The 57,671-nt window shown below is 36.8% G+C and carries 60 protein-coding genes and 1 riboswitch (2 of these 61 running past the window's edge); of the genes, 35 read left to right on the forward strand and 25 right to left on the reverse strand.

Translation table 11 applies throughout. The annotated features are described in order from the left end of the window. Together nikB and ACIQAA_RS12855 are read right to left on the reverse strand one after the other, a co-directional pair. On the reverse strand, positions 1-282 hold the beginning of the coding sequence (gene nikB / locus ACIQAA_RS12850) for a nickel ABC transporter permease (protein WP_402619803.1). 639 nt of this gene lie to the left of the window's left edge; 282 of the gene's 921 nt are visible here — the first part of the coding sequence; its start codon is at positions 280-282; the stop codon falls past the left edge of the window. Positions 283-296: 14 nt separating this feature from the next. Beyond that, the gene (locus ACIQAA_RS12855) at positions 297-1,151 is read right to left on the reverse strand and encodes an ABC transporter permease (protein WP_402620270.1); all 855 of its coding nucleotides are present in this window, start codon (positions 1,149-1,151) and stop codon (positions 297-299) included. 340 nt (positions 1,152-1,491) lie between these two features. Between ACIQAA_RS12855 and ACIQAA_RS12860 the strand changes: the two genes are divergently transcribed. The 3 genes from ACIQAA_RS12860 to ACIQAA_RS12870 all read left to right on the forward strand — a co-directional run bounded on the left by ACIQAA_RS12860 (position 1,492) and on the right by ACIQAA_RS12870 (position 5,614). Continuing rightward, positions 1,492-3,069 carry a glutathione ABC transporter substrate-binding protein gene (locus ACIQAA_RS12860; protein WP_402619806.1) on the forward strand — a complete coding sequence of 526 codons (1,578 nt, stop codon included), beginning with the start codon at positions 1,492-1,494 and terminating at the stop codon, positions 3,067-3,069. Positions 3,070-3,139: 70 nt separating this feature from the next. After that, entirely contained in the window at positions 3,140-4,378 is a 1,239-nt protein-coding gene (locus ACIQAA_RS12865; protein WP_402619808.1) for an amidohydrolase family protein, read from the forward strand. 15 nt (positions 4,379-4,393) lie between these two features. Continuing rightward, the gene (locus tag ACIQAA_RS12870) at positions 4,394-5,614 is read left to right on the forward strand and encodes an amidohydrolase (protein ID WP_402619811.1); all 1,221 of its coding nucleotides are present in this window, start codon (positions 4,394-4,396) and stop codon (positions 5,612-5,614) included. Positions 5,615-5,658: 44 nt separating this feature from the next. Here the strand turns inward: ACIQAA_RS12870 and ACIQAA_RS12875 are convergent, their stop codons facing one another. After that, a complete protein-coding gene (locus tag ACIQAA_RS12875) occupies positions 5,659-7,368 on the reverse strand; it encodes a PucR family transcriptional regulator (RefSeq protein ID WP_402619814.1) in 1,710 nt (569 codons plus the stop codon). Between the two features lie 452 nt (positions 7,369-7,820). Between ACIQAA_RS12875 and ACIQAA_RS12880 the strand changes: the two genes are divergently transcribed. Beyond that, on the forward strand, positions 7,821-9,104 hold the full coding sequence (locus tag ACIQAA_RS12880; RefSeq protein WP_402619816.1) for a purine/pyrimidine permease: 1,284 nt from the start codon (positions 7,821-7,823) through the stop codon (positions 9,102-9,104). A gap of 43 nt (positions 9,105-9,147) precedes the next feature. Here ACIQAA_RS12880 and ACIQAA_RS12885 read toward each other — a convergent pair whose 3' ends face one another. The 3 genes from ACIQAA_RS12885 to ACIQAA_RS12895 form a co-directional block, all read right to left on the reverse strand. Then, complete coding sequence (locus tag ACIQAA_RS12885; RefSeq protein WP_402619819.1) at positions 9,148-10,404, reverse strand: DUF445 domain-containing protein; 1,257 nt, start codon at positions 10,402-10,404, stop codon at positions 9,148-9,150. Positions 10,405-10,494: 90 nt separating this feature from the next. After that, positions 10,495-11,094: a DUF3939 domain-containing protein gene (locus ACIQAA_RS12890; RefSeq protein WP_402619821.1), complete on the reverse strand. Its 600-nt coding sequence runs from the start codon at positions 11,092-11,094 to the stop codon at positions 10,495-10,497. Positions 11,095-11,311: 217 nt separating this feature from the next. Continuing rightward, positions 11,312-11,605 carry a HesB/YadR/YfhF family protein gene (locus ACIQAA_RS12895; protein WP_402619824.1) on the reverse strand — a complete coding sequence of 98 codons (294 nt, stop codon included), beginning with the start codon at positions 11,603-11,605 and terminating at the stop codon, positions 11,312-11,314. A gap of 298 nt (positions 11,606-11,903) precedes the next feature. Between ACIQAA_RS12895 and ACIQAA_RS12900 the strand changes: the two genes are divergently transcribed. Continuing rightward, the gene (locus tag ACIQAA_RS12900; protein WP_402619827.1) at positions 11,904-12,230 is read left to right on the forward strand and encodes a hypothetical protein; all 327 of its coding nucleotides are present in this window, start codon (positions 11,904-11,906) and stop codon (positions 12,228-12,230) included. Between the two features lie 81 nt (positions 12,231-12,311). Here ACIQAA_RS12900 and ACIQAA_RS12905 read toward each other — a convergent pair whose 3' ends face one another. From ACIQAA_RS12905 to ACIQAA_RS12920, 4 genes are all read right to left on the reverse strand, one after another. Continuing rightward, the gene (locus ACIQAA_RS12905) at positions 12,312-12,491 is read right to left on the reverse strand and encodes a hypothetical protein (protein WP_307196843.1); all 180 of its coding nucleotides are present in this window, start codon (positions 12,489-12,491) and stop codon (positions 12,312-12,314) included. A gap of 129 nt (positions 12,492-12,620) precedes the next feature. Further along, positions 12,621-13,970 (reverse strand): hemolysin family protein, encoded by a 1,350-nt coding sequence (locus ACIQAA_RS12910; protein WP_402619831.1) that lies wholly within the window; start codon positions 13,968-13,970, stop codon positions 12,621-12,623. Between the two features lie 61 nt (positions 13,971-14,031). Next, positions 14,032-14,433 carry a MerR family transcriptional regulator gene (locus tag ACIQAA_RS12915; RefSeq protein WP_402620273.1) on the reverse strand — a complete coding sequence of 134 codons (402 nt, stop codon included), beginning with the start codon at positions 14,431-14,433 and terminating at the stop codon, positions 14,032-14,034. A 190-nt stretch (positions 14,434-14,623) separates the two neighbouring features. Then, entirely contained in the window at positions 14,624-15,757 is a 1,134-nt protein-coding gene (locus ACIQAA_RS12920; protein ID WP_402620276.1) for a histidine kinase N-terminal domain-containing protein, read from the reverse strand. A gap of 201 nt (positions 15,758-15,958) precedes the next feature. Further along, positions 15,959-16,065: riboswitch (TPP riboswitch) on the forward strand. 128 nt (positions 16,066-16,193) lie between these two features. On the opposite strand from ACIQAA_RS12920, the gene thiT reads away from it, so the two are divergent. The 12 genes from thiT to fumC all read left to right on the forward strand — a co-directional run bounded on the left by thiT (position 16,194) and on the right by fumC (position 29,072). Continuing rightward, positions 16,194-16,769, forward strand: coding sequence for an energy-coupled thiamine transporter ThiT (thiT, locus tag ACIQAA_RS12925; protein ID WP_402619834.1), 576 nt, complete (start codon positions 16,194-16,196; stop codon positions 16,767-16,769). 137 nt (positions 16,770-16,906) lie between these two features. Continuing rightward, positions 16,907-17,131 (forward strand): FeoA family protein, encoded by a 225-nt coding sequence (locus tag ACIQAA_RS12930; RefSeq protein WP_402619837.1) that lies wholly within the window; start codon positions 16,907-16,909, stop codon positions 17,129-17,131. Beyond that, on the forward strand, positions 17,132-19,138 hold the full coding sequence (gene feoB / locus ACIQAA_RS12935; RefSeq protein ID WP_402619839.1) for a ferrous iron transport protein B: 2,007 nt from the start codon (positions 17,132-17,134) through the stop codon (positions 19,136-19,138). 18 nt (positions 19,139-19,156) lie between these two features. Then, positions 19,157-19,312 carry a FeoB-associated Cys-rich membrane protein gene (locus ACIQAA_RS12940; RefSeq protein ID WP_402619842.1) on the forward strand — a complete coding sequence of 52 codons (156 nt, stop codon included), beginning with the start codon at positions 19,157-19,159 and terminating at the stop codon, positions 19,310-19,312. 105 nt (positions 19,313-19,417) lie between these two features. Further along, positions 19,418-19,873 (forward strand): helix-turn-helix transcriptional regulator, encoded by a 456-nt coding sequence (locus ACIQAA_RS12945; RefSeq protein WP_402619845.1) that lies wholly within the window; start codon positions 19,418-19,420, stop codon positions 19,871-19,873. Between the two features lie 212 nt (positions 19,874-20,085). Beyond that, positions 20,086-22,116, forward strand: a complete 2,031-nt coding sequence (locus ACIQAA_RS12950) for a transglycosylase domain-containing protein (protein WP_402619848.1) — start codon at positions 20,086-20,088, stop codon at positions 22,114-22,116. Between the two features lie 139 nt (positions 22,117-22,255). Next, positions 22,256-22,813, forward strand: coding sequence for an RNA polymerase sigma factor SigY (gene sigY / locus ACIQAA_RS12955; protein WP_402619851.1), 558 nt, complete (start codon positions 22,256-22,258; stop codon positions 22,811-22,813). Continuing rightward, on the forward strand, positions 22,767-23,117 hold the full coding sequence (locus tag ACIQAA_RS12960) for a YxlC family protein (protein WP_402619854.1): 351 nt from the start codon (positions 22,767-22,769) through the stop codon (positions 23,115-23,117). Before sigY ends, ACIQAA_RS12960 begins: the two co-directional genes overlap by 47 nt. Next, positions 23,110-23,310 carry a sigma-Y antisigma factor component gene (locus tag ACIQAA_RS12965; RefSeq protein ID WP_402619857.1) on the forward strand — a complete coding sequence of 67 codons (201 nt, stop codon included), beginning with the start codon at positions 23,110-23,112 and terminating at the stop codon, positions 23,308-23,310. The genes ACIQAA_RS12960 and ACIQAA_RS12965 overlap by 8 nt, the downstream gene beginning before the upstream one ends. 318 nt (positions 23,311-23,628) lie before the next feature. Then, on the forward strand, positions 23,629-25,386 hold the full coding sequence (locus ACIQAA_RS12970; RefSeq protein ID WP_402619859.1) for an ABC transporter ATP-binding protein: 1,758 nt from the start codon (positions 23,629-23,631) through the stop codon (positions 25,384-25,386). Beyond that, a complete protein-coding gene (locus tag ACIQAA_RS12975; RefSeq protein WP_402619862.1) occupies positions 25,383-27,398 on the forward strand; it encodes an ABC transporter ATP-binding protein in 2,016 nt (671 codons plus the stop codon). Before ACIQAA_RS12970 ends, ACIQAA_RS12975 begins: the two co-directional genes overlap by 4 nt. Before the next feature lie 294 nt (positions 27,399-27,692). Beyond that, positions 27,693-29,072 (forward strand): class II fumarate hydratase, encoded by a 1,380-nt coding sequence (gene fumC / locus ACIQAA_RS12980; protein WP_402619864.1) that lies wholly within the window; start codon positions 27,693-27,695, stop codon positions 29,070-29,072. A 91-nt stretch (positions 29,073-29,163) separates the two neighbouring features. Here fumC and ACIQAA_RS12985 read toward each other — a convergent pair whose 3' ends face one another. Continuing rightward, entirely contained in the window at positions 29,164-29,367 is a 204-nt protein-coding gene (locus ACIQAA_RS12985) for an alpha/beta-type small acid-soluble spore protein (protein ID WP_034675254.1), read from the reverse strand. Between the two features lie 381 nt (positions 29,368-29,748). On the opposite strand from ACIQAA_RS12985, the gene ACIQAA_RS12990 reads away from it, so the two are divergent. Further along, on the forward strand, positions 29,749-29,991 hold the full coding sequence (locus ACIQAA_RS12990; protein ID WP_402619867.1) for a hypothetical protein: 243 nt from the start codon (positions 29,749-29,751) through the stop codon (positions 29,989-29,991). Positions 29,992-30,163: 172 nt separating this feature from the next. Here ACIQAA_RS12990 and ACIQAA_RS12995 read toward each other — a convergent pair whose 3' ends face one another. The 8 genes from ACIQAA_RS12995 to ACIQAA_RS13030 form a co-directional block, all read right to left on the reverse strand. Then, a complete protein-coding gene (locus tag ACIQAA_RS12995) occupies positions 30,164-31,273 on the reverse strand; it encodes an ABC transporter ATP-binding protein (protein ID WP_402619870.1) in 1,110 nt (369 codons plus the stop codon). Between the two features lie 118 nt (positions 31,274-31,391). Further along, positions 31,392-32,294, reverse strand: a complete 903-nt coding sequence (locus tag ACIQAA_RS13000; protein ID WP_402619873.1) for a PucR family transcriptional regulator — start codon at positions 32,292-32,294, stop codon at positions 31,392-31,394. Between the two features lie 114 nt (positions 32,295-32,408). After that, on the reverse strand, positions 32,409-32,603 hold the full coding sequence (locus tag ACIQAA_RS13005) for a hypothetical protein (RefSeq protein ID WP_402620278.1): 195 nt from the start codon (positions 32,601-32,603) through the stop codon (positions 32,409-32,411). A 67-nt stretch (positions 32,604-32,670) separates the two neighbouring features. Further along, a complete protein-coding gene (locus ACIQAA_RS13010; RefSeq protein ID WP_402619876.1) occupies positions 32,671-32,880 on the reverse strand; it encodes a YheE family protein in 210 nt (69 codons plus the stop codon). Positions 32,881-32,955: 75 nt separating this feature from the next. Next, complete coding sequence (locus tag ACIQAA_RS13015) at positions 32,956-34,020, reverse strand: YheC/YheD family endospore coat-associated protein (RefSeq protein WP_402619879.1); 1,065 nt, start codon at positions 34,018-34,020, stop codon at positions 32,956-32,958. After that, positions 34,011-35,381, reverse strand: a complete 1,371-nt coding sequence (locus tag ACIQAA_RS13020) for a YheC/YheD family endospore coat-associated protein (RefSeq protein WP_402619882.1) — start codon at positions 35,379-35,381, stop codon at positions 34,011-34,013. Before ACIQAA_RS13020 ends, ACIQAA_RS13015 begins: the two co-directional genes overlap by 10 nt. Then, positions 35,359-36,462 (reverse strand): YheC/YheD family endospore coat-associated protein, encoded by a 1,104-nt coding sequence (locus ACIQAA_RS13025; protein WP_402619884.1) that lies wholly within the window; start codon positions 36,460-36,462, stop codon positions 35,359-35,361. Before ACIQAA_RS13025 ends, ACIQAA_RS13020 begins: the two co-directional genes overlap by 23 nt. Next, positions 36,463-37,692 carry a YheC/YheD family endospore coat-associated protein gene (locus tag ACIQAA_RS13030; RefSeq protein ID WP_402619887.1) on the reverse strand — a complete coding sequence of 410 codons (1,230 nt, stop codon included), beginning with the start codon at positions 37,690-37,692 and terminating at the stop codon, positions 36,463-36,465. 304 nt (positions 37,693-37,996) lie between these two features. On the opposite strand from ACIQAA_RS13030, the gene ACIQAA_RS13035 reads away from it, so the two are divergent. The 5 genes from ACIQAA_RS13035 to ACIQAA_RS13055 all read left to right on the forward strand — a co-directional run bounded on the left by ACIQAA_RS13035 (position 37,997) and on the right by ACIQAA_RS13055 (position 43,303). Next, on the forward strand, positions 37,997-38,344 hold the full coding sequence (locus ACIQAA_RS13035) for a YlbF/YmcA family competence regulator (protein WP_179597878.1): 348 nt from the start codon (positions 37,997-37,999) through the stop codon (positions 38,342-38,344). A gap of 127 nt (positions 38,345-38,471) precedes the next feature. Further along, positions 38,472-39,341: a Cof-type HAD-IIB family hydrolase gene (locus ACIQAA_RS13040; RefSeq protein ID WP_402619891.1), complete on the forward strand. Its 870-nt coding sequence runs from the start codon at positions 38,472-38,474 to the stop codon at positions 39,339-39,341. A 147-nt stretch (positions 39,342-39,488) separates the two neighbouring features. Continuing rightward, the gene (locus ACIQAA_RS13045; protein WP_402619894.1) at positions 39,489-41,000 is read left to right on the forward strand and encodes a coproporphyrinogen III oxidase; all 1,512 of its coding nucleotides are present in this window, start codon (positions 39,489-39,491) and stop codon (positions 40,998-41,000) included. Then, positions 40,993-42,357, forward strand: coding sequence for a long-chain fatty acid--CoA ligase (locus ACIQAA_RS13050; protein WP_402619897.1), 1,365 nt, complete (start codon positions 40,993-40,995; stop codon positions 42,355-42,357). Before ACIQAA_RS13045 ends, ACIQAA_RS13050 begins: the two co-directional genes overlap by 8 nt. A gap of 157 nt (positions 42,358-42,514) precedes the next feature. Then, complete coding sequence (locus tag ACIQAA_RS13055) at positions 42,515-43,303, forward strand: enoyl-CoA hydratase (RefSeq protein WP_402619900.1); 789 nt, start codon at positions 42,515-42,517, stop codon at positions 43,301-43,303. Between the two features lie 49 nt (positions 43,304-43,352). Here the strand turns inward: ACIQAA_RS13055 and ACIQAA_RS13060 are convergent, their stop codons facing one another. Beyond that, complete coding sequence (locus ACIQAA_RS13060; RefSeq protein ID WP_402619903.1) at positions 43,353-43,538, reverse strand: YhzD family protein; 186 nt, start codon at positions 43,536-43,538, stop codon at positions 43,353-43,355. A 116-nt stretch (positions 43,539-43,654) separates the two neighbouring features. Between ACIQAA_RS13060 and ACIQAA_RS13065 the strand changes: the two genes are divergently transcribed. From ACIQAA_RS13065 to ACIQAA_RS13090, 6 genes are all read left to right on the forward strand, one after another. Next, positions 43,655-44,554: an ABC transporter ATP-binding protein gene (locus ACIQAA_RS13065; RefSeq protein ID WP_402619905.1), complete on the forward strand. Its 900-nt coding sequence runs from the start codon at positions 43,655-43,657 to the stop codon at positions 44,552-44,554. Next, complete coding sequence (locus tag ACIQAA_RS13070) at positions 44,547-45,800, forward strand: ABC transporter permease (protein WP_402619908.1); 1,254 nt, start codon at positions 44,547-44,549, stop codon at positions 45,798-45,800. The genes ACIQAA_RS13065 and ACIQAA_RS13070 overlap by 8 nt, the downstream gene beginning before the upstream one ends. Positions 45,801-45,976: 176 nt before the next feature. Next, the gene (locus ACIQAA_RS13075; protein WP_402619911.1) at positions 45,977-47,197 is read left to right on the forward strand and encodes a metallophosphoesterase family protein; all 1,221 of its coding nucleotides are present in this window, start codon (positions 45,977-45,979) and stop codon (positions 47,195-47,197) included. Positions 47,198-47,214: 17 nt separating this feature from the next. Further along, positions 47,215-50,217, forward strand: a complete 3,003-nt coding sequence (locus ACIQAA_RS13080; RefSeq protein ID WP_402619913.1) for an ATP-binding protein — start codon at positions 47,215-47,217, stop codon at positions 50,215-50,217. 39 nt (positions 50,218-50,256) lie between these two features. After that, positions 50,257-51,201, forward strand: coding sequence for a 3'-5' exoribonuclease YhaM (yhaM, locus tag ACIQAA_RS13085; protein WP_402619916.1), 945 nt, complete (start codon positions 50,257-50,259; stop codon positions 51,199-51,201). 110 nt (positions 51,202-51,311) lie between these two features. After that, entirely contained in the window at positions 51,312-51,500 is a 189-nt protein-coding gene (locus tag ACIQAA_RS13090; RefSeq protein ID WP_283864144.1) for a sporulation YhaL family protein, read from the forward strand. Between the two features lie 237 nt (positions 51,501-51,737). Here the strand turns inward: ACIQAA_RS13090 and ACIQAA_RS13095 are convergent, their stop codons facing one another. Continuing rightward, positions 51,738-52,604: a peptidylprolyl isomerase gene (locus ACIQAA_RS13095; protein WP_402619920.1), complete on the reverse strand. Its 867-nt coding sequence runs from the start codon at positions 52,602-52,604 to the stop codon at positions 51,738-51,740. Positions 52,605-52,935: 331 nt separating this feature from the next. Here ACIQAA_RS13095 and ACIQAA_RS13100 point away from each other — a divergent pair, with 331 nt between their 5' ends. Then, entirely contained in the window at positions 52,936-53,025 is a 90-nt protein-coding gene (locus ACIQAA_RS13100) for a YjcZ family sporulation protein (protein ID WP_179158254.1), read from the forward strand. Positions 53,026-53,084: 59 nt separating this feature from the next. Beyond that, a complete protein-coding gene (locus ACIQAA_RS13105; RefSeq protein ID WP_179158486.1) occupies positions 53,085-53,174 on the forward strand; it encodes a YjcZ family sporulation protein in 90 nt (29 codons plus the stop codon). A gap of 82 nt (positions 53,175-53,256) precedes the next feature. On the opposite strand, the gene ACIQAA_RS13110 is transcribed toward ACIQAA_RS13105, so the two are convergent. Further along, on the reverse strand, positions 53,257-53,436 hold the full coding sequence (locus ACIQAA_RS13110) for a hypothetical protein (protein ID WP_045519871.1): 180 nt from the start codon (positions 53,434-53,436) through the stop codon (positions 53,257-53,259). 218 nt (positions 53,437-53,654) lie between these two features. Here ACIQAA_RS13110 and ACIQAA_RS13115 point away from each other — a divergent pair, with 218 nt between their 5' ends. Next, complete coding sequence (locus tag ACIQAA_RS13115) at positions 53,655-53,993, forward strand: DUF1878 family protein (RefSeq protein ID WP_402619923.1); 339 nt, start codon at positions 53,655-53,657, stop codon at positions 53,991-53,993. On the opposite strand, the gene ACIQAA_RS13120 is transcribed toward ACIQAA_RS13115, so the two are convergent. Then, positions 53,990-54,565, reverse strand: a complete 576-nt coding sequence (locus tag ACIQAA_RS13120) for an HTH-type transcriptional regulator Hpr (protein WP_306076365.1) — start codon at positions 54,563-54,565, stop codon at positions 53,990-53,992. The genes ACIQAA_RS13115 and ACIQAA_RS13120 overlap by 4 nt on opposite strands. 276 nt (positions 54,566-54,841) lie before the next feature. On the opposite strand from ACIQAA_RS13120, the gene yhzF reads away from it, so the two are divergent. Then, on the forward strand, positions 54,842-55,030 hold the full coding sequence (yhzF, locus tag ACIQAA_RS13125; protein ID WP_402619927.1) for a membrane protein YhzF: 189 nt from the start codon (positions 54,842-54,844) through the stop codon (positions 55,028-55,030). A 58-nt stretch (positions 55,031-55,088) separates the two neighbouring features. Here yhzF and ACIQAA_RS13130 read toward each other — a convergent pair whose 3' ends face one another. After that, on the reverse strand, positions 55,089-55,613 hold the full coding sequence (locus ACIQAA_RS13130) for a tryptophan transporter (RefSeq protein ID WP_402619929.1): 525 nt from the start codon (positions 55,611-55,613) through the stop codon (positions 55,089-55,091). A 140-nt stretch (positions 55,614-55,753) separates the two neighbouring features. Further along, a complete protein-coding gene (locus tag ACIQAA_RS13135; protein ID WP_402619931.1) occupies positions 55,754-56,173 on the reverse strand; it encodes an HIT family protein in 420 nt (139 codons plus the stop codon). Positions 56,174-56,760: 587 nt separating this feature from the next. On the opposite strand from ACIQAA_RS13135, the gene ACIQAA_RS13140 reads away from it, so the two are divergent. Then, complete coding sequence (locus ACIQAA_RS13140) at positions 56,761-57,501, forward strand: ABC transporter ATP-binding protein (RefSeq protein WP_402619934.1); 741 nt, start codon at positions 56,761-56,763, stop codon at positions 57,499-57,501. Continuing rightward, on the forward strand, positions 57,494-57,671 hold the start of the coding sequence (locus tag ACIQAA_RS13145; protein ID WP_402619937.1) for an ABC transporter permease. Its footprint extends 1,034 nt past the window's final position; the window shows 178 of its 1,212 coding nt (coding positions 1-178); its start codon is at positions 57,494-57,496; the stop codon falls past the right edge of the window. The genes ACIQAA_RS13140 and ACIQAA_RS13145 overlap by 8 nt, the downstream gene beginning before the upstream one ends.

A 57,671-nucleotide genomic window follows, 5' to 3' on the forward strand; every position in this document is an offset into this window, starting at 1 on the left:
TCTCACTAATATTTCATCTAGTACAGGCTGACTATTCTTAAGTGATACTCCAAAATCTCCACGAAAAACGCTCGTTAAGTAATCGAAATATTGTACCAATAATGGTCTATTTAAACCTAATTGCTCCCGTATGGCTTCAATGGTTTCCTTTGAAGCTCCTTCGCCAGCAAGCAATACTGCTGGATCACCTGGAACTAGCTGCATAATAAAGAATACGACAAAAGTTACCCCTATAATGACCGGAATCGTTTGCATTAACCGGCGTACTATAAACATCAACATTTAATATACCTCCTCTATTTCTTCATTCTTGGATCAAAAGCATCACGTAATCCATCTCCAAAAATATTAAAACCTAAAACTAGTATAGAAATAGCCAGCCCTGGAAATATAGCGATATAAGGTGCAGAAAATAAGAAATCCCTGCCGCTGCTTAACATCGTTCCCCACTCTGGAGATGGTGGCTGGGCACCAAGACCAAGGAATGATAAACCTGCTGCTGAAAGAATGACGGTAGCTAGTCTTAGTGTTCCTTGTACAATAATAGGTGAAAGAATATTCGGTAAAATATGTTTAAAAATAATCGTTAAATCATTTGCTCCAAGTGAACGTACGGCGTCAATATACTCGAGCCGTTTCACTTCTAAGGTTGAGCCGCGGACAATCCTGGCGAATAATGGAATAGAGTATGCGCCGACAGCTATCGTTACATTGATTAAGCCAGGTCCAAGTGCACTAATGATGGCTAAAGCAAGTAAAATACCAGGGAATGCCAAGAGAATATCCATGATCCTCATGATGGTCGAATCAATCCATTTTCCATAGTAGCCTGCGATAAGTCCAAAAATAATTCCAAAGAAGGCACCAATGATTACAGCGGTTATTCCAATCCCCATCGAAAGTCTGGAACCATATAGGATTCTGCTTAAAATATCCCTTCCTTTATCATCTGTACCCATCCAGTGGTCTATTGAGGGAGGTATTAATTTATTTTCTAAATTTATTTCGTATGGATCATAGGGAGCAAGTAAGGGTGCGAAGAGTGCGATAACAATATAGAAAAGAATGATAATAGCACCGACCATTGCAGCTTTGTTCATGGTTAAAATAGATAAGAAATCTTTTATTTTAGATTCTTTCGGTTGATTCATTGTTTGTTTTATTACAACTGGTTGTTCTGTTTTTGCTTCTAGTGTCATGTAAAACCCTCCTTATTTTATTTTTGAAAGAATGATGTCGTTTCTAGCTGTTATAATCCTCCTCTCAGAACCTATTATTTTTTTGTGATATGTACAAAATTATCAAAATAAATGGGAAAGTAAATATATTTTAATTTTTTTGTCAAAATAGTTTAAATTCTTGTAAATATTCTGTAAATATCCTAGTGATTCATCTTCTATAATGCAGATAAGGATTTCAATGGAACTGAGAAAATCAATTTTCCTTTTAAATTGAGAATCCTATAAATATACAACAAAGGAGAGGCGAAAAATGGAGAGAAAAAAACGATCCATAAAAAATGGCATTTTATTAGTATTGGTAGGATTAATGCTTATAGTTGCTCAAGCATGTTCGACAAAATCAAATTCTTCTAATGAAGCTGCAAGCAGCAAAGAAGAAACAAAAGAGGGTGGAACATTAACTGTTGTTCGACTTTCTGATGCAACCAAGCTAGACCCACATTTTATTACAGATATTCCATCAGCAAACATTATCTACCAAAAGGTCTATCAGGGACTTGTCGTACCGGATAAGGATTTTAAAGTTCAACCGCTTTTGGCAAAAGAATGGACAGTAGTAAATGATACAACTTGGGAATTTAAATTAAGAGATGATGTAACATTCCATGATGGAACACCATTTAATGCAGAGGCAGTTAAAGCGACATTTGATCGTTTATTAGATCCAAATACAGGCTCACCGCAACGCACGAAATTTGAAATGATTACAGAAGTAAAAGTAATAGATGACTACACGGTACAATTATTGCTTGCCTACCCTTATGCACCGCTTTTATCCATTTTGGCAAGTCAGGAAGGCAGCATCATCAGTCCCAAAGCTTTAGATGAAAATCCTGAAAAACTAGCTGAGCATCCGATTGGAACTGGTCCGTTCGTGTTTGGAGAGTGGAAGAGTGGTCAAGAAATTTCACTAAAGAAGAATGAAAACTACTGGGGTAAGAAACCTAATATTGATGCTGTTGTATTTAAGGTCGTTCCAGAGGATGCTACACGTCTTGCAATGATTGAAACGGGTGAAGCACATATCAACGACCAAGTACCGGTAACTGAAATTGAACGAATCGAAGCTTCCGATACAATGGGTCTCTATCGTACAGAAGGACTAGCTGTCGAATATCTTGGATTTAACACAAAGAAAAAGCCATTTGATGATGTAAAAGTCCGTAAAGCAATCAGCCATGCGATTGAAAGAGAAGCTATTATTAAAGGTGTATATAATAATGTAGGAACACTCGCAAACGTAGCGATGAGCCCTAAAGTATTAGGATATAGCGACAAGGTTCAGCCTTATGATTATGATTTGAATGAAGCAAAACAATTGTTAAAAGAAGCCGGATATGAAAATGGTTTAGAAATTAAATTATTAACAAGTGATCGAAAAGAACGAATTAACATGGCAGAAGTAATCCAATCTCAATTAAAAGGGATCGGCGTAAATGTCGAAATTCAAGTAATGGAATACGGTGCATTTATTGAAATGATCAATAATGGTGAACATGAATTGGTAATTAACGGTTGGGGAAATGCAACTGGTGACGGAGACTATAACCAGTATAATTTGTTCCACACTGCATCACAGGGTCCTGCAGGTAACCATTTTTACTATAGTAATCCAGAGGTAGATGAAAAAATTGAAGCGGCACGTCAAGAAACAGATGAAGCAAAACGTTTAAAGCTATATGAAGAAGTTATGCAAATAGAAATGGACGACGCGGTTTATATTCCAATTCGTAACTACGAGCATTTGGCTGCCCATAGCAAAAATGTCAGCGGCTTTTGGCTGAATGCAGCAAACTATCTAATGATTGATGATGTCGTTATAAAGTAAAAGAAGCAATCTGGAAAAGTACTTTTGAAAAAAAGTACTTTTCCTAATTTTTATAATAGGAGGAATAGGAATGACTACTTTTTGGCTAACAAATGTCCGTTTAGAAAAGGGTTTCAAATACGATAACCATCGTATTATTGGTACAGAGACGGAAAATTGTCACTTAAAAATTGAAGAAGGAAAAATTGCTGAAATCACCAATTTATTTCCGAATTCTGATGTAAAGCAGATTGATGCAAAAAATCAACTTCTTCTTCCATCATTAAGGGATATGCATATTCACATCGATAAAACCTACTACGGCGGACCTTGGAAGGCTTGTACTCCAATTACAAATGGTATTTTTACAAGATTAGAAGAAGAAAAAGAATTGCTGCCAAAACTTTTACCTACTGCTCAAGAGCGTGCTGAGAAAATGATTGAAATGTATTTGAAAAATGGCCATACCCATATTCGGACTCATTGTAATGTGGACCCCGTGATTGGTCTAAAAAATCTAGAGGCAACGGTGAACGCCTTGAAAAAATATGAGGACGTTCTTACCTATGAAATTGTTGCCTTCCCGCAGCATGGATTGTTAAAAAGTGATTCTGTCCAACTGATCCGTGCTGCAATGAAGAATGGAGCAACATTAGTTGGCGGCGTTGACCCTGCGACTGTCGATCGAAATATTGAAAAATCTTTATATACGATTTTTGAAATTGCAGTTGAAAACAATAAAGGCGTCGATATCCATTTACATGATCCTAATACATTAGGGGCATTTCAATTTGAAAGAATGGCCCATTATACGAAAGAAGCGGGACTTAAAGGCAGAGCTACCATCAGCCATGGGATTGCCTTAGCTGATTTACAAGGTGAAACACTAACCGAAATGGCTGCTATTTTAACAGAACAAGAGATTGATGTAACCACCACTGTTCCAGTTAATCGTGCTACCATTCCTATTCCTACTCTTGATAAGTTAGGTGTTTCTGTATCCGTAGGTCATGACAGCATTACAGATCATTGGTCACCATTCGGAACTGGAAATACGATTCAAAAGCTGGGGACTCTTGCAGAACGGTTCCGACTGTCTGATGAATATTCTCTTACAACAGCAATGAAATATGGAACTGGCGGCGTTACACCGCTGAATGAAAACGGTGAGCGCGTATGGCCTAAGGTCGGCGATGAAGCAACAATGATGCTCGTTCATGCTTCCTGTTCTGCGGAAGCAGTGGCAAGGCGAGCTTCGGTAGAATCATTGTTTTTCAAAGGGAAAAAAGTTGATAGTAAGTTAATAGAATCAAAACAGGTGCAAGTATAAAGGAGGAATAAAAAAATGAATACTCCCTATTGGTTAACAAATGTAAAATTAGAAACGGGATATATACAAGATGAAAAAGGTGTTTATGAAACGAAAACAGAGCTTTTCCATTTGAAAATTGAGGATGGTAAAATCGTTGAAAAGAAGTCTAATAGCTTTGCCATTCCACAAGCTGAAAAAACGATTAATGGAAATGGGCTATTAGCCGTTCCAACATTTAAGGAAATGCATAATCATTTAGATAAAACCTATCTTTCCCTTGATTGGAAAGCTCCTATTCCGGCAAAAAATTTGGAAGAACGTTTACGGTTGGAGGCAATGGAGCTTGAGGAATTAGCACCAACAGTTAAGCAGCGGGCTAGTACTATGATTGAGTTACTTCTTTCCCATGGTTCCACTCATATCCGTACCCATGTGAATATCGATCCTTATATTGGCTTGAAAAACCTAGAGGGTGTAAAAGCTGCGCTTGAAAATTATTCAGACAAGCTAACCTATGAAATTGTAGCATTTCCACAACACGGTCTCTTACGAGAAAATGTGATTCCATTGATGAAAGAAGCAATGAGATCGGGAGCAGACATAGTAGGGGGCCTAGACCCAGCTGGAATTGACCGTAATATCGAAAAATCGCTCTATGAAGTAATGAATCTTGCCACAGAATTTGACGCTGATATTGATATTCATTTACATGACAATAAACATGTCGGCTTTTATACAGTAGATAAATTTACTGAAATGATTGAAGAAGCAAAATGGTACAATCGCGCAGCCGTAAGTCATGCATTTTGCTTGGGTGAAGTACCGGTACCTCAGCAGGAAGAAATCGCAGAAAAATTAAGCAAGCTAGGTATGTCAATCATGTCGACCATCCCCATTACAAGAACCCTTCCGCCCATTGATTTGTTAGATCGAAAGGGAGTTAACGTCTACTTAGGATGCGATGGTTTCTATGATTCTTGGGGACCATATGGAACGGGTGATGTTTTAGAAAAGGTAACACGCTACGGTGAACTTTTTCGAAAAAGTGATGAACGCTCATTAGCACAGTCAATAAAATGGGCGACAGGCGGACCAACACCTTTAACGGAGGACGGCGAAGTTGCCTGGCCGCTTGAAGGTGATGAAGCAAGCCTTGTTCTTGTCCATGCATCCTGTTCAGCAGAAGCGGTAGCGAGAACCCCAAAGCGCGAGGCTGTTATTTTTAAAGGAAAAGTAGTATCAGGACAATTGTAAATGAAAAGCCCCGTTTGTTATTAATTAACGGGGCTTTGTTAGAATTAGGAATCTATGCGAAGTTTCTTATTTAACAGTCTAAAGATCTTAAGTGCTAATTGGACTTGAAGCAGTTCCTCTGAATTCTTTAAATCAGAATTTAATATTTCTTTGATTTTCTCAATTCTATAGATGAGTGTGTTCCGATGCAAGAACATCGCTTTTGCTGTTTCACTGATATTTAGGTTATTCTGAAAATAATTTTCTAATGTAATAATGTAGCTTGTTCCATGTAACTGATCGTGTTCATAAACTATTCCAAGCCGCTTCATAAAAAATTCTTCTAATTCTATGACTTTAATATTGGAATCTAAAAAGTGATAGATAGAATGATCTTCAAAATGGGAAACTCCGCCACTGTCTTCAAATTTTTGCATCAATCTTATCGATTCATTTGCTTCGGAAAAGCTTTTATGAAGAGAGCGAATCGTTTCGTACTGTCTGCCGATTCCAATTAAGAAGGTGGAATTGCTTATTTGCTTATTCAATAGACTGTATAGTTTATTCGTGTATTCTTTTGCTTCATAAACAGAAACGGCTGGTCTGTTTTCGTGCTGTCCAATTAAGAGTATGATTCGATTGTTTCGATGAAAGCAGGTAACTTCTCCGTCTGCTTTATTAGCGTAATCATAAATTAGCTCCACACATTTTCTTGCTTTATTCTCCAAACTAACCCTTCTGGCCACCATATCCTCATACTGCTTGAACTCCTCTGATTCTATATTAATCACAATACAGTAATACATATAATTTGAATGAAGACCATGCATTTCACTTAGCGTATGAATAGTTTCGCTAGAGGTGATTTTTCCTGTAAGTAAATCATCGAAAAAGTCCTGTCTGATTTTTAATTTAACTTCCTCAATTTCCTTGGCTTTAATCCTTTCCAGTGCAATGTTCGTCGATGCCTGCTCTAAAATAATGAAGTCAAATTCAGACAGTTCACGTACTGTTTGCCATACAATTATATATCCATAAATAGAGCTTGCTGCTGCAACTGGCAGAATTCTACATTTAATTTCCATTCCTTCTATATAATAAATTCGTTTAATCGTCTTTTTTATTTCACTAACATTTTTAGGAATAGAGTCAATGAACTCTTTCGAGAACGTGGGTCTATTTTTCACCAAATCAAGACAGTATGATAGGGGAACTTTATTATTTACATGTTCTGTAAAGTCCACTAGCTTCCAATCTTCATTTACAAAAATAATCGGATTATTAATGGTCTCAGATAACATCGATAAAATTCTATCAATTCCGCCGCCTTCAAGTGTAATTCTAAAAAATAAGTTATGTATGTCTAGGGTTTTTCTATTTAATAAATCGTATCTTCCCGATGCTTTTTCATTAATAATTGAGATTACTCTTGACAAAGTATATTCAAATGGTAACTCCAGTAAAGGTAATCCGAGCTTGTTTGCCTGGTCAATCATGTTCTGTGGGAGTTTATCAAAGTATCTTTTCATTTTGATAACTAGTCCGGCACAGTTAATTTCAGAAAGCTCCTTAATGATTCTATTTTGTAGTTCTTCATTGTCTTTAAAAATATATCCTGTAGATAAAAGCAGTTCATTTGGTGAAAGCCAGTCGAATGCCTCAGGATTTTCAATTATATTTACAAGAGTTATCTCATTATTTATTCCTTTTTCCCCAGCTACTATTTTTAATCCATCAATGGATTTAATTCCAAAAAGGTCCTTAACTGTCAACAATTCTTTTCACATCCTCCATAATCATTCAATACCATTAATTGTACAACATGCTCAAATGAATTCAAGTCTTTTTGGTCTGGATAAACAATGACGTTTATGGGAATTAGAACTAAAATATTCAGGGGAACAAGCATGCTTCGAAAAATCACTTTTTATAGAATAATGGATTAATAGCTATAATGACCAATCCTAATTGCTTATGAAGAAGCTATTATATAAAAAGGAGGTACATTTATCATGAAGTAGTTGTTTAGGATGTCTCAGACACAGTTTATTATGCATAATGCCTAAATGCATTAGGTTTATTTTAGGCAAGATAACCAACGAAATATTAAACTTATTTATTAGGTTAATAAATAATCATAGTTTGTTATAATTGACACTGTCCGAATCGTTCCAATAGGGTGCAGGACATTAACATTTTTGAAATTAGAAAGGTAAATAATACATCTATGAATACTGAAAACAAATACTTTGGTACGTTTCAATGGTTTATCTATTTACTAGCTAATTCTATTGCACTGCCAATTGTAATTGGTAATGTGTTTGATCTCTCTGCAACAGAAATATCTACATTAATGCAACGAACGTTTTTTATCGTAGGATTAAGTTCTTTTATTCAAGGGAAATTTGGTCATAGATCCCCAATAGCGGATGGTCCAGCTGGTTCTTGGGTTAGTATTTTTGTTATTTTTGCAAGCATTGGGACACAGCAAGGTTTTACTATGATGGAGACATTACAAACACTTGAGGCGGGATTGATCGTTACCGGTTTATTCTTAATACTGTTAGGGATAACAAAGTGGGTTCGTCATTTACTGTTTCTCTTTTCACCAATAGTAACTGGCACTTTTCTTTTTATATTAGCGATCCAATTAAGTGGAGTCTTTATTAAGGGGATGGTGTCAATAGATAGCAACACGGGTCAGATGGATGGAGTTAGCTTTCTCCTAGCAATTTTTATTTTTTTCTTTATTATTGTACTTTCCTTAAAATCTAAAGGATGGTTAAAAAACTATGCAATCTTATTAGGAATCTTAGTAGGGTGGAGTTTATTCATTATTTTTGGAAAAGGTCATCGAAGCATTTCAATATCAGCTGATTGGATAAAGCTCCCGGAAATTTTCCCATGGGGGGTCCCCTCGCTAACTGGGGGTGTATCGGTTACGGCTATTTTATTTACCTTTTTACTCATTTCTAATACATTCGCTGCCATTTCCGCAGCAGAGGAAGCAATTCCAAATAATAGAGGACAATTCCATGACAGGCTTAATCGGGGAACGTGGATAGGGGGAGTATCTCATCTTTTTTCTGCCATATTCTCAACAATTGCTGTTGTGCCATTACCAGCTACTGCTGGCTTTGTCAGATTAACAAAACAATATCGAATTATTCCTTTTCTGTTTGCTTGTGGGATTATGGTAGTCATTTCATTGTCTCCAAGTATTGTTGGCCTATTGGCTTCCTTACCTTTACCAGTAGCTAGTGCAGCTCTTCTAGCCACACTAATCGAGATGCTTGGGATAGCAATTCGCTCACTGACAAAACAGCCATTAAATGACAGGAATATTACCATTATTGGGGTATCCTTACTAGTAGGAATAGGAATCATGTTTTTACCCGCAGATATCTTTAACGGTCTTCCATCTATCATTCAAAATATAGGAAAAAACGGTTTATTAGTAGGGACATTTCTAGCGATTATTTTTGAACAACTTTGGAAACAAAAAAATTAAGCTGCAGAGACAAATGTTCTGCAGCTATTATTAATTTAATTTGTTAAAAAATCAATTTCAAGCCCACCAATACGAGCCCGATGAGAAAACCACAGACTGCACCATTTACACGAATCCATTGCAGGTCTTTTCCAACATTGTTTTCAATCATATTAATAAGAGTCTTATTATCCAGTTTTTCTAGATTTTCTTCCACGAGTTTTCCAATCTTTGAATGATTATTATCGACAAAAATGGAAATTTGCTGCTGAATCCAGGATTCTATGGCTTTTATTTTTTCATCATCTGTTTTCAAACTTTCTAGTGCCTTTGATAAATGAGGAAGAAGATAATCCTCGTAAAAATTAGGTAATTCAATAAGGGTGATTGCCTTTTCCTTAAGTTGTTCAATAAAATCAGTGATTTTATCCTCTAAGTTCCATTGTAACAGCATTTGCTCTTTTATATTATTTATTTCCATAGCTAGGTTTTCATCGATTTTAATATCTTGTAGTTTTGTGCTTATATGGAAAAGTAATGTTTGCCTGTTTTGATTAAATGGATCCCTAAAGCTTTGTACACCCTTTTGGATGAGACCTTGAATAATGCTGCCTAATTTTTCCTCATTCACAATATTCGTAAAGGATTTTAGAGCAAATTGCATAAAACCATCCGCTTTAATATTTTCTAGAGCGTCAACTGCCATCCTGCCAAGTTTTTCTTTTGTACTTTCTTTTTTCGACCATTCATCGATTTCTTTTAGGACAAAGTCCAGCGCTTTTTCATCATACTTTCTTTTAAGCAGTTGATCAATTACGACAGGAAGATACTTACTAACATCTAAATCTTTCAGCTTTAACTTCAATTCACTTTCGATGATGGGGGCGAATTTATTACTATCAACCGACTGGATTAAATGCTGAATTAATTTTATCGTAACATTTCTTACATGCTGACCTGTGATGGCTTGCTCAGCAAATTTAAAAAGCTTTTCGGTAAAAGGAATGCTCGATATTTTCTTTCTAATACTTTCTTTTGTCAGCCAATCATTTTCAAGCATTGAAATAATCGCCGCAATAATCCTCTTACGGTTTTTTGGTAAAAGTGCCGTATGTGGTATAGGTACACCTAGAGGGTGGCGAAATAACGCGGTAACGGCAAACCAATCTGCTAGACCGCCAACTAAGCCTGCTTCGAATCCTCCCTGAAGGATTGTTCCCCAAAGAGAATCCTGAAAAGGGATCGTTACAATAAAACCTGCTCCCATGACAACTAGAGAAATCGTCGCTAAATGCTTCGATTTATTCTTTTTCTTCGACATCTGTGTATCCCTCATTTTTTACTAAAATATGGTTGTTTAATGATATTATCTCAATAACATGAAAAAAAGCAAAAAAAAACTCCTCTAACGTTATTGAGAAGAGTTTTCTAATTTCCTTTTTTTAGGTGTGATGTGAGTTATGAGTCCATCCAATTCAGTAATATAGAACTGTGTTTCAGGAGCAGATTTCAAATAATTTTCTTGAATTAATTGATAGTAGTTCACTCTTCGCTGTGGATCAAATCGCAGCATAGGATATTCCTTTCGTTCCTTAACATATAAGTCGACGGCTTTTTGAACCATGTCCATTTCACAACAAATTTTCTTTTCATTTTCCGTAAAAAGATCATAGGTTTCCTTTGACATATAAAACTTCTTTGAAGGGATCCCGCCTAAAATATGGGCTAGATGTTTAAAATCGATACTGTTATCGTCCTCGACAATAAACGTCCGATAAACACCATTAGGGAGTGTATCTGAAAATTGCCTCACAGCTTTCCGAACCTGGTCAATGGTGACATCAATCACTGGATAATTATGTGCCTCTTTCTGTTTCCTTTGTAATGCATTTTTAGTCTGAGAGGTCTCATTTACAGGTTTTTTATAATATTTTTGTACGATTACGTATCCTGTCACTCCTCCAACCCCAGTCCCAAGAAAAGCAAAAATAATTGTAAACCAATGCTCCATGTTGTCCAACCCCTTTCTGTGCAGGTTAAAAACTCGATACAGCTTATAACTTTCTAATATGTATGCGCCTTCATTATATAGCTAACCATTTATTATTGCAATATAGAGCTCTTGTTAATTCTAAATATTCAGAAAGTTTTGTGCGTAATGTAGTAAAATAAGAAAAAGGGCAGCCATCTTTGATGGTTGCCCTAGTAATTATTTGAGAAAGTTGATTTTATTGACAATGTGTGTCCTTAAAATTTATTTGAATCTCATTTGCCACTTCGTTAAAAGATAAACAAGTTTCTGTATCCTCGAAAAACCATACATCATTTCCTTCTACATAGAAGTTAATACCATTTATTTCTTTCGTAAAGCCGATATTTGATGGTGACTCTGCAGAAAACGCAAGGCTGAAGCCCTTGTGTTTTTCACCAAAACCATCATATTGCGGATACATTCTCACAGTATGGATCTCGAATTCATTCGTAAACCACTTTGCAGCTTTTTCATCAATAGAAAGAAACATATAAATGCACCAACCTTTTCAAAATGGTAATCGTCATAAATAGATTGAAAAATGTAAATGAAAAAGAAATGTTAATCATTTCTTATGATATTAGATTAAGTCTTTTTATTAGATTTGCATGTGATATTTTTCACAAGGAATTCTGTCCTAAAGGTTATTTTAAAAAATATTCATATTTCTGCAATAAACGTCATGAAAAGTGGATACTAAAAAATACCGTTTAGTAATGTTTTAGAATTTGTAACATATTCAGAGTGTTTGATAAAATGGATTTAATACGAAAAGGGAGATACTAACTATGGAGCAAAAACTTGATAAATTAACTGAGAACATTTCTGATATTAAAACACTAATAAATACGTTTAATAAAACATTAGAAAACATCGAACATAGACTTTCTCGATTAGAGCAAATGGATAGTATTGAGCACCGAGTTGAGGTTAATCAAATTGACTTATCAGATATAAAAGAATCACTGCAGCGCATTGAAGACGTGCAAGGCAATGTCGTAAAACAGTTAGAGAATAACTTAGGAAATGGCGAGGAAATTAAGCATATTAATCGCCGCCTGGATTCACACCTGATTAAATTAGCAAAAGCGGAAGAAGAAATCATTATCCTATAAAACAGATAAATAAAAAAAGATCAGATATGATAAACTGATCTTTTTTTATGTGTTGAACAGAAGGTTGCAATCGCTTACAATTTATCTGCCAAATAGTGCTTTCAGCGCCTTATAGATAAACGCTAAAGAAAAAATAATCATTGCTAATGAGCCAACGATATCAAAAATTGGACCTAAGAAGCTTAAAAATGATACCAGTTCTACACTCATTAAAACAAATCCAGAAAGTATTGCCGCTAAAAATAAGAAAATTAATTCCATCGTAATTTCTCCCTCCTTTAGTTTTAGAATATGATTAGAAGTGTGAAGGTGATTGGATTTTAGGGGAAATATTACAATTTTATTACAAAAAAAAACAGACCTGCGTGGTCTGTTTCAAAAACACAATTATTAAGAAAGTACTTCTGTTTGAGGCAAAGCTATCTTATTCGTACTTGCTTCCTCATTTACAATCTTTGTTACCTCGATATATTTAATATGGTGTTCTTCCATATCAAGTATTTTAAAGGCATAGGAATCGTGATGAATGGAGTCTCCTTCTTTGGCCTCATAATTCTCCGTTAATATCCAGCCGCCAATGGTGTCTATATCTTCATCATTGATATCGACGCCCAACAAATCATTTACTTCCGTGACTAAAACTTTTGAATCTATAATATAATGGTTTTCCTTAATTTTACGTACCATTGGAATCTCATCCGAATCAAATTCGTCACGGATTTCACCAACAATCTCCTCAAGGATATCTTCAACTGTAACAAGACCGGATGTACCGCCATATTCATCCATTAAGATAGCCATGTGCATTCGATCCTTTTGCATTTTTACAAGCAAATCATGGATCGGTATCGTTTCGATAACTCTAATTATTGGACGAGTATAGTGTTCAAGTGTTTTAGTTGACAGGGTTTCTTTACTGATTAAATCCGTAACCATTTCCTTAATATTTACTAAACCAATAATATGGTCTTTATCACCATCAATAATTGGATATCTCGTATATTTTTCCTCACGAATCACTTCGAGAAAAGTATCCAGCGTATCATCTTTAGATAATGAAACGATTTCTGTCCTTGGTACCATAATTTCTTTGGCAATACGGTTATCAAATTCAAAAATTTTATTTACATACTTAAACTCAGATTGGTTAATTTCGCCACTTTTATAGCTTTCTGAGAGGATAATTCGAAGCTCTTCCTCGGTATGTGCCATTTCACTTTCAGATACTGGTTTAAGACCAAAAATGCTCGTTACAATACGTGCAGACCCATTTAATAACCAAATAAATGGATACATCACTTTATAAAAGAAAATTAGTGGCCGCGACATGACCAGCGTAATCAATTCAGCTTTTTGAATAGCCAGTGTTTTAGGTGCCAGTTCTCCTACGACAACATGTAAAAATGTAATGGTCGCAAATGCAATCCCAATTGATAATACGTGGGAAACACCTTCAGGAATCTCTAGTCCATTGAAAAGGGGAGTGAGTAAATGCTCAATGGTGGATTCCCCAATCCAGCCTAAAGCAAGGGCAGTAATCGTAATTCCTAATTGACAAGCTGAAAGATATTCATCTAAATTTGAAATGACTTTTTTTGCAGAAATAGCACTCGAATTACCTTCCTCAATTAACTGGTCAATTCTTGAACTGCGAATTTTAACAATAGCAAACTCTGAAGTTACAAAAAAAGCAGTTAACGCAATTAAAATGGCTATTAAAACCAAGTTAAATATGTCCAAATAAGTTCCCTTAGCTCGTTACATACGAGTTAAGGAGTCACCTCCTAGTAATTTAAAAAAATTAACTCGTTATTTTCAAAAGGGATTCCTTTAAGGCTGATTTTAGCATCATTAGATTTGTTGCGAATTTTTCTTTCTGCACGTCATCTAATTTTTCAATAAATGGAGTTAGGTCAAATAAATCATTTTGCAGCTGCTGCATTTGCTGTGTAACTGCATTTACATGTTTTTCCACTTCTGAATCACGAATTGTTTTGTCTTTCTTCATATCTAGTTTTCTTTTAATCTCGTCAAGAGGATAGTGCAAACTCTTACATTCCTCAATAAATTTTAGATCCTTTAAGGATTCTTGAGTGTATATTCGATAATTAGATTGGGATCGTTCTGCACTTAGTAAACCAATTGATGTGTAATAATCAATTGTGCGTTTAGAGACCATTGCAATTTCTGCTAATTCACCAATACGATAGACAGCCCCATCAAATCACCTCGAATAATCTAAATTTAAAAATAATTATAGTAAATTACAACTGTACAGTCAAACGTTCTGGTTTGTATAATTGGTTGGTATAAACATTTTATGAAAAAAGTCTTGTATGTATGAATCGGAATATTATAAATTTTCAAAAATAAAGTAGAAAAATAAACGTCTCCTACGAAGGAGACGAAGCAAGGGGTAATTTAATTGTAAATACGGTTAGGTCGGGAGTTGAAAGACAAGTTAATTCACCTTTATGTTTTTCAATGATTTCTTTACAAACGAATAACCCTAGACCTGTACCCAGCTTTTTTGTTGTGAAAAAAGGCTCAAAAATGGTTTTGCTCAATTCAGCGGGAATCATTGGTCCATTATTAGAAATCGATAAAAGGACATGTGAATTATTTTCTATGCAGCATTTTATTTCAATCGTTGGGTTCGGTATTCTGTGATGGTTTAACACGTCGATCGCGTTAAAAATAATATTAATGAAGACTTGTCTCATTTCATCTGCATATCCATAAAGGGTGATCTCATCGACGATGTCCTTTTTGATTTTTACCTTACCGTCTAAAATACTTGGGTAGAGGAAATTTAACACTTCATCAATTAATTTATTCTGATTAAATTGTTCCTTTTCCTTTCCAATTAACTCCTTTTTAGACAATAGAAGAAATTGTGAGATACGGAAATTAAGCTGATCCAGCTCACTGGAGATAATATCTAGATATTTCATTTCAGGGTAGTCTGCCTTAAGAAGCTGAATAAAACCTTGTATCGAAGTAAGCGGGTTTCTAAATTCATGAATAAAACTTGATGTCATTTGCCCTAGCAGGGTTAAGCGGTCTTGATGAGTCGAATCAATAAACATCGTTTTTTCTTCAATAATTTTGTTTTTAGCTTCTGTATAATGGGTAACTGCGTAATAAAGAAATTTATCAAAGCAGAAATTTATCTTATTAATGGATTCTTGAAGATCTGCCCATTCTAGACCTGACTTACTTAAATAACTATATAAAACAGTTCTGCCAAGATTAACATTATAAACAAAGTCCCCAATATTGATATTAGCTAAGGCTCTTTCTTCAGAAATTTCTAACGCATATTTTTGAATAGAATCTAAGAGTTCCTTTTCAGTCATTGTATGCATCGTTAAGACTATATTAAAAATGGCTATTCCATTTTGACTTATTTTGTCTTTATAGGGATCGCCTTTAGAAATAACAATAGAATTTTCCCACTCACGAAGCAATTCCTCTTTATTCTTATTAAAAAAAGCTATTAAATCCATAGGTAATTCAGATAACATCACAGTTTTTTCCTCCTAAGACAATGCCGAACTGATTAAATTAAATTCGTGATAATAGCTGGAAATCCCTTTAAATAAATATAGGTAAATTTTATCAATTTCTATCCGTGAATGATAGTTTACCTAATTATAACATGAATAGAAGTTTATCCTTGTAAAAGTCCTATAAAAATAGTATATTCGAGTATGAAAATAATTAAATATTTCCACAAGGGGAGCTGCTTTTGGCGGCTGAGAGTGAACGTTCAAGTTCTGACCCTATGAACCTGTTAGTTAACACTAGCGTAGGGATGTGGTTTGCCGAAAATTAATGCAAGCAATGCAGACAATCCTTATATGTCCTGCATTGCTTTTTTTGTTTTTAAGGCGCCATATTAATTTTTCAGTATAAACTTTCGAACGTTCTCCAAAATACAACAAATTAGGGGGAACATGTATGGAGAAAAAGCGCAGTAACACATTATTTTTAGTAGAAGTAGCAGTATTTTCAGCATTAGCTTATTTATTAGATTTGGTGTCAGGATTGTTGTCATTAAAAATATGGCCGCAGGGAGGTTCCATTTCTATTGCGATGATTCCGATTTTCCTAATGTCATTTCGTTGGGGTGTAAAAGGTGGAATCTTGTCTGGATTTTTACTAGGATTGCTTCAGTTCATCCTTGGTTTCTCACAAATCTACACACTTTTGCAAGGAATTATTGATTATGCAATTGCCTTTTCAGTAGTTGGTTTAGCAGGTATTTTTGCTTCACAAGTGAAAGACTCTCTTTCCAATAATAATAGGAAAAAATGGGTCACATTTGTGTTGATGGGAACATTTTTAGGCAGTGCGCTAAGATATCTTGCTCATGTACTATCAGGAATTGTGTTTTTTGGCGAATATGCACCTGAAGGACAGCCAGCAGCTGTATATTCCCTGGTATACAATGGAACCTATATGCTACCAAGCTTTATCGTGTGTGCGATTATTGTAATCCTTGTAATCAGTGCTGCACCTAAAAAAATGATATAAGTTGAAAAATAGAAAAGTCTGTGACTTTTCTATTTTTTTTTCGAACTTTTGTCACAAAATCAGCCATTTTTCAATGGTAAAATAATGATATAAATAAAGATAATCATTCTCAATTAACCTATGTAAGGGTGATAGCGATGTTCGGTTCGTTTAAAGTAGGAGATAAAGGGAAAATCATTAATATATCGAAAGTTGGCCGATTGGTGCAAAGACGGTTGTTGGACCTAGGAATAACGGAAGGTTCTGAGGTTTGTGTCAAATGTGTCATGCCTTTTGGGGGACCAGTCATGATCGAATCGTGTGGACAATGTGTGGGTCTCCGTCGTAAAGAAGCTCGCTTAATAGAAGTGGAGAGAGTATAAATGGAAATCGCACTGATTGGAAACCCGAATACTGGAAAAACTTCATTGTTTAATAATCTTACAGGATCTTATGAGTATGTTGGAAACTGGAGCGGTGTTACAGTTGAAAAGAAGGTCGGAGTTTTCAAGAATAATATAGGAAGACTAATTGATTTGCCAGGGGTTTATTCACTCAACCCATTATCAAGGGACGAAGGGGTAGTTACTGCCTTTTTCTTAGAGGAACCTGTAGACAGGCTGCTCAATATTTTGGATGCCTCGCAATTAGAGCGTAATTTGCATTTAACATTACAATTGCTTGAATATGAAAAACCAGCATTAATCGGTTTGAATATGGTGGATGTCGCGGCCAATCGAGGCATACAAGTTGATACGGAAAAGTTATCACAGATTTTAGGCGTACCAGTGGTTCCTGTTGTGGCGAGAAGTGGTAAAGGATGCGATCGATTAATAGAGGTTATTTCAACCAGTTCAAGTCATTCTAAGCTAAAAAAACATGTTTATTATGGTAAAGAAGTCGAAGAGACTATTGCTAAATTAAGTATTGATATTATCGGTAAAACCGATCATTCACCTAGATGGCTTGCTCTTCAATTATTTGAGGGAAATGAATACGTAAAAAACTATCTTTCTGACCTAATAGAACCTGCTAAACTTGAATCATACCTTTCTCAATTGGAGTCGTTATTCATTCAAGAAAATATTCATGTAAATTCGCTGGCAAACTATATTTACTTAAAGAGAAAAGAAGTTATTGAAAAGATTCTTGAAACCTCTGTTCGGAAGGTAAGTACGGTTGTACCACTGTCAGAGAGAATTGATGCGATCGTCACGAATCGCTATTTAGGAATGCCGATCTTCTTAATATGTATGTATTTGATGTTTATGTTGACCTTTGACTGGCTGGGAACTCCATTATCAGATGTTTTGGATGGAATACTAACCGGACCCGTGACCACGGGTGTAGAAAAATTTCTTGGAGCTGTTCATGCCTCAGCTTTTATACATGCATTAATTATTGAGGGACTTATTGCCGGTGTCGGTGGAGTACTTGTGTTTGTTCCCCAGATATTTATCCTTTTCTTCTTTATATCCTTATTAGAGGATTCTGGTTACATGGCGAGGGTAGCTCTTGTTATGGACCGAATAATGGAGTCCGTTGGGCTAAATGGGAAGGCGTTTATTCCGATGATGATTGGATTTGGCTGTAATGTACCCGGTATCATGGCTGCTAGAACAATTGAAACACCTCGTGAGAGACTAATGACGATACTGTTAACTCCGCTAATGTCATGCTTTGCCCGATTACCAGTGTATGCGTTATTTGTTGGAGCATTTTTTGTGGGTCATAAAGCACTTGTAGTTTTGAGTCTTTATGTTCTAGGTATCGTTGTCGCTTTGATATTAGCAAAAATATTTACTAAAACACTATTAAAATCAGAAACATCACTATTCGTAATCGAACTGCCGCCTTATCGCCTTCCACAAGTTCAATCGCTTTGGAGAAGTACGTGGGATAAGGGAAAAGGTTTTGTTCGAAAAGCGGGAACGTTCATTTTCGCAGGCTCGGTTTTCATATGGCTGTTATCTTATGCTGGTCCGAATGGTTTAAAAGTGGATATGGATGATAGCTTTTTAGCTGGTATAGGTAATTTGTTTGCTCCGCTTTTAGAGCCGATTGGATTCGGTACGTGGCAGGCAGCAGCATCTTTAATAACCGGATTCTTAGCAAAAGAAGCAATTATTTCTACCATGAATATTATTTACTTTGTCCCCAATGATGCTAGCTTACAAGGTTTATTGAGCGATTACTATTCACCGCTTGCTGCTTATAGCTTTATGGTTTTTATTCTATTATATATTCCTTGTTTAGCAACTGCGGCTACTATTTATAAAGAAACAGGCTCAAAGAAATGGACTGCTTTTTCAATCCTATATGCATTGTTTATTGCTTATGTTTTATGCTTGATCATTTATCAGGGCGGAAAACTGTTTGGGTTAGTCTAAGATGAGGATGTGTACCGTATGATAGCTAATATTATTATTGGCACTGCGATATTTGGTTACGCTGCTTGGGCATTGGTGAAGTTTATAAATAAATCTAAAAAAGGGAAATGTGCTGCATGTGACCTTGAAAAGACCTGCTCTAGTCAAAGTCAATGTGGAATCCCGCCAAAATAAAACCGTAAAACTGCTATTCATATATTGATAGCAGTTTTTTTCTTTTCAATATGATAGAACTTGTGTAAAATTACACTAATAGGTGTATTGAAGGAAGGGTTTTAATTGAATAGAGATGAAATTATTAGGATAGTTTCAGATAAACTGCGATTAATTCGTACAGAAGCAGGATATACTCAGGATAAAATGGCTGAGATTATTGGTGTATCAAAGAAAACATTGGTTCAAATTGAAAAAGGAAGAGTGCTGGCAGGCTGGTCTACGGTTGTCACCATTTGTGCATTATTTAGAGAAACAGAAACCGTCCAATTTTTATTTGGTAATGAACCGCTTGAAGTTTTGGAAACCGTGGCACGCGAAGGAATAGATTATCGAAGAATGAAAACATTTGGAGGCAGAATTTGGTGGCGTGAGGTCTCAAGAAAAAACGGATTTATCCTCCAGCAGAATATTCTTAGTAAACATTTCCGAATATTAGATGACAAACACTATCGGGTATACAGCAGCTTTGACGAAAAACAAACCAAAATACGCTTTAAAGAATTAACCAAGAACGATTAAAGAAAAGCATTCGAATATGAATTCGAGTGCTTTTCTTTTTGGCTTTTTTGGAAATATCATTCAGATAGGGAAAGCCCCAAATTGGGGAATGTTGTCCAAATATAGGTTGCGAGCAATTATACTTCTTTTTTACCAAATAAATTGGTTAATTTTTCCCCTTTTTGGGAAAAAGAAGATGATGTCCTTCATTTCATATTTTTTAAGGAGGAATTATGAAAAAGGTAGTGAATAATTGGAAGCGATGGCATATGAACCAGGTAATGGTTCTCTCGTTTTCTCTTTTAGTTTTGGGCTTTCTAGGGATTGTGTACGCTTATTCGATGGATGCAGATATTTCTTCCCTAAAGAATGAACTTCCTCAAGCAACTGTTTTTTATGATTTGAATGGCGAGCTTGCAAGTAAAGTATCTGCTAATAAAAATGAAGGTATTTCAATCGATCAGGTACCCGACTCGATGAAAAATGCAGTGATTGCAATAGAGGACCGTCGATTCTATGAGCACCATGGTGTCGATTATATCGGTATTACTAGAGCACTTATCCGGGACATAAAAGCTCGTGGAATGGTAGAAGGCGGCAGTACCATTACCCAGCAATTAACAAAAAACACTTTACTGACCTCTCAGAAAACCCTAAAAAGGAAGATAGATGAAGTGTTTTTAGCTATGGAAATCGAGAGACAATTCAGCAAATCAGAAATCCTTCAAATGTATTTAAATCAGATCTATTTTGGTGATGGTGCCTGGGGGATCAAGCATGCAGCAAGCAATTATTTTGCCAAAGATGTCGAGGATCTTACTATTAGCGAATCAGCCTTACTGGCAGGTCTAATAAAAGCACCTTCTTCGCTTAACCCCTATCAGCACTTGGATGAAGCAGCCAAGAGGAGAAATCTTGTACTCGCTCAAATGAAGAATCAAGGCTATATTACAACACAGCAATATGAACAAGCGATAAATGAAAAAGTAATCTTAAATAATAAAGGCGGAGATCCATTTCGTGGGAAGTATCCGTACTATGTTGATCAAGTTTTTGAAGAAGCGATCAATGTCTATCATTTATCACAGGATGAATTACTAACAGGCGGTTATCAAATATACACGGAACTCGATCCTGCCATGCAAAATGCGATGGAAAATACGTATCAAAGGGATGATTTATTTCCTAGGGGGTCAGATACTCTGGTCCAAAGCGGCGGGATATTGGTTGACCCCAAAACAGGAGGAATCCGTGCGCTTGTCGGCGGACGAGGGGAGCATACCTTCAGGGGTTATAACCGTGCCACGCAATTAAAAGCACAGCCAGGTTCTTCTATTAAACCGATTGCAGTCTTTACACCTGCACTTGAAGCTGGTTGGAAAATAACCGATATGTTAAAGGATGAACCAATGAGCTTTGGTGAATATGAGCCGAAAAATTATAATCATCAATATGCTGGAGAAGTACCAATGTACGAAGCAGTGAAAGATTCAAAAAATGTTTCGGCAGTCTGGTTATTAAATGAAATAGGAATTGAAAAAGGATTAATTTCAACTAAACGCTTTGGTATACCATTACAAAAAGGTGATCGGAATCTATCGCTTGCACTCGGTGGGTTAGAACAAGGTGTATCGCCGCTTGTGATGGCTGAGGCATATTCTGTCTTCCCTAATAATGGAGTTAGAATGAAAGCTCATGTCATTAAAAAAATTGTGGATGCAGATGGAAATATTGTTGCTGAGTGGAAGGAAAAAAAGGAAAAAGTCACTTCAAAATCTGTAACTGACCGCATTAACACCATGCTCCTTGGAGTTGTTGAGCATGGGTCTGGAAAAAGCGCACAAATTTCGGGAAGAGAAATTGCAGGAAAAACAGGTTCGACGCAAGTACCGATTGAAGGAGTCACAGGGGTCAAGGACCAATGGTTTGTTGGCTACACACCACAACTAGTTGGTGCTGTGTGGGTGGGCTACGATAAAACCGATGAAAAACACTACTTGAACACGACAAGTGGTGCAGGAGCTGCGGTTGTATTTCGTGAAGTAATGAAACAAGCATTAACAGGTACACCTTCTAGTAAATTCGGCGTCCCTCACATTGACATGTTAATTGAAAAGAAGCAAGAGGAAGAGGCAGAACAGAACCGAAAATCACTTGAAGAGCATTTTAATGAGGGTTCGAAAAAATGGGAAGAAAGGTGGAAAAAACAAAAAGAAAAATGGGAAAAGCGATGGAAAAAAATAGGTTCAAACATGAATCATTAACAGGAAGGCACGAAGAAATTCGTGCCTTTTGTGATAGAATTTAAATAATTCACTAAAATAAATGAACGAATTTAGCACTTTCACGTCTTATTCATAGACAGAAATAGAGGGTAGATGGGGGAAAGCGAGGACAAGTGTGATGGATCCGTTAATAAAAAGCGCAAAAGAAGGGGATCATCTTGCATTTGCCATGTTGTTTAAAGAAAACTATCCGTTCCTTGTAAAGTATTTAATGAAGATTACAATGAATCCAGATATGGCAGAGGAACTAGCACAAGAAACAATGGCAAAATGTATTCAAAAAATTCATCTCTATAATGGTCAAAGTAAATTTTCCACTTGGCTGATTTCTATTGCCACTAACGCTTATATCGACCAATGTAGAAAGCAAAAGAGGGAAAACAAATGGCTGGGGCAAGAAGAAGTTTTTCGAAAACTGAAATGGCATTTTGAAAGCCGGAATGAGGAATGGAACGATGCACTGGAGGCACTAGGTAAATTACCAGTTGACGTTCGGGTTCCTATTGTACTGAAGCATTATTATGGATACTCATACGATGAGATTGGTTCATGGATGAAAATTTCCTCCGGAACGGTGAAATCAAGGGTTCATAATGGAATTTTGGCAGTAAGAAGGGAGCTGAAACTAGGTGAAGAAACAGAAGGTCGTCATACTCGACAAGGAACAACAAAATAAACATGACTTGGATGCTATTCACAAACTGCAGGATGGGTTAAGCAAGGTTGATCAATTCCCTGTCTATACTCCGGATCTACAATGGTTTGAAAATATGGTAGTAACGGAAAAGGAAAATAACAGAAAAAATTTAATCAAAGAATTATCGTTATTTCTTATCATCGCATTACTGATATTAAGTGGAATCATTGTTTCTTTCTATCAAATGCCGGTTGTTTTTCTCTTCATTCAAATCATTACTCCGGTTTTTATTGCATTCTACACAATTACTGGGTTTCGTAAGAAGGTGAAAATCGATGAGTAATGAATTATCACCCGCTTTGATCATTATCGTTGCAGCGGTCCTTTTACTGCAAAGTATTTTTTTATTTTTAGACGCCAGGAAACGCAATCACAACTATTGGTTATGGGGAATCGTCGGTCTGATTCAAGCTCCGATGCCAACACTATTTTACTTATTATTTGTTCGAAAGATTTTTCGAAAAAGGGCTGATTAATCAATTGGAAAAATTCTGAAAAATAAGAATTGACATATAAATAAACTGGTGATAATCTAACAAAGGATGTAAAAAAAGGAAAAGGAGGGTTACAAAATGATTGTTTTACACAGAACTTTATCAACAACTGAATATCCGAATGTAACCTGCTCCCAGATGACCTTTTTTACTGAGTCTATTTTAATACATTGAGATTAAAACACAGGTTGCGTTCTTTTTGATACGTAACGTGTGTTTTTTTGTCTCTTTTTTTAGTTTCGAGGCATGCTGCACTCTTTTGCGGTATGTCTCTTTCTTTTTTTACAAGGGGGTAATGTGATGTTTTCGGTTTTAAAGAAATTGGGTTGGTTTTTCAAAGAATATTGGAAGCGGTATCTAATTGCGATATCGTTATTAATCTTGGTTGGGATTCTAGACGTTGTTCCGCCTAAATTAATCGGGATGGCAATCGATGATATTCATCTTGGCGTTATGGATAATGGAAAAATTATAAAATATTTAGGCTATCTTATCTTAATAATGGTTTTCTCATATGGAATCACCTATGTTTGGATGTATAAATTATTCGGCGGAGCTTTTCTCGTTGAAAGGAAATTAAGATCTCGATTTATGAACCACTTGTTAAAAATGTCGCCAACATTTTATGAAAAGAATCGAACTGGCGACCTGATGGCAAGAGCCACAAATGATTTAAAGGCGATTTCGATAACGGCAGGGTTTGGGATATTGACCCTCGTCGATTCAAGTGTTTGGATGCTAACACTTATTATTACAATGGGCCTATTAATTAGCTGGAAATTAACCATTGCTGCAATCCTTCCACTGCCAATTATGGCTTATATCATGCAAATTTATGGAAATAGAATTCATAAGCGCTTTATGGAAGCACAGGATGCATTTGGGGAGTTAAACGATCGGGTATTAGAATCAGTTGCGGGTGTAAGGGTTATTCGTGCCTATGTTCAGGAAGAAGCAGATGGCCGAAGGTTCCACCAACTAACAGAAGATGTCTTTCAAAAAAATATAAAAGTAGCAAGAATTGATTCGTTATTTGATCCTACAGTTAAAATACTTGTCGGAATAAGCTATATGATTGGTCTTGGTTATGGTGCATTTTTAGTCTTTAATCAGGCAATAACCTTAGGCGACCTTGTTTCCTTTAATGTTTATTTAGGAATGTTAATTTGGCCGATGTTTGCGATAGGTGAATTAATTAATATCATGCAAAGAGGAAATGCGTCCCTAGACAGGGTAAATGAAACATTGTCCTTTCAGGAAACCGTTGAGAATCCTTCAAAGCCAGTTACAGTTGAAACTGCGGACAGAATTGATTTTAATGAGGTAACGTTTCGCTATCCATCTTCTAAGGAGGATAATTTAACGAATGTTTCTGTTCAATTGCTCCAAGGACAGACGTTGGGGATTGTCGGAAAAACAGGCAGCGGGAAAACAACACTGATTAAACAGTTATTACGACAATATCCTCTTGGAACAGGTGAACTATCTATCTCAGGTGTACCTCTTCAAGAGCAGACACTAAATCAAGTTCGTCAATGGATTGGTTATGTGCCTCAAGATCATGTTCTTTTTTCAAAAAGTGTTAAAGAAAATATTCTTTTTGGGAATTCGGAAGCGACAGATGAAGAATTGGAAAAAGCGATTGATTTAGCTGCTCTAAGAAAGGATTTAGAGATGCTGCCGGAAGGATTAGAAACGCTTGTCGGTGAAAAAGGTGTTGCACTGTCCGGCGGTCAAAAACAAAGACTATCGATTGCGAGGGCGTTAATAAAAAATCCTGACATTTTGATATTAGACGATTCGTTGTCAGCAGTTGACGCCAAAACAGAAAAGAGAATTATTGATAATATTCGTGAGATCAGGAAAGACAAAACCACGATTATTACAACTCACCGAATGTCAGCGGTTGAGCATGCAGACCAAATCCTCGTTCTCGATGATGGAATAGTAATCGAATCAGGAACACATGAACAACTGCTTTCAAATGATGGCTGGTATAAAGAGCAATTTTTACGCCAACAAGTAGAAAATAATTTTGAAGAAGAGGTGACAGCATGAATACAGGCCGGCGATTAACACAGTATGCATTAAACTATAAAAAAATCATTTTGGCAGCACTATTTATGCTGACCATTTCGGTTGTTACTGATTTAGCAGGTCCATTTATTGCAAAAAATATTATCGACAAACATATTTTAGGTATTGAATCTGTTTGGTATGAAACATCTAGTAACAAAAACACAGCAGTATATAACGGGCAATTTTATAAAAAAGAAAAGAATTTTTCAAACGATGAACAAAAGGGGAAAGAAATAAGAATTTTGCAGGTTGGGGCAAGGTTTGTCTTCGTTGATGGAAATCTTGAATTTGATGGGAAAAGGACCTTTAAAGACGGTGTTTTAACCGTTCAAAAGGGCACGGAAAAGGCGGAATATAACGCACAAGTCCTAACTGCGAAAGAGCTAATGGCGTTTTACGAATTGGAGATTCCGGGGATTATTACGCTGTTGGTCATTTATTTTTGCTTATTAGTAATTTCAGCAATTTTCCAATATGGTCAGCGCTTTTTACTTCAGAAGTCAGCAAATCGAATCATTCAAAAAATGCGGGAGGATGTATTTGGCCAGATCCAGCGGCTTCCAATCCAATACTTTGATAATCTTCCAGCCGGAAAAGTAGTTGCTAGGATTACCAATGACACTGAAGCAATCCGCGAACTATATGTGACCGTTCTAGCTCAATTTTTTACCAGTGCTATTTATATTACAGGGATTTATGCTGCCCTATTTATCTTGGATGTAAAACTTGCAGCTATTTGCTTAATACTATTGCCGATCCTTTACGGCTGGATGTTATTGTATCGAAAGTTTGCTTCAAAATACAATCATGTTATTCGTTCTCGAATAAGTGATATCAACGCAACCATTAATGAATCGATTGGCGGCATGAGCATCATTCAAGCATTTAGGAGAGAAAAGGAAACAGCAAAAGAATTCGAGAAACTTAATACTGAACATTTTACCTACCAAAATAAATTATTAAGCTTAAACGCTTTAACTTCTCATAATTTAGTGGGGGTGCTGCGAAATCTCGTTTTTGTTGCATTCATATGGTATTTTGGCGGGTTATCACTAAATCCTGCTTCGGTTATATCTTTAGGAGTGCTGTATGCTTTTGTGGATTACATTAATCGTCTTTTTCAGCCAGTACAGGGGATTGTCAATCAATTAGCCAACCTGGAAACGGCCTTAGTAGCTGGTGAAAGAGTGTTTAAACTCATGGATGAGCCTGGTGAGAATGTAAGTTCACAAAGAATAGAGCGATTTCAAGGTAATGTCACATTCGACCATGTGTCATTTGGTTACAAAGATGGCGAGTATGTGTTGAAAGATATTCACTTTGAGGCTAAACAAGGGGAGACCGTCGCGCTTGTAGGACATACTGGATCTGGAAAAAGCTCGATCATGAATTTACTCTTCCGTTTCTATGATTGTCAAAAGGGCAAAATTCTTATTGATGGCAAGGATATTGTCAGCATACCACGTCAAACGATTCGTAATCATATGGGGATTGTCCTGCAGGATCCATATTTATTTACGGGTACGATTGCATCAAATGTGAGTCTTAGTGACCCATCGATAACAAGTGAGATGGTAGACAAGGCGTTAAAGGATGTTGGAGCAGATAAGGTCTTTAAAAACCTTGAAAATGGTTATGATGAACCTGTAATTGAAAAAGGAAGTACTTTATCCAGCGGTCAGCGTCAGTTAATCTCCTTTGCTAGAGCCTTAGCTTTTAATCCAGCGATCTTAATCTTAGATGAAGCTACATCCAGTATAGATACTGAAACCGAAGCTGTGATCCAAGAAGCCATGGATGTTTTGAAAAAAGGAAGAACGACGTTTATTATCGCGCACAGGTTATCAACCATCCGCAATGCTGACCAAATACTTGTGCTGGACCGTGGAAAGATTGTTGAACGTGGTTCACATGATGAATTGATGGTTCTAGGGGGAAAATACTATCAAATGTATGAACTCCAAAAAGGCAGTGCCGGACTTGCTGGCTAATGTTCACATAATGTTCAATTTCATGAGGAGAAACTGTTATATTTATCACAGGTAAAAGCCCTTTATTATGATAATTTATATATGTTTAAGCTCTTTCATAATTCAAAGGGGTGGAATTTAGATGGCAGACTTTTCAATCGTAAATGTAATAGGCAGTTTCTTAATTCTTTCATATTATATTGGTTATATGATCGTGAAACATTAAATGCAGACAAAATGTCTGCATTTTTTTTTAGTAAAAGGGAATAAAGTTAAGAATATAGATGCAAAAATGAAGAAGTGAGGCGGGAAGCTATGGAAAAGTTTAGAGTGGAAAAAGATACTCTTGGTGAGATTCAGGTCCCAATTGATAAGTTCTGGGGTGCACAAACACAACGCAGCTCTGAAAACTTTCAAATTGGCAGTGAAAAAATGCCCCTAGAAGTCGTTTATGCGTTAACCTTAATTAAAAAAGCAGCAGCAGAGGTTAACCATGATTTAGGTAAACTGTCGAAAGAAAAAATGACCGCAATTCTGTCAGTTTGCGATCGTACGCTTAAAGGAGAATTTGATGAGCATTTTCCCCTTGCTGTCTGGCAGACTGGAAGTGGCACACAAACCAATATGAATGTAAATGAGGTTATAGCAAATCGGGCGAATGAATTATTACGCAGTCAAGGAAGTGTTGAGAGGATTCATCCTAATGATGATGTAAATATGTCTCAAAGCTCTAATGATACCTTTCCAACTGCTATGCATGTTGCTGCGTACATAAAAATGACGGAGAATTTATTTCCAGCGCTCAACGAATTGAAAAGCACCCTTTTAACGAAGGAAAAAGCGTTTATGAATCTCGTGAAAATAGGGAGAACTCATCTTCAGGATGCAACACCCATCACGCTTGGTCAAGAAATCAGCGGTTGGAGGGCAATGCTGGAAAAGAATGAAAGAATGCTGAAAGACTCAGGTACGTATATTCTTGACTTGGCTATTGGCGGTACAGCTGTCGGCACGGGTATAAACGCTCATCCACAATTTGGTGATAAGGCAGCGGAAAAACTGGCCGCCTATACAGGGTATCCATTTAAAGCGTCATCTAATAAATTTCATGCATTAACAAGTCATGATGAAATGGTGTTTTTACATGGTGCGTTAAAAGCTTTAGCGGCAGACTTAATGAAAATCGCCAATGATGTAAGATGGCTGGCCAGTGGACCAAGAAGTGGGATTGGGGAGTTGATTATTCCTGCCAATGAGCCGGGGAGTTCAATCATGCCGGGTAAAGTAAATCCAACCCAAAGTGAAGCATTAACGATGGCAGCATGCCAAATTTTTGGGAATGATGCGACGATTGGATTTGCAGCAAGCCAGGGAAACTTTGAATTAAATGTTTTTAAGCCAGTGATTATCTATAATGTAATTCAATCAATCACACTATTAATAGACAGCATTCGTTCCTTTAATAAAAATTGTGCTATTGGAATAGAAGCCAACAAAGACGTCATAAAAAACCATGTGGACCGGTCCTTGATGCTAGTAACAGCACTAAATCCGTTTATTGGATATGAAAAAGCAGCAGAAATTGCCAAATTAGCTTTTAAAGAAAATTGCACGTTAAAAGAAGCAGCTGAAAAAACAGGCTATGTTACACCGGAACAATTTGATCAGTGGATAAAGCCTGAAAATATGGTCTAGGAATACGATGTTAATACAAATGAAAGCCCCCTCCGATAGAGGAGGGGGCTTAAGCCATATTATTTAATTTTTTACAGTGTTTTACTTAAAATTAGCGTTGGAATCCGCCAAGTTGTTGCTCTGCCATTGCTACAAGACGCTTAGTGATTTCTCCTCCGACAGAACCGTTAGCACGTGAAGTAGTGTCTGCTCCAAGGTTAACACCAAATTCTGAAGCGATTTCGTACTTCATTTGATCAAGTGCTTGTTGAACTCCTGGTACTAAAAGTTGATTAGAGTTGTTGTTACTAGCCATAGTTGAATAACACTCCTCTTAATAATTTTGGGGTCAGTATGGAATTGAACCATTATGGTTATGCTAACCATTGCCACCATGGCCTAACCCACATTGAAAGTAGTAAGATATTGGAGCATACTTTCTTTTGTGTGGCTGGGTTAGCCGGACTTGCACCGGCTTTAGACCCTTTAGTTGGTGAAAAGAGATTTCCTTTTCACTTGGTAACCCATCGATGTAAGGTTGTTGCTTGCTTTGTATGTTGTTGCTTGCTTTGTAATATTTATTATGATTAAAATTGGACAGCTTATTCGATTATTTATCTGGTAATTTATTCCTTTACATAGTGCCGTAATTGTAACGCAAACTAACCTCATATAAAAAACTAAAGGGTGAATGGAAATGTCAATATGCCCAATATGTAATGGTTTACGTGAAATGTATCTTTTGTGTACGCATTGCGGGGAACAAATGGTGGATAGCGGAAGACTGATTGATTTTTTTGATGATTACAGTCCGTACATGGAAATTGATTTAATGAAAATGGAGGACGGTTATCCGGACAGTAATTCAGGGCAAAAATGCCCGCACCTTTATACTTGTCCATCCTGTCATAACGATGATGTCATTTTTATTAAAGAATAGCAATACAAAAAAGGTCCCGCGATTTACGGGACCTTTTTGGTTCTTTGAGAATTGTCTAGCTACAGCGCCTAGGGGCTCGGGGTCATAAGCCAATCCGTCAAGAAGGTAAAGAGCAACCTTCTCGCCGGCTCGTCTTATGCCTGTCGCCCCTGGGCAAGGCGCTTCCGCTTTTCTACTCATTAGCCACACGGATACGGGACTCAGTTTCAGCGTCAAAGAAGTGGCCTTTATTTAAATCAAATGCTAGGTCTAATGTATCTCCTGGGTGAATGTCAGCTCTTGAATCTAGTCGGGCAACGAAGTCCTGACCGTCGATACTAGAGTATACCATTAATTCAGCACCAGTTAATTCTGCTACATCTACATTTGTGGTAATTTTAGTACCAGCAGATGCTTCAATAAATACAGGCTCATCATGGATATCTTCTGGACGAACACCAAGGATAATTTCTTTACCAACATACCCTTGCTCACGAAGAACTTTCATCTTACCTTCAGGAACAGCGATAGAAGTTTTACCAGCTACAAACTTACCATCTTGAAGTCTTCCATTGAAGAAGTTCATGGCAGGAGAACCGATAAATCCGCCAACAAATACGTTTTCAGGCTTTTCATATACTTCTTTTGGTGTTCCAACTTGTTGAATAAGACCATCCTTCATAACTACAAGTCTTGAAGCCATGGTCATTGCTTCTGTTTGGTCATGTGTTACATAAATAGTAGTTGTGTTTAAACGACGGTGAAGCTTTGCGATTTCAGCACGCATGGCTACACGAAGTTTTGCATCAAGGTTAGAAAGAGGCTCGTCCATTAAGAATACCTTTGCGTCACGGACAATCGCACGTCCTAATGCAACACGCTGACGCTGACCGCCTGATAATGCTTTAGGCTTTCTTTTTAAATAAGCTTCTAATCCAAGAATCTTTGCAGCTTCATTTACACGACGTTCAATTTCATCCTTTGGAAACTTACGAAGTTTAAGACCGAATGCCATATTATCATAAACTGTCATATGAGGATATAGGGCATAGTTTTGGAATACCATTGCGATATCACGATCTTTAGGAGCTACATCGTTCACTCTTTTTCCATCGATATAAAAGTCACCTTTTGAAATTTCTTCAAGACCAGCGACCATACGTAATGTTGTTGATTTACCGCAGCCAGACGGACCTACAAATACGATAAACTCCTTATCTTGGATATGTAGATTAAAGTCTGTAACCGCTGTTACTTTATTGTCATAAATTTTATAAATGTGATCTAATTTTAATTCAGCCATTGTGTAAACCCTCCCTGTTTTGATTAACTTAAGTGTACATGAAAAGGTTTACAAACAGTATGGACACAATGCACAAAGTTCCTAACGTCAAATTTGTGCATTGTGTCCTAACCAATTTCTATTTCCTTTGTTCAAAAAGCAGGCACGCTAAAAAGACGGTAAAAGCTCCGTAAAAGTCTTTTAATTGTACTCCCGTTTTATCAATAAATTTATCAATCCGATACTGTAGTGTATTTCGATGGATATATAATTTTTTAGCCGTTAAACTAGCATTCAGATTATTTTCAAGGAAGACTTTGATTGTCGTATATAACTCAGGATCTTCCGAGAATACAGAGGAAAGCTCCATTTTAATCTTTTCTTTCATGTATTGAGGCAGATTGAATGCCACAAAAGCTGGAAAGATTTTTTCAAAGGTAAGAATATTGGTACGTTCAAGATTTTCTTTAGCGAATTCAAAATACTCTTTTTCTTGTAGAAATTGGGTACGTAAATGATTGGAGAATGGGTAAACTTTCCCGAAATAAAAAGATATCTTTACATAAAAATCACTTTCTAACGTATCTGCCATGGAAGTTAACTCACTTTCGGTTAGGGACAATTGTCTTCTTTCTTCAATGACGATCCCATTATGGTCATCTTCCCAAATAATTTGTATTTCATCTGAAAAAAAGCCTTTGATTGCGGGCTCAATTTCTGTGGGGTCAACCCCAAGACCTCTAATATGAAACTGAATGAATCGAAAATTACTGTCGGTACTTAGTGAGGGCATGGGCCCATTTAATAGTAGAAAATCATGCCATTTTCGCGATAGTGTGGTTAATGGCTTCGAAGGAATTTTCACTTGTTCATATAGAACTTGAAGAAGGTTAAGTTCTTTTTCCGTTAGATTTGATTTCGGAATGGAAAGCCAGTTTTTTTGAGATTCGTCAAAAAATAGGTAAAATTGATCGGATGTATGTTGCGGCTGTTCAGTATATAAGATTGAATTTGCGTATAAAGACATGAGATTCTTTAACAAGATTAACTACTCCATTTTTAATATTTTTAGAATAATGCACTTATTATAACATTAATCCTGATTTAATTATAAAAGGCTGACTCGTTAAGGTGTCAACGTGTCAGCCTTTTTGCTTTATTCATTTACTTTAGATGGGGGTTCTTCTTCTGTCAGATTTCTTGCTTCTTCGATATTGGTGGTATCGTGACGCGAATGAACTGAGCCGCCTGATAATCCCTCATTAATAATTCTGTCAATATCTAAATAGACTTTATCTTTACCTTCATACTGCAAGTCTGTTTTTTCTTGAACATTTTTTCCTTCTTCCACAAAGACCAATCCCTTTCCTGTTTTCTAATAGTTTGTGGAAAGGGGAATATTTCATTCAGTCTAGACGTTATTCGTAAACATGGAATAGCATTAGCTCATGGACTTGGCTGGTTAATGTTTCAATATCATCTTGTTCGGGAGTATTCACTGTCCATTCAATTTTTCCGGTTTGGTGATAGATACCTGAAAATCTTTGTTTTTTATAGTAAAAAGAAAAATTCCAGCCTGGAATATTCTTATTTTCAAATAAAGGCTTAAATTGAAAGTGTGTCAACAACAGTAACATCTCCCTTAAAAACTAGTGATTACTACTAGCTTACGGGAAAAAATGAATACAATCCAGTAAAAGTTTTCAATCGATTTTATAGCCGGTTAGCTGCAGGAACAGCTGGCATAGATATTGAATTTTTCTTTCTTCAATATCGATCTCATCAAAGCTCATCGGTTTAGAATTCACCTCATAAATATAGAACTGCCCTGATTGACTAATCCCCATATCAATTGAGAATTCACCGAAAAAGCCCAACGTTTCGGATAGTGAGGCGCCAATATGTTGGACAATGGTTTCAATAAAGAAATCGTACTCCTCGTTTTGTAATCGCTCATATGGCAAAAGCCTTCCCCCTGAAGGAATATGAGTGGTGATATCCTGCTTTTGGGATTGTCTGACTCCAATTCCAGTAACCTTGTAATGATTTTTTTCGGCATGTGCCAGGATACGAAAATCGAATCTTTTTCCTTCATAAAGAATCGACTTTATTTCCTCTTGAGCCAAATAGTTTTTCTCCAATAGTTTGCTTTCCCACTCTTCCCAAAAATGATCAAATGAGACGAATACATGATTTTCTTTTAATCCCTTTACATGTACACATTTCTGAGTATCTAATTCTAATATAAAAATCCCGTTCCCTCTGGCTGACTGAGAAGGTTTTAAGTAGATGGATTGGTGTTGAGATAAAAAGGCAGACATCTTTTGTTTATGATTGGCTGGTATGGTGGCTGGCAAAAAAGTATGAAGAAAGGGATGGTTTTTAAAGAGGTGATATAGCTCAGATTTATCAATAAATCCGGGATTAAAAAAGGGAATATTTTTTTCCTTCAAGCGAGCAAAGAACATACTGCTTTTTAGTTCTTCTTCTGACGTTCGAAAGGGTATTCGATTATAAACGAGGTCGGGAAAAGGAGAGGTGATCCTTTCCCAGCCACTTTTTTCAGGATTAAATATAAATCCATCAATCGATTCTTGATGAACTCCATCCAGCGTAAAGATAAAGCTTATTCCATTAAGTGAAATAAGCTTTTTTTGCAGTTCAATAAAAAGTGTGCCATTCCCTGCAATTGAGCCATCCTTCTTCCGTGCAGTCAAAATTCCAATAACGGGAGTTTTTCCTTTGCTCCATGGATTGGTCACTGCCATTTGATAACTTCCTCGGGATGCAGGATAGATTGTTCCGTCAAAAAAACCGCGAACGCCATCGATAACTTACAGGTAAGCTGGTCAAAATTTTTTAGCGCAGGATGACTGAATATTGATCTCCCTGGCTTGGAATTCGCCTCAAATAACCAGACGTCACCCTGTTTATCTATTCCTAAATCAAAACCAATCTCGGCAATAATGCCTTCCATGTTGTCGGCTATTGCTGTACTTAACAAGAGTGCAGCATTTACAAGCTTTTCTGTAAAAAGCTTATTATTTTCGGGTTCGAAGATTTCTGCTAGTGTTTTTATTTCGCCGCCATTCCTTGCATGGGTAGTTACACTGCCAAGTCCTGCTATTTTAGCAGCCAATGCTGTGACATGCCAAACACCCTCATCATCTTTGTTTGTGTGTATGCGGAAATCGATTGGGCGCTGTTCATGCCGCAATAAGTGAATTCCTTGTTGAACAATCATTTTGTCTAGATTACGGTTAGCGAAAACGGTTTGAAACAATCCTTCTAAGGACGAGAATTTTCGTAGACGATTCACACCTTCACGATCTCGATAGCGGCAGTAATATTCGTCTTGGATTTTATCGTACAGGATTTGATGTACACCTAAGCCTAAGCTTCCGTTTATTGGTTTTAGATAGATGTGACCATATTTGGAAAGCATGTCTTCAATCATTGAAAAGGAAGTAAATGGGTGTGTTTCTGGGAGGTAACTAGCGACCGATTGGTCCTGATGTAATCGCTCATAAATATCGAGTTTGCTGAAAAAGCCGGGATTATACCATGGAATAAGATAGTCTCTTTGCAAAATTTCCTTCACTTTTGCTAGTTTGAGGTTTCTTTCACTTTTTCTATTCGGCAGGCGGTCATAAATAACATTTGGAAAGGGTATCTCCATACTCTGCCAATTGTGATCGTGATACATATATCCGCTAATTGTCCCTTTATCCCAATTGATATGCTGTTCTCCAAAAATAAATGGAATCGCCCCAACATTTGTTTTAACGGATAATAATTTTGAGAAAAAGTTCGTTCTTTCACCTATCGGGCGGTGGGGGAATGGGGTGAAACCTGCTGTAAATATTCCAACTAGCGGGCCAACATTGAGAACATGATCTTCAACAAATACATGCAATTTTATTGAAAAATCAGGAAAAAGCAATTGTTTTTTTACCTCATTGCTGATCACAATAGAATTGTTTTTCTTACGATGAGGTCTAAAGTCAACTTCGATTGCTTTTGATCCAAATGCAATTTTTTTAATTACCTTATCCTGCAAGAGCTCTTGAGGACAATATACAACGAATTGGCTGGTATCAGCTGTTTCAATGGTATAGCGTTTTCTCATAGCGGCTCTTCCTTTCTATACTTTCCGATTGAATAAGGTATTTACCATATAGAAGTGGTGCATGGAATAAGATTTCTTTTAAATCTGGCTCTGTTTTTAAAACAACTTTTCTTCCTGGCTTTGAATTTACGTCGAGAATCCATAGGGCTCCATTCTTTGCAATCCCGATATCAACCCCGATTTCGAATAATGGTGAAATTTCTTTTTCAAGAATATGCGGGAGATTGGTTGTTATAAAATTCAACTCCGAACAAATATATTCTTTGCTGGCTTGTGATAACGCAGAGGACCAGGTGGTAAAGTCCATCACCGAGCCTCCGGCACTTAAGTTTGAAAGAATTCCTCCTGTATTTCCTATTCGAATTCCCTTTCCACGGTCTACCCAGACACCCTGTTGATCTTTTTGCAGCAGGATTCTAATATCAAAAGGCCTTGAGGTGGTATTCGATAATTCAAGATATGGCTGAAGCAGGTATGGCCGAAAGTTAATCAGGGGCTGCAGCCATTGAAATAGCTTCGTTTCATTTGGGAATATTCTAGAGATAATCTGTTTATTCTTTTCCGTTTTGACATGGATGGTTTTATCGTTTTTCTTTAAATAATAGATCCCAAAACCTTGAGATCCATTAATCGGTTTTATAATAATCTTTTTTTGTTTGTTTAAGGCAGATAGTACGTCTGAGCAATCTTTAATCAAATGTGAATGAGGTAAATAGGGTGCTAATCGAGAGTTGGATAATGTTTCAGATAGTTCTAGTTTATTAGGCAGTCCAAAGCCCAAAAAAGTAATATCATCTCTGCTTTTTAACCAAGAAACAATCGGGACACAGCGCTTTGAATGTTGATCATCTCCGTAAAAACAGCGATCATAGATGAGGGAGGGTATTGGAAATTCGTCTTCAACCCAGCTCTGTTCCTCTGCACAAAAGCGTCTTCCTTGGACTTGTTGGGTCAGTGGATTAATAGAAGAGGGAAGAAAGTGAAAACATTCCATGCCGCAGGAATGACTGCGTACAGCTATTTCATGGATATAAGCAGCTTCACTTTCTATGTTTAAGGTCATTATTCCAAAGGTTATCATCTATGAATCCTCCATTTCTGAGGTTGTATCTAATGCAAGCTTGGTACAAAACTGAATAATCGCTTTGGCAGACGGTCTTATTTTCATTTGGCCATCTTCAAAGTTTTTCGATGGCTTTGAGTTCACTTCAATAATCCAAGGTCTGCCATCCTGGTCCATTCCAATGTCGATTCCTAGTTCTCCAGTAATTCCAGAAGTCTTTCTTTCAATAATTAAGGCGGTTTCGATCGCTAAATCTTTCATCTGAGATATGACCCACTTCGCATCGCTTATGCTCATGTTCTCTTTTAGAGCATTAATTGGAGTCATGATTTCCCCGCCCCTGGCAATATTCGAAACAAACTCATTTTCTGCCGAAATCCGGGCAACCACTGAAGTAACATCCCAGTTGTTTTGATGGTTTTTATGACATAGTACTCTATAATCCATCCCTCTAGAGTGATAGGTAAGGAGGGGTATCCCTTGTTGGATAATGTAGATTCGATTGTTCAACAAAGGTTTTAGATGTCCATATATCTCCTCAAAGGAAAGGATGGTCTGCTTGTTTTCTAATGATGATGTGACAGAAGATTCTAATGAAAAATGGTTATTTTCTTTTTGTAGTTTAAAGATATTTCTACCCTGACTACCATGTACAGGTTTAATAAAAATGGTTTCATACTTTTCTGCAAAAGCAGTCAGATTATCTTTTGTGAAAATATTTGTATCTGGTATATAGGAATGAAGATGGTTTTCATGGGTTAAGTGCTCATGAACTTCCCATTTTGAAAGAAAGCGATCATTAAAAATTGGAATACATAACTCAGCAAGCCTTTGGCGAAATAATTGATACTCTTTACCAAATTCCAGCCTCCGAGAATGGATACGATTATAAATAACATCTGGCAGAGGGAGTCCTGCAGGCTTCCATATCCCAGCGTCAAAATAATATCCTTGAACAGAAAAGTTTGGATAGGAAAATACATATAGAAATCCGCCATTATCTGTGATCCCGTGATGAAGTTCTTCACAAAAGTTATGGATTGAACCAAAATGGGGTTCATCATTTCCTTTATTTTTAAAATCTGTCACCAAACCAATGATTGGACCTAAAAAAAGTGAATTCATTTCTTTTTTATAAATAGCATGAAACTTATATGATTGAATCGGTAAACAAACCTGTTGAAATAGAATTTCAGGGAAATGAATCTCGTTAGGTGTCATCTCGACAGTTTGTATAGTTACTTTCACTATTCTCTTTCCTATAGAGACCTTGATTTGTTGTTTTTCAAGCCTCAGTAGTTTGAACAGGTGTGAGGACATCTGAGCAAACATGTCTGTCCTGTTTCCTGCTTCTATAGGAATAATTGTGATAGTGGGCATAGTCACTCCTCATTTATAGGCCAATATATGTTAAAAATAGGCATTCGTAGATATGGTATCCTATGTTATCGCCCAATGGTTGGTGATACTTAATTGCGGGCAGTTAACATCCTCGCATTTACCTACATAGTTTGTTATAGTTATTAGGATTATTTTAAGAGGAGTGGAATGAATGTCCGTTAATTTATACGATGCAGCCTATGCATTAGAAAAGGCAATTCGTCAAAGCGATGAATATAAACAATTACAGCAAATGTATCATGAAGTAAATGCCGACCCAACAGCAAAGAATATGTTTGACCAATTCCGTCAAATTCAAATGAATTTACAACAAAAACAAATGATGGGTCAAGAGATATCAGAACAGGAAGTCCAGCAGGCGCAATCAACGGTAGCCGTTGTCCAGCAAAATGAAAAAATAGCCCGTCTCATGCAGGCAGAACAGCGGATGAGCATGATCATTGGGGAGCTAAATCAACTAATTATGAAGCCTTTAGAGGAACTATACGGAAATTTATAATCCCGTAACAAAAAGCTTTCGGTTTTTCCGGAAGTTTTTTTCTTTTCTGCTGCACTTGTTCTATCTGTGAGTGAAAAATCATAAAAGTTATATAAGGGTATCTTCACCAAGAACAGGGGGCAGCGTAATGATTTATCGTTTGCTTGCATTAAATATTGATGGAACTCTATTACAAAGTAACGGGAAAATTCATAAGTCAACAAAAGAAGCCATTGAGTATGTTCAGCAAAAAGGAATTTTTGTAACGCTCATGACATCGAGAAGCTTTCCCTCAGCCAAGAAGGTTGCCAGGGCATTGAAAATAAAAAACCCGCTAATTACACATCAAGGAGCCTTTATTGCAAATATCCAGGATAAACAAAATTACGTCGAAAGAATCAACGAGAATATTACTTATGATACCGTTCGTTTCCTTGAAGGTCTGCCGTGTCAAATCAGGCTGGTACATGAACAATTTTCTTTAGCCAATAGGTTGAAGTTAAATAACAATTTGTTAGCCAAAACCATCTTTACATCAGGGGATCCTGTTTTTTATTCTCAGCAATTTGTTTCATCATTAAGTGAATACTTACATGATCAACCGGTTACGCCGCCGAAAATTGAGGTTTATTTTGAAGATGAAAGTGATCTTCAGGATGCAAAAAAGGCGATAGAAAAGATGTTTACAGAAATTGAAACGATTCAACTGGACAGCTTGCGATTAGATATTGTCCCAGCAGGTGTCTCAAAGTTAAAGGGATTAGCTTTCCTTGGCAGCCATCTTGGTATCCAGCTCAAGGAAATGGTCGTCATTGGCGATGGGTTAGATGATATCCCAGCGATCGAGGCGGCTGGGTTAGGAGTGGCCATGTGGAATGCTGACTTTGAAGTAAAAAGAGCTGCAGACTGGGTAACGAGATCGAAAAATGAGCACGGTGTCGCCTATATGGTCAAAGAACACTTCAGAAAACAGCAGCCAATTGAGTTTTTAAGAAAAATGAATATCATTAAAAAATAAATTAGCAGACATCATCGTCACGTACGGTGATGTCTTTTACGTTTGTGAATGATTTCCACTATATTGACCTTATTTTGGTGATTATGTACACTTAAAGAAGTTTATTTAAGGCTTTACGAATACAGCTATTTTGAAAGAGTGATTCTAATGAGAATTTCGATTATCGGGTTAGAGGATGCAAGATTCGATCGTCAGCTAACGCTGATTGCAAATTTGTTTTTTGAAGAAACAGAGATTGTGAAGGTTTTAGACGATGAGGCAGATTTAACTATAAAATTTATTATAAATGAAGATAACCATATTCATGTTTCGGCTGAATTACTTGATACAAAGGGTAAAACCTTTTCAACAGAATATCAAAAAGCAGTACAGCCCTTTCAAACGGATAAGGAATATTTTAAGCAGATAAAAAATGCTGTCGCTCATGTTTATTTAGTATTATTGCAGAATTGGACAGGAATTACTCAGAAGTGGGGTATTCTCACGGGGGTCAGACCGACAAAGCTTTTACATCGTAAAGTCCAAGAGGGTGTGCCTCAAGAACTTGCCCACCAGCAATTGAAGGATGATTATCTGATTACAGATGAGAAAATTCAGCTGATGCAGCATATTGTCAACAGGCAGCTGGCCATAGTTCCTGACCTTTATGACCTGCAGAAGGAGGTCAGCATTTATATTGGGATTCCGTTTTGTCCAACAAAATGTGCCTACTGTACATTCCCAGCCTATGCAATAAACGGCAGACAAGGATCTGTTGATTCCTTCTTAGGTGGTCTGCACTATGAGATAAAGAAAATTGGTGAATGGCTAAAGGAAAAGGGCATACGGATTACAACCGTTTACTATGGCGGCGGTACACCAACTAGTATTACTGCAGAAGAAATGGATATGCTTTATGAAGAAATGTATGATTCATTCCCAGACGTTGAGAATATACGTGAGATTACAGTCGAGGCAGGCCGTCCGGATACCATTACCCCTGAAAAATTAGAGGTATTAAAGAAATGGAAAATTGACAGGATCAGTATAAATCCTCAATCCTATACACAAGAAACCTTAAAGGCAATCGGGCGCCACCACAGTGTTAAAGAAACCATTGATAAGTATCATTTAGCGCGAGAAATGGGCATGAACAATATTAACATGGACCTTATCATTGGGCTTCCTGGTGAGGGGATGGCGGAATTCACACATTCACTTGCGGAAACAGAAAAGCTAATGCCAGAATCACTAACCGTGCATACTTTATCGTTTAAACGTGCTTCAGAAATGACGAAAAACAAGGAAAAATATAAAGTCGCAGGCCGTGATGAAGTCGAACAAATGATGAATCTAGCAACAGAGTGGACAGAAAGTCACGGCTATGTTCCCTATTATCTCTATCGTCAAAAAAATATTCTTGGTAATCTAGAGAATGTCGGCTATGCCTTCCCCAATCAAGAAAGCATCTATAATATCATGATTATGGAAGAGCAGCAGACGATCATCGGGCTTGGCTGCGGCGCCTCCAGCAAGTTTATTGACCCGCGAACAGGAAAAATCACTCAGTTTGCTAATCCTAAAGACCCGAAAACATATAACGAAAGCTTTGAAGCGTATACGGAAGAAAAAATAAAAATATTAAATCAAATTTTCTCTGAAAAAGGATCTCTTGCTTAAATTGCAAGAGATTTTTTTCTCTCCGCAGCATATTTCCTATATTATCAACCATGCAGAAGATAGTGTCCTCTTAGTAGATCCAGACATAGTCCCTTTACTTGAAAAATGTGCACATGAGCTAAAAAGCGTTAAGGCTTTTGTGATTATGACAGACGACAAGGTACTTCCTGAAACCACGCTTTCGCCAATCTATGATTATGAAACCTTATTAGCAGAAGCAAACCCTAAATTTCAATATCCAGAAGACATAGGAGAAAACGATCCTGCTGGTATGTGCTATACCTCTGCAACTACAGGTAATCCAAAAGGAGTTGTTTACTCTCATAGAGGAATTTTTCTTCATAGCATGGCGTTAGGGCTCGTAGATAGTGCCGCAATAAGTGAGAAAGACATCGCACCGCCTGTTGTGCCAATGTTCCATGCCAATGCGTGGGGCATGCCATTTGCAGCAGTATGGTTTGGGACGTCATTAGTGCTGCCAGGACCATATTTTACTCCAAAACTGCTTGCAGAGCTTATTGAAAGTGAAAAAGTTACCGTCACAGCAGGTGTCCCAACCATTTGGCTTGGTTTGTTAAAAGAACTTGATGAGGGCTCTTACGACCTTAGTAGTTTAAGAGAAGTGCTGTGTGGCGGTTCTGCAACTCCTAAAGGGATGATTAAGGCCTTTGATCAACGGCATAACATACCATTCCTACATGCTTATGGAATGACGGAAACAAGTCCGCTTGTAGTGATTTCAACATTAAAAAGCTATCAAGAAAATTTAGATTATGAGGATAGACTAGAAATAAGAGCAAAGCAAGGAGTTCTAGTTCCTGGCTTAAGCATAAAAATCGTGGGCAAGGATGGAGAAGTGGCTTGGGATGGTAAAGAAATGGGAGAGTTATGCATAAAGGGTCCGTGGATTGCCTCTGAGTATTATAAGGATGAGAGAACACAAGATGCCTTCCATGACGGCTGGCTCCACACTGGTGATGTCGTAACCATTGACGAAGAAGGCTTTATAAAAATAGTCGACCGTACAAAGGATTTAATCAAGAGCGGTGGTGAATGGATCTCTTCCGTTGATTTAGAAAACGCATTAATGGCGCATGAGTCAGTGTTTGAAGCCGCGGTGGTTGCGGTCCCGCATGAACAATGGCAGGAAAGACCAGTTACTTGTGTGGTATTAAAAGATTCATATAAAAATAAGGTTAAGAAGGAAGATTTAATTGAGTTTTTAACACCACAGTTTGCCAAGTGGTGGCTCCCTGATGAAATCTTGTTCCTGGAGGAAATCACGAAGACTTCGGTTGGTAAGCTTTTGAAGATGACGTTAAGGGAACAGGTTCAAAAGGAAGTGTTAAGGAAGTAAGTTCGGTAAAGGACAAAGGGGCTTCTCTTTGTCCTTTATGCGTAAAAAGATTTCCTATTTATCGCAAAGAAAATTCCATATATTATGAAAATTTATTTTTTACCAGCGGAATTCAAGCTATAATGGAAGTGACTAATGATTATGGGAGGGGTTTGGGGTGACGATAAATTTTGTAACGGATAAGGTGAAGTTGTGGGTGAACGGACGGGTTGCAACGGTGGAGATGAACAGACCGGAATCATTAAATGCACTTGACGTGGACATGATAAAGGGCCTAGTGAGCAAACTTAAGGAAATAGCGGAGTCGGATGATATTGATGTTGTTGTGTTAACAGGGAATGGCAGAGCTTTCTCCGCAGGGGGAGATATTAAAACAATGCTTTCCGACTTGGATGAAAGCGAATTTTTACCTGTAATGGATTGTATTAGTGAATTAATGATAACTCTTTATAGTATGCCAAAGTTAACCATTAGTGCTGTAAATGGTGCGGCGGCAGGCCTTGGATTCAGTCTTGCGCTGGCTGCTGACCACATCATAGCTGACAAAACGAGCAAACTAGCAATGAATTTCATTGGAATCGGTTTAATACCTGATGGCGGCTCTCACTTCTTTTTAGAGAAAAGATTAGGAGAAATCAAGGCAAAACAGGTAATATGGGATGGAAAAATGATGAGCGCACAAGAAGCGTTGGAAATAGGATTGGTACAAGAAGTTGCAGAAGATTTGCAAGAAACTTTAAATGCTAGAATATCCGATTGGCTGCAACGCCCAGTTCAGGCAATGATCAAAACGAAAAAGATATTAGCAGATATGAACAGACCACAGCTGCTAAAGATTTTAGAATTAGAAAAGCATGGACAGCTAAACATGCGCCGAACATTCGACCACCAAGAAGGAATTCGAGCCTTTATAGAAAAAAGACCAGCAAAATTTATCGGAAAATAAGTAAGACAGAAAAAAGAAGCATTTGCTGCTTCTTTTTTCTGTCTTATGGTTAAGAATGAAACAATAATAGTTTGCCACTTGGAGATGTGAAACGATGTGTTTTCTCTAGTAAATTCCTTTCTGATAATAATTTTTCAGCTAATTCTTTTGCGGCTTCATCATGTTCAGCTTGAATTGCCTCATCTACTATTTTTTCCCCATTTGCTTCAAAGGCTGTTAATTTGTAAGTCTTCATCCTATATCCCCCTTTGGTATTATTGATATTATAATATTTGCACAATTCTTGATATTTTGCAAAAATGAAACTTTTTCATAGGATTTTCGTATAGTAATTTTTGAGGGGGAATTTGAATGGTTTTAAAACTTGAACATGTAACAAAACGATTTGGTGATTTTACGGCAGTTAAAAATCTATCCATAACCATACCTGAAAAAGAAATGTTTGGCTTTTTAGGAGCAAATGGTGCAGGGAAGACGACTACATTTCGAATGATCCTGGGGCTGCTGGATTCTAGTGATGGAAGAATTACCTGGGACGGGCAGCCAATCAATTATTCTACAAGCCATTTAGTCGGCTACCTTCCTGAAGAAAGAGGTTTATACCCAAAATTAAAAGTTAGCGATCAAATTGTCTATCTTGCCAGATTAAGAGGAATGCGCAAAAATGAAGCACTTTCTGAATTAAAATATTGGCTGGACCGATTTAAAGTTCCTGAATATGAAAATAAAAAGGTAGAAGAGCTTTCAAAAGGAAATCAACAGAAAATTCAATTCATTGCGGCCGTCATACATAAACCCAAATTATTGATTCTGGATGAACCATTCAGCGGTCTGGATCCTGTAAACGTTGAAATGCTTAAAGAGGCAGTTCTCTCATTAAAGGAAAAGGGAACGACAATCGTTTTTTCTAGCCATCAAATGCACCATGTAGAAGAGATGTGTGAGCATCTATGTATTATGCATAAAGGAACTCCGGTCGTACACGGTGCCTTAAAAGATATAAAACGTGCATTTGGAAAAAAGAATCTTGTTATACATGCGGATTTTCCATTAGACAGTCTGAAAGGTTATCCAGGTGTGGTTAAGACTAAGTCCACAACAGAGGGAATGCATCTTCAAATTGATGGGGAATATGTTGCTGAAAAGATCTTGAAAGATATCGTCAACAAAGGATTCATCAGAAAATTTGAACTTGAAGAACCTTCTTTAAATGATATTTTTATTGAAAAAGTAGGTGATTCCTATGAATAAATTTTGGATTATTTTATTCCATACGTATTTTAACAAATTGAAAACAAAATCATTTTTGATCACAACACTGTTGACAGTCGTTATCACTTTAGGGTTAACAAACATGAATAATATCATTGAAGTTTTCGATAATGGCGGCGATAAAGAAAAGGTTGCTGTATTAGATGAAACAGGACAACTGTATGAACCACTTAAAGAACAAATGAGTGCATTAAATAAAAACCTGCAGCTGACAGAGTTTAAAGGCACCGAGAAAGAGGCAGAAAAGGCAGTAGAAGAAGGGGAATATGTTGGATTTGTCCAGCTGCGTTATGATGAAGAGCAGCTGCCTGAAGCTGCGTATAAAGCAATGAGTGTAGCTGATTCAACAATATATACCGATCTTCAGTCCGGGCTTCAGCAAATGAAAACCATGCTTGCAGCTTCAAAAATTAACCTGACACCAGAGCAGCTCCAGCAGCTGTATGAGCCGGTTTCTTTCGAGAAAATTGCTCTTGAGGAAAATGCGAAAACGGAAGAAGAACTGAATCAGGCTAGAGGACTTGTTTATGTTCTGCTGTTTGTTATCTATTTTGCTGTTATTATGTATGCCAGTATGATTGCAATGGAAGTGGCTACTGAAAAGTCTTCAAGAGTGATGGAAATCTTGATTTCCAGCGTATCACCAATAAAGCAGATGTTTGCAAAAATACTTGGGATAGGTCTGTTAAGTTTAACTCAGCTTGCCGTACTTCTATCTGTTGGGTATTTCTCGATAAAACGGAATTTGTCTTCGCTGGAAGGCGGCTTTTTTGACGCATTTGGATTTGGAAACATATCGTTATCAACGATTTCCTATGCTGTTATTTTCTTTATCTTAGGTTATTTCCTCTATGCTACCCTTGCCGCGTTTTTAGGTTCTTTGGTAAGCAGGATTGAAGATGTTCAACAAATGATTACGCCCATGACATTACTTGTTGTAGCAGGATTTATGATTGCGATGTTTGGTCTAGGTAAACCGGATTCACCATTTATCGTCATCACCTCCTATATACCATTCTTCACCCCAATGATTATGTTTTTACGGGTAGGAATGCTAAATATTCCAGTTTGGGAAGCTGCATTAGCGATTGCGATTCTGGTGGGAACAATCACCTTCTTAGCAGTATTTGGTGCCCGTGTATACCGCGGTGGAGTATTAATGTACGGAAAATCAAATTCCTTTAAGGATATAAAAAAGGCTTTGCAGCTAACAAAAAAAGAATAAAATGGAAGGGCTTTGTCAAAAAAAGGCAAGGCCCTTTTCTGTTAATATTTTTTGCTTTATGAGCTTTGAGAATTGTCTAGCTACAGCGCCTAGGCGCTTCCGCATTTCGGTTAGAACGTGCATTCGCTTTTTCGAGATGTTACAATGAAAGAAAACTCACTGAAAGGAGATTATTAATGAAACAGATATCATTTATACACGCAGCTGACCTGCATTTGGACAGTCCTATGGTTGGTTTAAAGCATTTACCTGCAAATATCCTTTCAAGAGTGAGAGAGAGTACGTTCACGGCTTTAGGAAAACTAACAGAAGCGGCCATCGATCACAATGTTGATTTTGTTATTTTAGCCGGTGATTTATATGATGGTGAAGATAGAAGCTTACGTGCACAATCACGCTTTCGTAATGAAATGCAAAAGCTTTTACAAAAGGATATTCCTGTTTATGTTATTCACGGAAACCATGATCATTTAAGCGGCTCATGGGTGCACCTTGATATGCCTTCAAACGTTCATTTTTTTGGCAGTGATGTCGAAATGAAGGTATTCCATACGAAACGTGGAGATACCGTCCATCTATATGGCTTTAGTTATTTACAAAGACATATTCTTGATAAAAGAATAGATCACTATCAAAAACAGGATCCTGCAGATTTTCATATCGGCATTCTCCACGGGAATGAAGGCGGCGGAACGGACCATGATAATTACGCTCCTTTTTCTATCAAGGATCTGCTGGAGAAAGAATTTGATTATTGGGCTTTAGGGCATATCCATAAACGGACAATATTATCGGAAACGACGCCGCCAATCATTTATCCAGGAAACCTCCAAGGTCGTAATAAGAAGGAATCAGGCGTAAAAGGTTGTTATCATATTACGTTGAATGAACTCGAAGCCAAAACAGAATTTATAGAAACTTCAGACGTGTTGTGGGAAGAAGTTACTGTCGATGCTGCTTTGGCACAAAGTTTTCAAGAAATCTTTCAATTATGTCAGCTGACCATCGAACGTTTGCGTAAAGCTGGACTAGGTACACTGCTTACCTTAAACCTAAAAAATGTTCAATTGGATGATTTTCAAGAGAAAAAAATTCTAGATACTGAACTTCTAGAGCTGCTGTTAGACTATGAAAATGATGAGGAATCATTTGTATGGGTTGTCAATTTAAACATAGAGGATCACCAGCAGCTAGATAGAAAAAAATTAATAAATGAAGCAGATTTTTATTCGGAGCTGTTTGCTGCCATCGATGACTTTCAGAATCCTGAGGACGCGATTGCACCTTTATATCAGCATCAATTGGGCAGAAAATATTTAACAAGTTTAACAGAAAGCGAACAAAAAGAATTATTGGAAAAGGCTGAGAAACTATTAATTGGGTTATTGTATCAATAGTGATGGGAGATGATTGATTGAAAATCCAGGAGATACATATATACGGCTTTGGTCAATTAAACAATACCGTGATTAAGGACCTATCTGATTTTCAAGTGTTTTATGGTGAAAATGAAGCAGGAAAATCAACGATCATGGCATTTATTCATGGAATTCTATTTGGGTTCCCAACGAAACAAACTTCAGAACTTCGCTATGTACCAAAAAACGGCTCAAATTACGGCGGAAAGCTGAGAATATGTTTTGATGACTTTGGTATTGCCACGATAGAAAGGATAAGAGGCAAGGCTTCTGGCGACGTTACCGTTACACTGGAGGACGGAACAACAGGTGATGAGGAACTGCTTAAGCAGCTGCTTGGAAATATGGATAAAGGGTTATTCCAAGCAATTTTTTCCTTCAACCTGCATGGGCTGCAAAATATCCACCAAATGAAAGGGGATGAATTGGGAAAGTTTTTATTTTCTACTGGTACACTCGGAACAGAACGACTAGCGAAAACAGAGGCAGAACTTCAGAAGGAATTAGAAGCTCGTTTTAAACCAAGCGGGAAGAAGCCGGTGGTAAATGAAAAACTCAAAGCCCTTCATGAACTTAGCAGCGACCTAAAAAAAGCAGCAGCCAAAAATCAAGGTTACGTGGCCTTGGTCTCAGATAAAGAAAGAATCTATAAGGAGATAGAAGACATAAGCCATACACTGCAGGATGTAAAGAGCGAGGTAGAAAAGTTAAATGAATGGCAAAAAATCCATTCACTCGTCAAAGAAGAAAGATGGATACATACAGAAATCAAGTTACTTGGAGAAAATACATTCCCTGCAAGAGGTATTGAAAGAATAGAAAAATTAAATCAGCTTATCTATCCATACAATGCTCAGATTTCAAGTTTACTGGAAAGAATCACTCAATTAAAAAAAGAAGTGGCCGTAATACAGCCGGAAACGCAGCTGCTTGCTGATGAATCCCAGCTTCTGAGTGCTCTAGACCAGATTCCTATCTATGAGCAGCTGACCTTAGAAAAACAACAGTACGAATTGAAATTAGCAGATTTAGAAGAAAGAATCTCGATTATAAATGAAAAACTACACTTACCTTTAAGGGAAGAAGAAGTTCTAACGATAAACACAAATATCTATATGAAAAATCAAGTAGAACAGGCTGCGAGGAAAAAGCAAAAGCTATTAGAAGTAAAACAAGACCTTGAGGAGAAATTTCGAGAAGAAAAAAACTCTCTTGAAGAGCTAGAGAGAAAAGTCAGCTTTGCAGAAACTCATATGATCCCAGCTCATGAAAGAGCGCGACTTGAACAGTTAATCAGTGAAGAAAATGAAAAAAGAAAAATCGAATACGAATTTAAGGCAGTCCAAGACAAAAAAGAGTATTATCACCATACTCATGAACAGGATAAGAAAACATTGGCTGCGATAAACAAACAAAAACAAATTCAATTTTTAACCATTGGAGTATTATTGCTGTTTCTATCACTTTATGGTTTGTATACCAGGCAATGGATATTGTTAGCTTTTGGTGTATTAGGAAGCTTACTAATCGGTTTTTTTCTAAGTAAAAACCATAATCGTAAAAATGATACAAAGATCACTCAAGCTTTAAGTCAATTGTTAGAAGATGAAAAAAGGTTACTTCAATTACTCGAAAGATATAAAAATAGTGACATCCCAGCCCTTCAAGAAAAATTGAAGCAGGATCATTACTGGAAAGAGCAGTACCAGCTGCTAAAAATAAAGCTCGAACAACAGCAAACACAATATGAAAAAGTAATCAGGAAATTTGAAGAGTGGGAGCTTGAAGAAGCAGAAAATAAGGAATTGATACTGAAACTGAGTAGTGAACTTCGTATACCTGAATATATTGCACATTCTTTTTTCCTTGAGGCATTTCAACTAATTGAACAATACAAGCTTATAGGCAGAGAAAAAAAGAATTCGCTTGCAAGGCTGGAACATATTAACCTTGAACAGGCTGACATTGCTGAAAGAATCACCTCTTACGCAAAACAATATTTAGGAGATAAAGTAAGTGATTTATCAAAAGCCGGATATTTATTACGGAACAAACTAAAAGATGAACATGGAAAGTTAATAAAAATTCAAGAAAAGCAAGGAAAGCTAGATGACCTTGAGGCAGACCTTAATCAAATAAAACTGGAACAAGCCCATCTCATCACAGAAAAGAAAAAGCTCCTTGAAGAAGCAAATGTTGAGGAAGAAGAGGCGTTCTATGAGCTTGGTAAAAAATTCGAAGCAAAATTAAAGCTCATTGAAAGGCTTGAGGATATTAGCAAGCAGGTACAATACTCTTTTCTAAAAGAACACGAAATAGAAAGACTGTTACAAATTCATAATGTAGAAGAACGATTAATTCATTATCAGGATGAGATTGAAACGTTATCGTCTAGACTAATTGAACTGCAGGAAAGGCAAGCTGCTGCCAATTACCAGATACAAATTCTTGAAGAAGGAGGAACATACTCTGAGTTACTCCACTACTATAAGCAGCAAAAGTTTGAGCTGGAGGAAGCAGCAAAAGAATGGTCCGTTTATAGTTTAGCGCAAACCATACTAACAAAAACGGTTGAAAAGTATAAAAACGTTCATTTGCCAAGAATGCTGGCAAAAGCTGAGGAATACCTATACTTCCTGACAGATGAACAATATGAGCGGATACACCTGAAGCAGTCAGGAACTGGTTTTCTCATTGAAAGAAGCGATCACACACTATTTGAGGCGAATGAATTAAGTCAAGCTACTACAGAGCAAGTATACGTTTCTATAAGATTAGCTCTTGCCACGACCCTTTACGAAAAGTATCGCTTTCCGATTATTATCGATGATAGTTTTGTGAATTTTGACGCTAACAGAACCAAAAAGGTGTTAGAGCTTTTAACCACGCTCAGGACTAATCAAATATTATTTTTCACATGTCATACACATTTGCTTCCATACTTTCAAACGGAAAATGTTCAGTATCTTCATAAAGGGAATGTCGAAGTAATTTCATAGAGAATGTTATACTTGTACTAATGGGAAGGAGAGAGACAGATGACTAAAGGAATACTAGATTATGATTTCGGAGTACAGGTTGATCTGTATTTACTTATTAAAAGTGCAGCAAAAGGGATTGCCAGCAATGGAAAGCCATTCTTAACACTTATCCTTCAAGATCAAAGTGGTGAGATAGAAGCGAAACTTTGGGACGCTAATGAAGAGGATGAAAAGAATTACACCGCGCAAAAAATCGTTAAAATTATCGGGGATATCCATAATTATCGTGGTAAGAGCCAGCTGAAAATTCGGCAGATTCGAAGAACAGGTCCTAGTGACTCAGTAAGATTGGAGGATTTTTTAGAGACAGCACCATTAAGCCAAGAAGAGATGACTAGTAAACTGACACAATATATTTTTGATATGAAAAATCCTAATATCCAAAGAATTACCCGCCATTTATTGAAAAAACATCAGAATGCTTTTTTAGAGTATCCTGCAGCAACGAAAAATCATCATGAGTTTGTTTCAGGACTTGTCTATCACGTTGTAAGTATGCTTGACCTAGCGAAGTCGATTGCTGCGCTTTATCCTAGCCTTGATAAGGACTTGCTCTATGCCGGAGTGATATTGCATGATATGGGGAAAGTAGTTGAATTATCAGGGCCAATTTCAACAGCATATACAGTGGAAGGCAATTTACTAGGTCATATTACCATTATGGTAAATGAAATCGGCAAAGCTGCTGAGGAACTCGGGATAACTGGTGAGGAAGTGTTAATACTAAAACACCTTGTATTAAGTCATCACGGGAAGGCTGAGTGGGGAAGTCCAAAGCCGCCATTAATTAAAGAAGCAGAGATTCTCCATTATATCGATAATCTCGACGCAAAAATGAACATGCTCGATCGTGCCTTAGAAAGAGTTAAACCTGGGGAATTTACTGAACGTGTATTTGCCTTAGAAAACCGATCATTCTACAAACCGCTATTTCATAAATAAGATAACCCATCTACTGGGTTATTTTTTTATCCTCAGTATGAATATTTAGCGATAAATCGAATATGTTGTATAAAAAAGTGGACAACCACTAACGAAGGGAGCAATAATAAATGACTATTCCTATTTGGGTATATGCAGTCGTGGTTGGTATCGTAATAAGCGCTTTAATGGCAATCAAAACGGGCAGAGAAGAACGGATGTTAGAAATGGAGAATATTGAAAAAGAGGGAGAAATCTATTTAACACGGCTGGAACAAGAAAAAGAACGCCGTGAGGGTGAAAGGGCAACAGCCGAATAAAATAAAAAAGGCAGTCTTCGTAACATTGTTGTTAAAATCCTAAAGCCGATTTTAACGTGGAAATAGTTATTTTGCGCTTTTGAATTTAGTTTGCAGGCTCTTTTCCTATAAAATATATACTGCTTTCTGGTGAAACTTTTTCACAATCATAAAATTTTGTTTCAAAAAGCAAAAGAGTATAGGAAAAGAGCCATAAAAAAGAAGGGACTCGTATTGAGTTCCTTCTTTTTGACTTTCTTATTGTGCCGCAGTAGCTGCTGCTGGATCAAGTGCATTTTCTAAGTCTTTATCACTTATTTTCACTTTTGCATCTTTAATTTCCTTTTGCATTACTTCGTTAATCTTTTCATTTGTTAATTTTGAAGATTTTAATTCTTTTTCCATTTCGTCTTTCATTTCTTCATAGGACTTCTTTTCTTTTTTGTCTGTTAATTGGATGATATGATATCCAAATGAGCTCTTTACTGGGCCGCTGATTTCATCCTTTTTGAGGGCATATGCAGCCGCTTCAAAGTCTGGATCCATTGCTCCAGCACCAAACCATCCTAAGTCGCCGCCAGCTTGCTTTGCCGCTTCATCAGTAGAATAAGTATTGCTTACATCTTCAAATTTTTCACCAGCGTCAAGCTTTTGCTTCACTTCTAATGCCGTTTTTTCATCCGCAACGAGAATATGACGAGCCTTAATTTCAGGCTTGTAGTTGTCGTAGTATTCCTTTACTTCTTTTTCAGTTACTTTTATAGACTTCATGGCAGCTTTTTCCTGCATCATACCAAGTTTCATCGTTTCTTTAAAGTCTTCTTCATCTGCGTAGCCGTATTGTGCCAGCGCCGCTTCAAAGTTGTCTCCAAGCTGCTCTTTTAATTCATCAACTTTTGCATCTAATTCTTTGTCCGTTACTTCGTATTTCTCAGATAGGACTTTTTCATAGACAAGCTGTTGTAATGCTTGTGCTCCCACCTTTTCCTTCATTGCTTCATAAAGTTCATCCTGTGTAATATCTCCTGCATTGCTCTCTGCCACAGTAGAACCGCCGCTCTGATTACACGCACTTAAGGCAATAACCCCGCCAGCTAATGTAAGGGCTAACATCCATTTTTTCATGAGGAACCTCTCCTAAACAGTAAATTCTTGTGGGTTTTTGTCCACAAACTATACTATAACATAAATGGTAACCGCTGCAAAAATATTTCCTGTATTTGTTTTCTGAATTTTGGGCATTTACCCATTGCGAACCCGAGAATTCGTACATACGATAACATGTAACAAAAAAGAAATCTATTCAAGTGCCCATCTGCTAAAAGTCATGTTTTCTATGGATAAATACCCAATTAGAAAAATGTGGACTTTTTCCTAAGAAAATAAGGTAAGCGCCTAGTCGAAATGAGTACAGCTTGAATAGTATATCGTAGTAAATAATAAAGGAGGTATTACGATGAGTGGTGGACACGGATACGGAGCAGGATTTGCATTGATTGTAGTCCTATTCATTCTATTGATTATTGTTGGAGCATCTTGGTTTTAATATAAGGGTAACACCTGATGCAGACAACAGCTTTACCATTTAAGAAAGGGGAGAATTGTGTGTCTGGAACTGGATTCCACGGTGGAGGATTTGCGTTAATCGTTGTCCTTTTCATCCTGTTAATAATTATTGGGGCTTCTTGGTTATAATCTGAAAACAAATTAAAAGCGATGAGAATTTTCTCATCGCTTCTTATTTTTCTCTAACATTGGTACATTACATAAAGTAAACCTATGTATACAGAATTTCCACATAGGACGAAATCAATAATATTGTGACAAGTACATTTATTGTGCGAAATACTTTATGCTGACGTTCTTCCGGAATATCCTTTTGAATACAAAGGGAATTGGTCATTTTATTAACGTAGAACAAAATAAAAATGGCCAAAACAATAAAAATGGAGATCATCATCGATTCCCTCCCTGATGTTCATGATATGTTAATACAGTATCAAAAATTTACAAAAAAAGATAGTTAAAAGGAATGGTAGAAAAGTAGGAAATAAAATGAAATAAAAACACTGAAAAGATTATTATCTGATCTCATTCAAGAATAGGTTTATTTCGGACTGAAAAAGGTAAATAATGAACGTAGGAATGTAAAGCAGTGACCGGAGGTCGAACTCAATGGATAATTACGTTGAATTACAAGCCCGTGTGAATCTTCTAGATTACCACCAAAAGTTACTTTTAAAAATGCTGACTGCCCCGAATCTTGAATTCTATAGATTGGTCATCGAGAATGGGATATCAGAACATGAAGTAGAGGCATTCAACCTGCTATGTAAGAATTTGAACATAAAAATGGAAGAACAAAAAGCGGAAGGGTTTATTAATTTTCATCCGCTTTTCAGTGAGTTTCTATATTCTTTACCGGAAAAACTTAACGCGAAGGAAGTCGTTCGTGCCTGTTTAAAGCAGCACCTATTCGAACCTCTTTTTACAGAGTTTGCTAAATGTCTTTAAGAGAGTTCTTGTTCTGTTTTTTCTGTCTTCTTAAGCTTTCCATCATTTTCGTTAAATTCAGTCTCAATATTATGGAAAGATCGTTCAAAGATTTCCATAAAATCTTCACCATATATATTTCGAACAATCGCCATCATTTCAATAATATCGGGAAACTTCCCATATAAATCTCTTAATGGCAGGGCACCAACAAATGCAGCATTGCCACTGGGGTGATAGGATTCCATTAAACGAAGAAAGATCTCTTCACCTTCTGGGGTGAGCTGAATATACGTATTTCGTTTATCATTTTCTTTCTTTGAAAATGTAAGCAATCCTCTTTCTTCTAACTTTTTTGAAAAATTGAACGCTGTTGAGACATGCATAACACCAAATTTTGCTACATCCGAAATAGATGCACCATTTAAATGGTATGCAATCCAAAGGATATGATGCTCATTAATATTTAAATCAAAAGGTTTTAACCATTGCTGCCAATCCTTCTCAATTGATTTCCATAGGGCTTTACTTAATTGTGCAATCCTTTGGCTAAATAGCATCGCTTCTTTCATTGAATACTGTTTCTCCGACATCCCCAATTTCACCTACTTTTTTATTTCTCTATTAACATTATGCCAATAAAATAAAAATTAATAAAGATGTAAATTCACAAAATTTTTAGAAATTACGTTTTTTTTGACTTGAAATTTATTTTTTTTTATTTTTAGTACAATTCTGAGAAAAAAGTTCTTCTTTATTTTACGTTTTTTCTCTAAATAATGCCAACCTTTTGAATATTCTACATAGGGAAGGACAGCAAATCATATTAATGATAGTATCAACTCTTGGTCTTCAATAGGGGGTATTATATGAAAAGTGTAACATCGATCCTTTTTTTGCTAAGTATATTGCTATTTGTCGGTGCTATTTGGAATGCTCTAGCTCTAAAAAGACCGGGATTTTATCCGCCTAAACAAGTTTTAAAAAAGCGGGCTGCAGCGTTAGCAGGCGGTGGAGCAATATTTTTGCTTTTGACGATTATTTTATCAAGCTTTTAATCATTTATTTGATGTTTATAGAAAGAAAAGAACCTTGCTGAGGTTCTTTTCTTTTGTGTTATTTTGAAATGACGATAGATGATGTCTTTGTTCTTTTTGCAACTGAAAGTGCAACTGGATACAAAATAACCATAATAATTGTGTTCAGTGCAATTGCAGGTAAAACACCAGCAGCAAATAAAGCTGTAAAAGAACTTGGTAAGCCTACAATGTAATAAGCTGCTCCCAAAAAGACAGATCCTGAAACTAATGTCCCAATTGCAGTTAAGACGGCAACACTAATAATGGAGTTACGGTATTGCTTTAAAGCCAAAAATAAACCAAAAAAGACTAAAGCAGTGATGGGCTTATCAATGATATTTGGGAGTTGACCGCCAGGAAAACCTGTGGTGAGTGCGGATAGTCCTCCGGTCACAATAGACAATAACATAACACTTTTAATTTCTGGAATAAGAATAATTCCCAAGAACATCATTGCCAGCATCATATCTGGTTTAATGGTTAGGAAGGCTGGCATCACCGTATGCAAAACTACCCCAATTCCCGCCAAAAGTGATAGGACTACTAGATTCTTTGTATTCATTTCTCATCTCTCCTCTGCTAAACTTAGCTATTTGTTCCTCCTGTAGTGCGCTAAATGCCTACAGCGAAAAACTTGTTATCATTATATCACAGGTATATAAAAATAATAAAGATATAATTTTCAGATAATTTGTTCTCTCGTTAGAAATGCTTATTAATATTCGCTGCCATCTCTTGCAGTGTCTGTTGTGTATAATCGCTTGTATTGCTTTTCCAAACAGCGCCAAATCCGTCACCTTTACCATAGCGTGGAATTAAATGAACATGGAAATGAAAAACGGTTTGCCCTGCATGTTCCCCATTATTATTAACCAGGTTTAATCCGAGCGGGCTAAATTCCTTTTTTAGTGCATTTGCAATTTCAGGTACAGATTCGAAAAGGTTTTTAGACGTTTCAGGAGTCAATTCAAACAAATTTCCTTTATGTACTTTAGGGATGACCAATGTATGGCCTTTTGTTACCTGACTAATATCAAGAAAGGCTAAAACATGTTCATTTTCATACACTTTTGCTGCTGGGATATCACCATTAACAATTTTACAAAAGATACAATCACTCATTTACTGCACAACCCCTTTATTGGTTTTTATATCCGTATTTTACCATATGTTTTAGCAATAAAAAAAGAAAGAGACAGGATCCGCATGGAATCCTGCCCTCTCGAAGGGGAATTGCTTCATATTATACGTTCATCAGGAATTACGTTTGATAAACACCTCATTTGACAATTTAGTGTTTTTATAAACCGTAACTATTGTTCAAGCTGACCATCCCCTATGTTGTTTTTATAGTTTCATCAACTTATAAAAACGGATGATAATCTGCCGTAAACACCTCATTTATTTTTTTGATAAATAGCTGGTGTTAAATGAACTCTAAATGGTTACAAAGCAACTTGTGCAAAACAACCATCCCCTTATTTGAAACGTTTAGAAGCTGCATGTTTGAAAAGTTAAATGTCTTTGACAGACACCTCATTTCAAATTTTGATGAATCACTTCATCGAGTAGGTGTTTCCCCTTCGAATATTATGATGTCCGTTTTGATTTGAAATATACAAAAATGAAATCAAAAATTTGAATTCCTATTTTTATCCATAGTGATTTGGTAAAATGAAGGTAATCATGCAATAGGAAGGACGTAGCATATGTCTTTATTATCGATTGAAAGCCTTACAGGAGGATATACAAGAAATCCAGTCCTAAAAGAAGTATCCTTTGAAGTTAATCAAAAAGAATTGGTTGGATTAATCGGCCTAAATGGTGCCGGCAAGAGTACAACGATTAAACACATTATCGGGTTAATGGAGCCGCATAGCGGCACAGTGAAAATAAACGGACGTTCCATTACGGAAGATAAGGAAACTTATCGAAAGATGTTCACCTTTGTTCCGGAAACACCGGTACTATACGAAGAACTCACCCTTGAAGAACATTTACGATTAACAGCTATGGCATACGGATTAGATGAGTCTACATATAAAACACGAATTGGGAAGTTATTAACTGAATTTCGGATGGAAAAAAGACTGAAATGGTTTCCTGCTCATTTTTCTAAAGGAATGAAACAAAAGGTAATGATTATGTGCGCTTTTTTGGTACAGCCTTCCCTTTATATTGTTGATGAACCATTTGTTGGTCTTGACCCGCTTGGTATTCAATCACTGCTTGACCTAATGAAAAAGATGAAAGAGAACGGGGCAGGAATATTAATGTCGACCCATATTCTTACGACTGCAGAGAAGTACTGTGACAGATTCGTCATTCTCCATGAAGGGAAAGTTCGTGCAAAAGGTACTCTTATTGAATTGAGAGAACAGTTTTCAATGCCTGGAGCTTCTTTAGATGATCTATATATCCAATTAACAAAGGAAGAAAATTATGTTTGATGAGAAAAAGCTATGGAAGGACAGATCTGTCCACCGTTTAAAAGAATTTGGTGTTTATCTTCGATATATTCTTAATGGTCACCTTGTCGTTGTTCTGCTTTTTTTAATAGGAACGGCTGCCTTTTATTATCAAAATTGGATAAGCTCATTGTCTCAGGATTTTCCTGCGG

It is taken from the genome of Neobacillus sp. NPDC093182 (assembly GCF_044754045.1).

Excerpts from the sequence above, each read along its gene's own strand:
- ACIQAA_RS13045 (WP_402619894.1), top strand. The coding sequence starts at position 39,489 with ATGAGAATTTCGATTATCGGGTTAGAGGATGCAAGATTCGATCGTCAG.
- fumC (WP_402619864.1), top strand. The coding sequence starts at position 27,693 with ATGGAAAAGTTTAGAGTGGAAAAAGATACTCTTGGTGAGATTCAGGTC.
- feoB (WP_402619839.1), top strand. The coding sequence starts at position 17,132 with ATGGAAATCGCACTGATTGGAAACCCGAATACTGGAAAAACTTCATTG.
- ACIQAA_RS12895 (WP_402619824.1), bottom strand. The coding sequence starts at position 11,605 with ATGTTTCTTTCTATTGATGAAAAAGCTGCAAAGTGGTTTACGAATGAA.
- yhzF (WP_402619927.1), top strand. The coding sequence starts at position 54,842 with ATGAAAAGTGTAACATCGATCCTTTTTTTGCTAAGTATATTGCTATTT.
- thiT (WP_402619834.1), top strand. The coding sequence starts at position 16,194 with ATGGAGAAAAAGCGCAGTAACACATTATTTTTAGTAGAAGTAGCAGTA.
- ACIQAA_RS12985 (WP_034675254.1), bottom strand. The coding sequence starts at position 29,367 with ATGGCTAGTAACAACAACTCTAATCAACTTTTAGTACCAGGAGTTCAA.
- ACIQAA_RS13110 (WP_045519871.1), bottom strand. The coding sequence starts at position 53,436 with ATGATCTCCATTTTTATTGTTTTGGCCATTTTTATTTTGTTCTACGTT.
- ACIQAA_RS13025 (WP_402619884.1), bottom strand. The coding sequence starts at position 36,462 with ATGATAACCTTTGGAATAATGACCTTAAACATAGAAAGTGAAGCTGCT.
- ACIQAA_RS12860 (WP_402619806.1), top strand. The coding sequence starts at position 1,492 with ATGGAGAGAAAAAAACGATCCATAAAAAATGGCATTTTATTAGTATTG.
- ACIQAA_RS12950 (WP_402619848.1), top strand. The coding sequence starts at position 20,086 with ATGAAAAAGGTAGTGAATAATTGGAAGCGATGGCATATGAACCAGGTA.
- ACIQAA_RS12930 (WP_402619837.1), top strand. The coding sequence starts at position 16,907 with ATGTTCGGTTCGTTTAAAGTAGGAGATAAAGGGAAAATCATTAATATA.
- ACIQAA_RS12965 (WP_402619857.1), top strand. The coding sequence starts at position 23,110 with ATGAGTAATGAATTATCACCCGCTTTGATCATTATCGTTGCAGCGGTC.
- ACIQAA_RS13035 (WP_179597878.1), top strand. The coding sequence starts at position 37,997 with ATGTCCGTTAATTTATACGATGCAGCCTATGCATTAGAAAAGGCAATT.
- ACIQAA_RS12855 (WP_402620270.1), bottom strand. The coding sequence starts at position 1,151 with ATGAATCAACCGAAAGAATCTAAAATAAAAGATTTCTTATCTATTTTA.
- ACIQAA_RS12970 (WP_402619859.1), top strand. The coding sequence starts at position 23,629 with ATGTTTTCGGTTTTAAAGAAATTGGGTTGGTTTTTCAAAGAATATTGG.
- ACIQAA_RS13115 (WP_402619923.1), top strand. The coding sequence starts at position 53,655 with ATGGATAATTACGTTGAATTACAAGCCCGTGTGAATCTTCTAGATTAC.
- ACIQAA_RS13075 (WP_402619911.1), top strand. The coding sequence starts at position 45,977 with ATGAAACAGATATCATTTATACACGCAGCTGACCTGCATTTGGACAGT.
- yhaM (WP_402619916.1), top strand. The coding sequence starts at position 50,257 with ATGACTAAAGGAATACTAGATTATGATTTCGGAGTACAGGTTGATCTG.
- ACIQAA_RS12920 (WP_402620276.1), bottom strand. The coding sequence starts at position 15,757 with ATGTTATCTGAATTACCTATGGATTTAATAGCTTTTTTTAATAAGAAT.
- ACIQAA_RS12890 (WP_402619821.1), bottom strand. The coding sequence starts at position 11,094 with ATGGAGCATTGGTTTACAATTATTTTTGCTTTTCTTGGGACTGGGGTT.
- ACIQAA_RS12880 (WP_402619816.1), top strand. The coding sequence starts at position 7,821 with ATGAATACTGAAAACAAATACTTTGGTACGTTTCAATGGTTTATCTAT.
- ACIQAA_RS12870 (WP_402619811.1), top strand. The coding sequence starts at position 4,394 with ATGAATACTCCCTATTGGTTAACAAATGTAAAATTAGAAACGGGATAT.
- ACIQAA_RS12940 (WP_402619842.1), top strand. The coding sequence starts at position 19,157 with ATGATAGCTAATATTATTATTGGCACTGCGATATTTGGTTACGCTGCT.
- ACIQAA_RS13040 (WP_402619891.1), top strand. The coding sequence starts at position 38,472 with ATGATTTATCGTTTGCTTGCATTAAATATTGATGGAACTCTATTACAA.
- ACIQAA_RS12865 (WP_402619808.1), top strand. The coding sequence starts at position 3,140 with ATGACTACTTTTTGGCTAACAAATGTCCGTTTAGAAAAGGGTTTCAAA.
- ACIQAA_RS13090 (WP_283864144.1), top strand. The coding sequence starts at position 51,312 with ATGACTATTCCTATTTGGGTATATGCAGTCGTGGTTGGTATCGTAATA.
- ACIQAA_RS13095 (WP_402619920.1), bottom strand. The coding sequence starts at position 52,604 with ATGAAAAAATGGATGTTAGCCCTTACATTAGCTGGCGGGGTTATTGCC.
- ACIQAA_RS12995 (WP_402619870.1), bottom strand. The coding sequence starts at position 31,273 with ATGGCTGAATTAAAATTAGATCACATTTATAAAATTTATGACAATAAA.
- ACIQAA_RS12975 (WP_402619862.1), top strand. The coding sequence starts at position 25,383 with ATGAATACAGGCCGGCGATTAACACAGTATGCATTAAACTATAAAAAA.
- ACIQAA_RS12990 (WP_402619867.1), top strand. The coding sequence starts at position 29,749 with ATGTCAATATGCCCAATATGTAATGGTTTACGTGAAATGTATCTTTTG.
- ACIQAA_RS13100 (WP_179158254.1), top strand. The coding sequence starts at position 52,936 with ATGAGTGGTGGACACGGATACGGAGCAGGATTTGCATTGATTGTAGTC.
- ACIQAA_RS13060 (WP_402619903.1), bottom strand. The coding sequence starts at position 43,538 with ATGAAGACTTACAAATTAACAGCCTTTGAAGCAAATGGGGAAAAAATA.
- ACIQAA_RS13140 (WP_402619934.1), top strand. The coding sequence starts at position 56,761 with ATGTCTTTATTATCGATTGAAAGCCTTACAGGAGGATATACAAGAAAT.
- ACIQAA_RS13070 (WP_402619908.1), top strand. The coding sequence starts at position 44,547 with ATGAATAAATTTTGGATTATTTTATTCCATACGTATTTTAACAAATTG.
- ACIQAA_RS13065 (WP_402619905.1), top strand. The coding sequence starts at position 43,655 with ATGGTTTTAAAACTTGAACATGTAACAAAACGATTTGGTGATTTTACG.
- ACIQAA_RS13135 (WP_402619931.1), bottom strand. The coding sequence starts at position 56,173 with ATGAGTGATTGTATCTTTTGTAAAATTGTTAATGGTGATATCCCAGCA.
- ACIQAA_RS12900 (WP_402619827.1), top strand. The coding sequence starts at position 11,904 with ATGGAGCAAAAACTTGATAAATTAACTGAGAACATTTCTGATATTAAA.
- ACIQAA_RS13120 (WP_306076365.1), bottom strand. The coding sequence starts at position 54,565 with ATGTCGGAGAAACAGTATTCAATGAAAGAAGCGATGCTATTTAGCCAA.
- sigY (WP_402619851.1), top strand. The coding sequence starts at position 22,256 with ATGGATCCGTTAATAAAAAGCGCAAAAGAAGGGGATCATCTTGCATTT.
- ACIQAA_RS13015 (WP_402619879.1), bottom strand. The coding sequence starts at position 34,020 with ATGGCAGTGACCAATCCATGGAGCAAAGGAAAAACTCCCGTTATTGGA.
- ACIQAA_RS12885 (WP_402619819.1), bottom strand. The coding sequence starts at position 10,404 with ATGTCGAAGAAAAAGAATAAATCGAAGCATTTAGCGACGATTTCTCTA.
- ACIQAA_RS13130 (WP_402619929.1), bottom strand. The coding sequence starts at position 55,613 with ATGAATACAAAGAATCTAGTAGTCCTATCACTTTTGGCGGGAATTGGG.
- ACIQAA_RS13020 (WP_402619882.1), bottom strand. The coding sequence starts at position 35,381 with ATGAGAAAACGCTATACCATTGAAACAGCTGATACCAGCCAATTCGTT.
- ACIQAA_RS12905 (WP_307196843.1), bottom strand. The coding sequence starts at position 12,491 with ATGGAATTAATTTTCTTATTTTTAGCGGCAATACTTTCTGGATTTGTT.